Source organism: Cupriavidus sp. FW306-1B-F12B (genome assembly GCF_058781795.1).
This window is the reverse complement of record NZ_JBYSXC010000003.1, coordinates 282,464-337,906: the sequence shown is the minus strand read 5'-3', so window position 1 is coordinate 337,906 and position 55,443 is coordinate 282,464. Positions and strand designations below refer to the sequence as shown.

The window sequence follows — 55,443 nt, the reverse complement described above, 5'->3', positions numbered from 1 at the left end:
CCTGGTGGCAAGGGGCGGCGAGGGGCCGTACACGCTTTACTGGGAGAGCCGCCGATGGAAATCCGTAACCTGTTGCCCGACGACATCGAGGCAGCCAGACAACTACTGATCGCCAACGGCTGGGCCCACCGGGTTGGCGGCCCGGAGAAATTCGCACGGCTGGTGGCCAACTCCCAACGCGTGGTCGTCGCGGTGGAGCACGGCGAGATCGTCGGCTTTGCCCGCGCGCTGTGCGACGACGTCTGCGACGGCTTCCTGTCGATGGTTGCGGTCGCGCCCAGCCACCGCCGGCGCGGCATCGGCCGCGCCCTGGTGCGGCACATCGTGGGCAACGACCCCGACATCACCTGGATGCTGCGCGCGGCGCGTTCCTCCGAAGCCGCATTCTTCGGCCAGCTCGGCTTTACGCCGTCGATGGTGGCAATGGAGCGGCGCAGGCCCTGATCCGCCAGCGCGCCCGGCGCAGCGTCAGCGGGCGCCCATCTTGCGCCGGAACTCCTCGGCCGTACCCACCTGCCGGAACAGCGGCCCGCCCGGAGCGAAGCGATCCGCGCTGGCCAGCGGCCCCACCACCACCGGTTCGAATCCCGCATCGCGCACCAGCTGCGCGGCCACATCGAGCGCGGCCTTGTCGTCGCCGGCGATGGGCACCGCCACCAGGCCGCCCGCCCGGTGGTGCTCGCTGGCAAACTGTGCCGCCCCCATGAAGTTAAAGGCCCGCACCACGCGCGCGCCCCGCAGGTAGCGCGCGGTGGTGATGCCGATGCCGTCACGCCTGACCTCTTCGGTGATCGGGCCATCGCGGTGCTCATAGGCGTTGGTGGCATCGAGCACGATCTTGCCGCGCCAGGCATCGGCATGGTCGCGGCTGAGCTGCGGCAACGCGCCGTAGGGCGTGGCCAGGAACAGTACGTCAGAGAACGCAATGGCCTCGGCCACGGTGCCGGCGCGCGCCAGCGTACCCAATTCTTCGACCAGCGGCTTGAGTGCCTCCGGGTGCCGCGACGAGAACAGGACCGGGTGTCCGGCCTTGACCCACAGCCCGCCCACGGTGCCGCCGATGCGGCCCGAGCCGATCACGCCGATACGCTGCGCGGCGGCCTCGCGGCTGGCCGCCGGGCCAGGCTGGGCGCGCGCGGCGCGCGGCAGGGGCACGGCCAGCACCAGGGCCGCGGCGCCGGCGCCAAGCCAGCGGCGGCGGGCAGGATCGAAGCGGGATGCCTTGGCGTTCATCGCAAATCCTCCGCAGTGGACACGACCATCCGTCCCGTACGTCATACGGGCCGCTGGGATGACTCTAGGCGAAAAGCGATGGCCGTGCGTGGACGGCTAGCGGTCGTTGCGGATCGGACCGAATTCGGCCGGCACCCATGCATACCCGGCCGCATCGCGGCGCACATGGCCAAGGCCCGGGAAGGGCATATGCGCGCCCCCCACCCACAGCCGGCCCTTGGCGGCATCGGCCAGGATGCGCTGGCGCGTGATCACGGCCTGTTTGCTGTCCACGTCAAACTCGATCGCCACTTGCGGGCGGCGGAACTGCACCGCATGGCTGTGCACGATGTCGCCCCACAGCAGCAGGCTGTCCTTGCCCGAGGTGAACAGGTAGCCACTGTGGCCCGGAGTATGGCCATTGGCCGGCACCGCGCGCACACCGGGAACGGGCTCGACACCGGCGCCGCCGTTGAAGGGCCGGAAGCGCTGCGCCGCCTGATACGGCGCGACCGCGGCGCGCGCCATGGCGAACAGGCCCTGCGCCTCCTTCGGCGCGGCGGCGGCATTGGCTTCGCTGAGCCAGTAGTCGGCATCGGCCTTGTCGACATAGACGGTTGCGTTCGGGAACGCCGCCTTGCCGTTGGCGGCCAGGCCGCAGGCGTGGTCGCCGTGCAGGTGGGTCAGCAGCACGGTGTCGATCTGTTCCGGCGCGTAGCCCGCCGCGCGCAGGTTTTCGCCGATGCGCCCGAGCGTGGGCCCGAAGCAGGCAGCCGCGCCCGTATCGACCAGCACCAGGTGGCTGCCGGTATGGATCAGGTAGGCGTTGACCGCGGTCTGCATGCCCGGCGTCGATTCGACGAACATCCGCGCCAGCAGGCTCTGCACCTCGCGCGCGCTGGTGTACTTGAGGATCTTCGGGTCCAGGTCGATGTAGCCGTCATAGAGCGCCGTGACCTCGAGCTGGCCGACCATCATGCGGTAGTAGCCCGGCACCTGGGTCTTCTGCTGCGCCGGCGGCGTGGCGGTCTGCGCAGTGGCGATGGCGGGAAGCACGGTGGCCCCCATGGTGACGGCGATGGCGGCACGCAATACGGCCTGGCGCAGCCCCGGGCGACGGCCCGGCTGTAAGGTTGCATGGCACACCACGGACTGCTGCTTCATATCCTGTTCCTGTTCTGGTTGGTATTGTCGAGGAGTAGGCCGGAGCGGCAAGGCCGCGCGGCCAGGCATATCTTAGCCGGCCCTTGCCCATCAAGGCCGCAAGCACCAAAGCGTACCTACTTCTGCGTAAAAAACGGGGCCGTTTGGCCCCGTCTTCCATGCATGGGAGCTTGCGCTGCCCTGCGTTCACTCCGGCTGGATATTCGCCGCCTTGATGATGCGCCCCCACTTGCCGGACTCTTGCAACTGGAACTTCGCCAGCTCCGCGGGCGTGCTGGTGAACACCTCGGTGCCGGTCGACTTGTAGAAGCCGGCCGCGGTATCGCCGCGCGCGGCCTTGACCATCATCGCATTGAGCTTCGCCACCACCGGCTGCGGCGTGCCGGCGGGCGCATAGGCCGCGAACCAGTAGCTCATCTCGTAGCCCTTGACGCCGGCCTCGTCGATGGTGGGCACGTCCGGCGCCAGCGGCGAGCGCGCCTTGCCCGACACCCCCAGCGCGCGCAGCTTGCCGCTCTTGACCTGCGGCAGGCCGGTGGCCGTGTCCGTGATCATCATCTGGATCTGGTTGCCGAGCAGGTCGGTGATGGCCAGCGGGTTGCTCTTGTACGGCACGTGCAGCAACTCCACATGCGCCATCTGCTGGAAGAGCTCGCCGGCAATGCGCGACGACGAGCTGCCGCTGCCGAAGCTGAGCTTGCCCGGCTGCTGTTTTGCCAGCGCGATGAACTCGCCCACGGTCTTGGCCGGCACCTGCGGGTTGACCACCATGATCTGGCCGCCGCGGCCCAGCGCGGTGATCGGCGCGTAGTCCTTGACCGGGTCGTAGGGCAGCTTCTTGAACAGGTGCTCGTTGGCCGCATGCGTGGTGTTGGTGCTGATCAGCACGGTGTAGCCGTCCGGCGCGGCCTTGGCCACGTCCGACGCGGCGATGAAGCCATTGGCGCCCGGCTTGTTGTCGACCACCACGGTGACCTTGCTGTCCACGGTAATGGCCTGGCCGATGGCACGCGCCAGCTGGTCGGTGGCGCTGCCGGCGGCGAACGGCACCACGAAGCGGATCGGCTTGTCCGGGAACTCGGCCCAGGCCTGCCCCGCGGGCAGGACCAGCGCAACCGCGGCAACGGCCAGTGGCTTGAGAAATGGGTACATCATGGTCTCCTGGTGAAATCGTTGTTGGTGTGAAGCGATGGATCAGTGGCTATCCGCGGTGCCGGACGCGAGCCGAGGCGGCACCGGGATCTCAAGCTGCAGCAGGCGGAACGACAGCGCCTTGCCGTGCGTGTCGAGGTTGAGCGCGTCGTTGACGCCGCCATCGAGCACGCCGTCGAGGACGAAGTTCATCGCCTGCAGCGACGGCACCAGGTAGCGCGTGACAGCCGTGGGCCGGCGCTCGCGGAACAGCGCGCGCACGGCGTCCTCGGTCACGTGCTCGACCAGGTGGTCGTAGTCGCGCGCGTCGTAGGCGATCACGCTGATGTTGGAACGGTTGCCCTTGTCGCCGGTGCGGCCGTGGGCGAACTGGTAGAGCGCGGCAGTGTCAGTCATGGTCGGACCTCTTCAGGCAATGAAGGAATGCGTGGCCGTCACGGCCTCGCGCGGCACCAGGCACGACACCGCATTCAGGCGCGCGCGCTGCGCGGTGCGCACGCCGCCGCCGCCGGCCGGGCCGCAGGTATAGAGCGCATTGACCTCGCGCTGCAGGGCCTGCGCCACCGCCAGGTCGTGATGCGCCAACGCGGCGCGCAGGCGCACGTCCTGCGCCGCTTGCTCATGCGGCTGGCGCTGGGCGAACATGGCGCCGCCATCGTCGGCCAGCACGCTGAGCACGCCGATCAGGTCGAAGCGGATGGGTGCCTCATGGCCCAGCAACTGCATGCGCCGGCGCAGGATGTCGGCGGCCAGCCGCGCGCGGGCGGCGGCATTGGGGCCGGCGTACGAGATCTCGCCCTCGGCCAGCCAGCCGCCGTGGCTGAACACATTGGCCTTGAGCTGCGCCGGGCGGGGATGGCCGCGCACATTGCGCACCGCCACGCGGTCGGGGGCCAGTTGCGTGACCGTGACCGTACCAATATCTGCGACCACGTCGGGCGTCAGGTAAGCGGCCGGATCGTGGACCTCGTACAGCAGCTGCTCCTTGACCGTGCGCAGGTCGACGCAGCCGCCGGTGCCGGCGGCCTTGAAGATCTCGATGCCGCCGTCCTCGGCCAGCTGCGCGATCGGGAAGCCCACCGCATGCACATCGGGTACGTCCTTCATGCCGGGATCGGCAAAGTAGCCGCCGCAGACCTGCGCCCCGCATTCGAGCAGGTGGCCGGCCATGGTCGCGGCGGCCAGCCGGTCCCAGTCGTCCCACGACCAGCCAAAGTGCGCCATCGCCGGCCCCACTGCCAGCGCCGGATCGGCCACGCGTCCGCACACCACCACCTGGGCGCCGGCAGTGATCGCCTCGGCGATGCCCTGTGCTCCGATATAGGCGTTGGCGCAGACGAAGCGATCGGCGTCAAATGCATCGCCAAGAATGCCCTGCAAGCGCGCGCGCCCCGTATCGTCGGACAAGTCATCGCCCTCCACGACTGCAACGCGCGGCGCGGGCAGGCCCAGTTCCTGCGCCAGCTGCAGCACGCGCCGCGCCGCGGCGCGCGGATTGGCGGCGCCGAAATTGCCGACGATGGGAATGCGGTGTTGCAGGCACAGGCCCAGCACCGGCTCCAGCAGCGCATCGAGCAGCGGCTCGTAGCCCTGTGCGGGATCGTTGCGCCGCGCCAGCTGCGCCAGCGCCAGCGTGCGCTCGGCCAGGGTCTCGAAGATCAGCGCGGCCGGCTGGCCGGAGGCAATCAGCGTGCGCACCACCGGCAGCGCGGCATCGGTGCGGTCGCCGGAGAAGCCGGCGCCGGAGCCGATCAGCAAGGGAGCAGTCATGGTCGGGGGCAGGTTGTTGGTGGGGTCGCCCCCATTCTAGGGCGGGTACGTTCAGCCAAAAAACGGATTATTTGGATTAATCTATCGATTTAGTGGATAAATCCGCCCGGCCCATGAACCTCTCGGTCAAGCACCTGCGCGCCTTCGTGGCGCTGGCCACCTACCGCAACTTCACGCGCGCGGCGCGCGCCTGCCACCTGTCGCAATCGGCCTTCAGCGCGCTGGTGCAGACGCTGGAGGAACAGGCCGGCAGCCGGCTGTTCGAACGCACCACGCGGCATGTGGAGCTGAGCAGCGACGGCGTGCGCTTCGAGCAGACCGCGCGCCGGCTGCTGGCTGATTTCGAAACCGCGTTCGAGGACCTGCGCGCGCACGCCGAGCGGCGCAAGGGGCGGGTGTCGATCGCGGCGCTGCCGTCGCTGGCCGGCGGCGACTTGCCGCCGCTGCTGGCGCAGTTCCGCGCGCTTTATCCGGGCATCGCGCTGGAGCTGTTCGACCAGCTCGCCGACGGCTGCATCGAACTGGTCCGCCAGGGCCGCGCCGACTTTGCACTGGCCCCGGCACCGGCCGAGGACGAAGACCTGCGCGTGGAGCCGCTGGTGCGCGACACCTTCCACCTGGTGTGCCCGGCGGACCATGCGCTGGCGCGCAAGCGCCGCATCACGCCGCAGATGCTGGCGGGCCTGCCGTTTATCCAGCTGTCGCGCACGACCAGCGTGCGCCAGCACCTGGACGCCGCGCTGCATCCGTTGCGCCTGACCAGCGTGATGGAGGTGGAGCACCTGGCAACGGTGGCGGCGCTGGTGCAGGCGGGGCTGGGCGTGAGCGCGGTGCCGTCGCTGGCGCTGTTTCAGTTCCGGCGCGAGGGGCTGGCGATCCGGCCGCTGCAGCTGCCGTCGCTGGTGCGCGATATCTGCCTGGTGCGGCTCAAGGACCGCGGCGACTCGGCCGCGGCAGCCGCGATGATCGACTGCCTGCAGGCGTTCTACCGCGGCGGCAAGCCGCCCGCGCGGCGCTGAAAACCCGGCAGGAGCGGCACGCAGAATTGGGTACGCTTTGCTGCCGATGGCGCCTCAGAAGTGCCCGAGATAGCCGCCGTCCACGGCCAGCACCTGCCCGGTGACATAGGATGCGGCCGGCGACGCCAGGAACACCACCGCCCCCGCCACTTCCTCCGGCTGGCCCCAGCGGCCCAGCGAGGTGCGCTGGCGCAGCCACTCGGCCACGCTCTCGTCCTCGACCATGGGCTGGTTGGGCTCGGTAGCGAAGTAGCCCGGGGCGATCGCATTGACGGTGACGCCGTGCCGCCCCAGGTCGGCCGCCATGGCGCGCGTGAGCGCATCCAGGCCGCCCTTGGTGGCGGGGTAGAGCACGTCGCCGGCACGCGCGACCTGGCCCGCGATCGAGCTCACATTGACGATGCGCCCGTAATCGCCGCCGCGCATGCGCTGCGCGGCGAGCCGGCACAGCGCGTAGGGCGCCACCAGGTTGGTCTCGAGCATGGCGCGCAGGTCGCCGGCATCGAGCTGCGCCATGGTGCTGCGGTTGCGCGCGCCGGCGTTGTTGACGAGGATGTCGAGCCGGCCATGGGCGGCGTCGATGCGGTCGAACGCGGCCGCCACGGCGGCTTCATCGGTGATATCGAGCACCAGCGCCTCGGCGCTGCCGCCGCGCGCGGCCAGCGCGGCGACGGCCGCTTGCACGCGCTGCGCATTGCGCGCCACCACCAGCACATGGGCGCCGGCGTCGGCCAGCCCGGCGGCAATCGCCAGGCCCAGGCCCTGCGCGCCGCCGGTCACCAGCGCCACGCGGCCGTGCAGCGAGAACGGGGTACGGGAATCGGGGGAGGGGGTAGGAGTAGCCATGCGGGGGACTATACCGCAGCCCCCCTGCCCGCGGCTTTCAGCGGATCAGCTTGCCGGTGGACGAGACGATCGACATTTCCACGAACGACGAGCCGGTATGGCGCTCGGCGCTGTAGCTGATCAGGATGCCGCCAAGGTCGTAGTCGCGCATGCCTTCCAGCGCCGTGACCAGGCGCTCGCGCGTCAGGTCGGGGCCGGCGCGGCGCAGCCCTTCGACCAGCACCTTGGCCGACATGAAGCCCTCCATGCCGGCGTTGGACGGCTCCACACCCTGCTGCTTGGCCAGGCTGCGGTATTCGCTGGCCAGCGTCATCTGGCTGGAGTTGGTGCCCGGCACCACCTGCGTGATGATCAGCCCGCGCGCATCGTCGCCCAGTTCACGGATAAAGGAATCGGCCGCGTTGTTGGACAGCGTGACGAACTGTGCCTCGCTGCCCGCGCGGCGCAGTTCGCGGATGATGCGCGCCGCCTCGGAGCCCGAGCCGATCACCAGTACCGCCTGAGGGTTGGCCTTGTTCATGGCGGCCACGCTCTGGGTGATATCGCCCATGGGCCGTGCGAAGCTCGCCGTCGCCGCCGGCTGCACCCCACGCGCCTGCAGCGCGGCGCTGTAGCCTTCGAGCACGTCCCGGCCAAAGCCGTCGTTGGCGTAGAAGATGCCGATGCGGCTCATGCCCGAGGTGGCCAGGTGGTTGATCGCGCGCGCCACCTCGTCCTGGTACTTGGCGCGCACGTTGAACACGTAGCGGTTGACCGGCCGGTGCAGCGTGATGGCGCCTGTCAGCGGCGCCACCAGCGGCACCTTCTGCGCGGCGATGATGGGCAGGATGCTTTCGTTCTGCGGCGTGCCGCGCACCATGAAGAGCGCGAACACCTTGTCCTCGTCGATCAGCTTGCGCACATTGTCGGGGGTGCGCTTGGCATCGAAGCCGTCATCGTGGGTCACCAGCTCGATGCGCCGCCCGGCCACGCCGCCGCTGGCGTTGATGGTGCGCAGGTACACCTGCGCGCCGGCGATCTGCTCCTTGACCGAACCGGCCACCGGACCGGTGACGCCGGCCGACTGGCCGATGCGGATGGTGTTGCGGGTCACGCCCGGTTCCGCCAGGGCCGTCTGCGCGGCCCATCCCAGCGTGGCGGCCAGCATGCCGCACGCGATCCATTTCGCTTTCATTGTCTCGACCCCTTGCGCCTGTCCGGCTGGCTTCATCGTTTTATTGCGGCACGGCATGGACGGCCGTGCGCCGTCACGCAAGTTACCGCATGCGTCTCATGGGGGCAAACCGGGAAAGTTCGGGGTGTTGCAGCAGCCTCACACCGGAACCGCGCAGGCAGTTCCGGTGCGAGCCGGGGCGCGCCAAAGGATGCGCGTCAAGGCGCGCCGCAAGGGCGCGCGCAAAGAGATGCGACAGCGCTGGACGACAACCAGCGGCGATAAGCCGGTGGCTTAGGGGAAAGCCGGTACAGCCGGGTCCAACCCCGCAAAGCTGGCTTCCGGATGCGCGTTCGCGAGCAGGGTTTCGATTTCCTCGACACGGCCGCGCGGCACGTCGACCATCAGCAGGATCTTGCCGGCCTCGATGTCCTTTTCGAACGCACGCAGCCGGCTGTTGGGTGCCGAGCTGCCGATCATGCTCGAAGCCCACGCGCCAAACACCGCGCCCAGCACCGCCAGCACGCCGACGAGGCCCCACTGCGGGGTGTCGCTGACGATCGGGAACATCGCCACCACCACGCCGGCCACCACGCCCACGCCGCCGCCGACCATCAAGCCCATCTCGGCGGCATGCACGATGTCGGAGGTCTGGAACAGGTTGGCTTCATGCAGGCCGGTCATGTCGGAGCCGTCGCGCGCCACGAAGTGGATGTGGCGGTTCTCGAGCCGGGCAAGCAGCAGGTCGTCCATGGTGCGACGGGCACTCGCCAGGTCGGGCAACAACCAGAAGATGCGTTTGCGCATGTCTCTCTCCTTTTTCAGGCCGCACCGCCGGTGAGTTTGAACCTGGTCAGAAAGTACCGCTGGCGGCGCGGGGTTATTTCTTTGTACGCCGTTCAAGGGGCCAGCGCAAGGCGCGTTTCCGTGCCTGCGCACCCTCGCCGCGGATGTGATGCGCACGTGCCCCCGCACATGCGGGGCACGCGTCACGTCAGGCGGAAATGCGCAGAAAAGCGCGTCAGAAAGTGATCGGCAGGCGCAGGTTCACCTGCAGGTCGGGGGTGTCGCGCGTCAGCCCCGCACCCACTGAAAGGTTCACCGTGTAGCGGTTGTTGAAGCGGTACGAATAGCCCACCAGCAAGGTGCCCTGGGTCACGCGCACCGAGCCCGGAACGGTCTGGCCGTTTTGCTTGGTCGGCCAGATGATGGCCTGGTCATAGCCGATGCTGAACGACGCCTTCTCATTGAGCGACAGGCCCATGCCGAAGCTGAACTCGAAGATGTCGCCCGGGGCGATCTTGCCGAGATTCTCCTTCTCGCCGTTCAGCACGGTACGGCTCACATTGTCGCGCGCAAAGTTGTGCAGGTAGCTGAAGGTGCCGAAGAACACCGCCGGGTCGGTCGGCAGCAGCCAGGTGATGCCGGGCTGGAGCGCCTGGAAGCCGGTGCCGGTGGGCAGCCCGAGCGGCAGGCCGGTGCCGGTGGCATTGCCCACGCAGCGCGTCACGCAATCGGTCACGACTTCGAACGGGTCCTTGCCGGTATTGGACTTGTAGCGCAGCCAGCCGACGAAGTACGGAATCTTCTCGTTGCCGTAGTTGAGCTGGTAGCGCACCGTCGCCTCGACGTCGCCGATGCCGCTGCCGCTCGCATTGAACACGCGGTCGACGGCCGTGCCGGTGAAGACCTCGCGGCTGACGGTCTGGCCCGATGAGTGCACGTAAGGCACCTTGGCTTCGATTTCCAGCCGCTTGGTCAGGCCGTAGCGAAACGCGACCGACGGAATGTAGGTCGAGGTCTTGACCTCGCGCACATCGACCAGGCCGATCAGGATGGCCGGGATGACCGTGTAGCCGACCAGCGCGACGCGGTTATTGGACGAATAGCCGTACTGGAAGCCGGGCTCGATCACCAGCTTGCCCTGGGCGGTCAGCACACCGGGCTGGTCGATGATCGGCGCGATCTCGGGCGGACGGCGGTCTTCCTCCGGCGGGCGGCCCACGGGTTCTTCCAGGGCCACGGTCTGCCGGTCGGCGGACTCGCCCGCCTGCGGACCCTGGGCCATGTCCTGCGGTGGCTGGAGAATGATCTGCTGCGGGTTGTTGACCGCGTTGGGCGCTGGCTGGGTGGCGCTGGCAGCGGCCGCCGCGGTGGCGGCGTTGGTGGCGTTGTCGGACGGCGACACGCCGGGCCCCGCGCGCTGGCCGCCGCGCTTGTTGGCCAGCACCTCGGTGCCGATCACGTTGCGCAGTTCGCGGATCACCGCCTCCTGTTCGGCCAGAGCCCGCTTCATGGCGTCGAGCTGGCTGGCCTGTTCGGCAAGCTCCTTCTGCAGTGCTTCCAGTCCGGCTGCGGGTGGTCCCGCATCCGGCGGCGTCTGGGCCTGCGCCAGGCCGCCGAGCAACAGTAACGTCGAGCATCCCGCATTGCGAATGCCCTGCATCGACCGCTTCTTCATGACGTCTTCCTCCCCCGGGACGGCAGACTGTTCTTGCAGGAGCCTGCGACCTGTACTGCCCGATGCCTCGCTACGACTACCTCATGCTTGCGGCCCGCATCAGCGCGTTGTTCAGCGTGGTGTTGGCCAACTGCGACCGGAATGCCTGCAGCGTATTTACGCTTGCGTCGATTGTCATCAGGCTCCGGATGCTCTGGTTGTTCAAGGTGTTCTGGATCACGGTCGTTGGCGTCCCCGCCAGCGATCCCACCGATGCCGCATTGCCCGGGCCGTTCTGGATCACGTTCAGCAGCCCATTGCTCACGACCTGACCGGTGGCCGTATTCACCACCGCCGCCGGCAAGCCGGCCGCACCGCTGGCGCCCGAACCGGCCCCGGGCGTGCCGGTGCTGCTGGCCGAGGCGCCATTGGCCGCCGAGGTGGCGCTCCCATCCGAACCGGCCGCGCCCGCCGCCGCCAGCGCGTTGGCGACCGCCGTATTGGTGCTGGCAACGATGGCCGGGCCCAGCGTCGAGGCAAGCCGCGCGGCCTGGTCGGCAGTGATGCGGCTGACATCGGGGATGTTAATGCTGGTGGCAACCACCAGGGCGCCGTTGATGTACACCGCGCGTTCGATACCGAACGAAACCTGCAGGCCCGGCATCTCGAAGCCGCCCCGCATGTCGTCGAGCTTTTCGTGTGCAACCGGTTTCCAGCCGGCCATGCTGCCGCGTGCGGCAGCCAGAGGGTTTTGGTCCTGCCCGTCGCTCGAGGGCATGGCCCCCTGCGATGGAAGCGCCGACGCGTCGACCGCGTCGGGCTGTGGCAGCATGGTGGCCTGTGCCGTGCCGGCACAGGCCAAACCGGCGCCGAGCAGCATCGCCGCGGCCGCATGACCGGCGCTGCGAGGGGCTGCTGGGGTCGGGAAGGAAGTCTGCAACATGATGCGTTCCTCAAAAATCGCCCGCGCCATGCTTGGGCATGACGGTGAAGAACAGGCTATCCCGGTTGACTCCCATCCAGTAAGGACCGCTCGGCGCAACGCGCCAGTCGGCTGCAAGGTTGAACCGCGCCCGTTCGGTGCGGTTATGGATCACGAACAGCAGCTGGCTGTCCCAGATCTGCTCGAAATGCTCGCGTGACATCGCGCGCGTGCCGCGTGCGGGATCGCCGATCAGCACGCGGTCGCCCTTCACGCCCTTGACCACCACGAAATGGTGGTAGCCGTTCTCCACAATCAGCACGATGGCCGGCACCTGCGTCTCTTCCAGCTTGGACAGTGGCAGCTCGTAGCCGTCGGCCTCATAGCCGAGCGCGGCCAGGAAGCGCTTCATGTCGAGCAGCGAGAACCCCTCGGCGCGGATCTTCTGCTGGTCGCCGTTGAGGTACATGTTCTGGAAGACCGTGGCCTCGTTCATCGGATGGCCGTACTGGTAGCTCAGCAGCGTGGCCACCGCGGCCGAGCCGCAGCTGAAGTCGAACTGCTGCCGGATCGTGGACTTGAAGCGCGCCTCGCGCACGCTCGTGACCCGGACGCTGTAGGGCTCGCCGACCGGCCCGTATATCAGGGTGTCGGCAGCCTGGGCACATGGAACGCCCCCCGCGGCCAGCAAGAACGGTACAGACGCCAACAGGTTTCGCAGCGGCTTCATTGCTTGAACTGGACGTTGACGATAGTGGCGTTCTGGATCAGTACGTTGGAGCCCGAGTTCTGGATCGCGGTGGGAATCCCTGCCGCATTCGAGAAGGCCCCGTCCGCGATGTTGTTGGTGCCGGACAGAATATTGACCGCGGCGTTGTCGGCCACGGTACCGTGCAGGCGCATATCGTTGACCGTGACTTCGGCGCCGCCACGAATGTCATCCAGTTTAGACACGGGTACGGCTTTCGCCACCCCTCCGAACAAGGAAGTTGCGGCCGCCGGCTGCGCGGTGGTTGCAGCCGTGTCCGGGGCTGTGCCAGAGGCAGCGCGCGCCGCTGCCATGGCGGCGTCCAGCCCTGGCGGCTCAGCGTGCGCCTGCAGCACTGGCCAGGCGAGTAAGACCGTCGCGAATGCGCCGACGGCGAAGCGGACCGATTGCATGATGTCGTCTCCCCTTGCCTGCCGGCCGCCCCCATCCGGGCGGCTGCAAGGCAATCAGGCTTGCTTGGGGCATGACAGGGCCCGCGCGCCCGCACACAGGATGCGGGCGCCGGTCCTGCCGGCATGAGTGCGAGCTGCCGGTCTGGCCCGGGCACAAGTCCCGGGCCGGACCGTGGCTGCACGCCTTACCGGTTGCCGCCGACCTGCAGGTTGGCCTGAACGTTCACGCTTTGCTGCACGAGCGAGGCAGCGCCGCTGTTCTGGTTGGCCATCATGATGCCCGCCGCCGTCTGACCAACGCTGGTCATGGTGTTGGACATATTGAAGGTGCCCGCGTCAACAATGTTGTAGCCGCCATTACCGCCAGCGCCGCCGACTGCGCCGTTGCCGGTGCCGCCAGTGCCGCCATTGCCAGTGCCGCCCGCGCCGCCGGCGCCGCCGGTAGCACCCACCGCACCGTTGCCAGCCGTGGAGCTGCCATTGGAGGCCGAGCTCGTTGCGCTGCCGTTCGTAGCCGAACCGCCAGCACCGCCCGCGCCGCCAACGCTGGCTTGCGTGCCGCCCGCGCCGCCGGTGCCGCTTGCCGCGCCCGCCGTTGCCGTCGAGGTCGCCGCGCCGCCGGCGCCACCGGCACCGCCGGTGCCGCTGCCGGCACCGCCGTTCGCGCCTGCAGCTGCCGTTCCGGCACCGCCCGCACCGCCACTCGCGGTACCTGCGCCGCCCGAACCGGTGCCTGCGCCAGCCGTGTTGGTACCGGCCGCTGCGCCGCCTGCGCCGCCCGCGCCGCCAGTGGTAGTGTCGCCACCCGCACCATTGGCATTGCCGCTGCTGCCACCCGAGCCGCCGGCCGAACCTGCCAAGCCGCCCAGGGCGCCGCTGGCACCCAGGCCACCACCGCCGATCGCGCCGGCACTGCCGCCGCGGCCGCCGGCGCCGAGCGATGCGCTCAGAGCGCCGCCGCCCTTGCCATAAGCATCGCCGCCGCTGCCGCCCTTGCTGCCCGCTGCGGAGAGCGCGCTGCCGCCATATGCCTTGCCGTCACCGCCACTGCCGGCCCAGCCAATCGCCTTGCCGCCGGCACCGCCATTACCAGCCGTGGCGCTGCCGTTGGTGGCGTCGCCATTGGTGGCGCTACCGTTGGTAGCGCTGCCACCGGAGCCGCCGCTGCCGCCGTTACCGCCGTTGCCGCCATTGCCGCCGCGCCCGCCTTCGCCGGTACCGCCAAAGCCATTGCCGCCCCGGCCACCGGCTGCACCATTCGCGTTACCCCAGTTGGTGGCGTAATTGCCGATCGGGCCAATGCTGTTGTTGGAAACCGTCCCATTCAGCTTGCTGATCGCCAGTGCCTTGCTGGTGTTGAAGGCGTTGCTGACGCTGGAGGTTGCGCTGCCACCGTTGGAGCCCGCGTTGCCTACGCCATGGTCAAAGTCGATCCTGCTCCTGTTGTTCGAGTTGGTCGTGGTCTTGGTCTTGTTGACGCCAACCGTGGTGGTCCTGGTGTTGGTGCTGCTGTCATTGGCCTGGACTGCGGTCGAATATTCGTTTGCCGCCGCGCCGCTGCCACCCTGCGTCGAGGTCGCTGTGGCGGTTTGCGTGTTGTCGCCGCCACCTCTTACCACGTCGTTGTTATTGGTCGGATTTGCCCAGGCCTGTCCCGCAAATGCCATGGCGATAGCCGACGCCAGTAAGGTCTTTTTCATACGAAGCTCCCAGGAGAATTGCACAGTGTCACAGCGGCTCAGCCTCCGGCCGGCGCTCTTGCGAGGAACGACGGCTGGAGGTTCAGGTCCGGCACCCAGCCAAACCAGACTCCCCCTGCGCATAATCGGTGCCAGCTGCGCCACCTGCGGTGCCAACTCCTTGTATTACAAGGCCTGCCCGGCACTCTGGCGGGAACTTTCCGCGGCTTTGCGCGACGCCTGCCGGCCTCGCCCCTGTGCACGGCAGACGACATGTCACACCGCTGTGACACGGCCACTCCCGGCCTACCTGAGGGGGCTCCGGGGTGGTCGGAAAACGCTTTACTTTTCAGGGTCTTATGCAGGCAGCCAGGATTTGCCCGAGGCGCGGCCTTACGTATCGGGACTGAAACACGGCATCGAGGGTGCCGTCGTCGCCGCCCGTGTGAGGTATCTCCCCATTGCCGCGGCGGCGCCCCGATGTCCTGTTCTCGCCGCACGGCACAACCCGCTCCACCGCACCGGCGTTGTCCTTCCCGGCAAGGCATGCAGCGGCGCCGGACCGACTTCACCCGTGCTGGCGCAACCCGCCAAGGGGTCTCGGCGCAGACGAGATGCATCGCTGCAACACTGCGCCGGCGCAGTTGTCCCGCAAGCGCCACTGCGGCTATCCATGCTAGGCTCTATGTCTGATTTAAAGTACATTAGAGGCATTACAGACTTGTCATCTCTCCGCAAGGGAAACCATGAGTGAAGCCGTCGTTCCCCTGTATCACCAGATTTACGTGGTATTGCGCCAGCAGATCGTGGAAGGCCGCTTCGGCCAGGGCCCTTTGCCGGGCGAGATCGACCTGGCCAAGCAGTTCCATGCCTCGCGCGTGACCATGCGGCGCGTATTCGACCGCCTGGTGCAAGAAGGCCTGGTGCGCCGCCACCGCGGGCTTGGCACCTTCGTCAATCCGCATCCGGTGCGCCCGGCGACGGCGGCCGGCGAGGAACGCGGCACCAGCCTGCTCGACAACATCATCGACATGGGCCAGAAGACGTCGGTGAAGGTGATCTCGATCGACGAAGTCCATGCCACGCCCGATGTGGCCGAATCGCTGCAGATCGAGCCGGGCGATCCGGTGGTGAAGATCGTGCGCGTGCGCCACTACCGCAACCGCCCGCTGTCGCATATCACGGTCTACCTGCCCGCCGACCTGGGCCGGCCGATCACGCGCCAGTCCCTGGAAGAGCAGCCGGTGCTGCGGCTGCTGGAGGCCGGCGGCGTGAAGCTGGGCCGTGCCAGCCAGGTGCTGTCCGCGCGCCTGGCCGACGTGGTGGTGGCGCCGCTGCTGGACGTGCCGGTAGGCGGCGCGCTGCTGGCGGTGCGCCGCGTGGTCAAGGACGCGGCCGGGCGCCCGGTCCAGTTGCTGCTCGGCCAGTACCGACCGGACCGCTATGAGTACCGCATGGAGTTGTCGCCGGCCGGCGTCGACAGCGCCAACGTCTGGGTGGAAAGCGAAACCCGCCCGGGCCTGCGCGACTGACCCCGCGGACCGCCGCCGACTTCCCGCAGGCGGCGCTACAAGGGATGCGCCAGGTAACGTTCCGAGCGATACTGCGCATCTCTGATCACATCAAGCGAGGAGCCGTCGCCATGCCAGTGTTCCGCCTGGTCCCGTCCAGCCCGACCCGTCTGCCTTCGATCCCCCGCCGCGCCGCGGTGCAGCGCCTGGCCATGGCCAGCCTGGCCGCGTGCGCGCTGGCCCTGCCGCTGTCCGCCGCGGCCCAGGGGCAACCCCAGGTGGCCGGCGGCAAGCCGATCCGGATCCTGGTGGGCGCGCCCGCCGGCGGCACCACCGACACGCTGGCGCGCACCATCGCCCAGGAAATGTCCCAGGAGCTCGGCCAGCCGGTGGTGGTCGAGAACCGCCCTGGCGCCGGCGGCAATATCGCCGCCGACCTGGTCGCCAAGAGTTCGCCGGACGGCAGCACGCTGCTGATGAGCTTCACCAGCCACACCATCAACGCCACCCTGTACAAGAAGCTGCCGTTCGACCCGGTGCAGGACTTCACCCCGATCACGCTGGTGGCCACCGTGCCGAGCGTGCTGGTGGCCACGCCAAAGCTGTCGGCCAGCAATGTGCCCGAGCTGATCCGCCTGGCGCGTTCCGAACCGGGCAAGCTGAACTTTGCCATCGGCTCGGTGGGCTCGTCGCTGCACATGGCCGGCGACATGTTCAAGATGATGACCGGCACCTACATCGTCAACATTCCGTACAAGGGCACCTCGCCCGCGCTCACCGACGTGCTGGCGGGCCAGTGCGACCTGATGTTCGCCAGCACCATCAACGTGCTGCCGCATGTGCGCGCGGGCAAGCTCAAGGTGCTGGGCGTGACCAGCCCCGCGCCGCTGCCGCAGTTCCCGGGCGCGGCGCCGATCGGCGCCACCGTGAAGGGCTTCGAGTCGAGCGCATGGTTCGGCCTGTTCGGTCCGGCCGGCATGCCGCACGAAGTCACGCAGGCGCTGTATCACGCCGCGCGCAAGGGGCTGGAAACGCCCGCGGTGCGCAAGCGCCTGGAGAACGACGGCGCGCAGCCGATGGGCACGCCGCCCGACGCCTTCGCCGCGTTCGTGAAGCAGGACGTCAGGCGCTGGGCCGCCGTGGTCAAGTATTCGGGAGCCTCGCCGGAATGAGCCACACCCCCGCCACGCTGGCGCAGAAGCTGGTGGCGCGCGCCGCCGGGCTGGCGCATGCGGAGATCGGCACGATCGTGATCTGCCGGGTCGACCTGGCGATGTCGCACGACTCCAGCGGCCCGCGCCGCGTGGCCCCGCTATTGGAAGAGCTTGGCACCGGGGTCTGGGACCCGTCGCGCTACGTGGTGGTGACCGACCATTTCGTGCCGGGCGGCGATGCCCAGGCCGAGTCGATCCTGCGCTTCACGCGCGACTGGACGCGCCAGTCCGGCGCCCATTTCATCGACGCCGAAGGCATCTGCCATGTGGTGCTGCCGGAGCGCGGCCATGTGCTGCCGGGCCGCCTGATTGTCGGCGGCGACAGCCACAGCCCCACCGGCGGCGCCTTCGGCGCCTATATGTTCGGCGTGGGCGCGACCGAGATGGCCGGCGTGCTGGCCACCGGCGAGATCTGGCTGCGCGTGCCCCATACCATCCGGCTGCAATGGGACGGCCAGCTTGCAGCGGGCGTCTGCGCCAAGGACATGATGCTGTTCCTGTGCGCCACGCTCGGCATGGGCGGCGGCCGCTATGAGGCGCTGGAGTACACCGGCAGCGCCGTCGCCGCGCTGCCGATGCAGGAGCGCATGACGCTGGCCAACATGAGCGCCGAGCTGGGCGCGCAGACCGGCCTGGTGGCGCCCGACGCGGTCACGCTCGGCTGGCTGGCCGAGGCCGGCGTGCCGGCGCAGACGCTGGCCGCGATCGACCTGGCCCACTGGCGCACGGACCCCGATGCGCCGGTGCTGGCCACCCACCGCTTCGACGCCGCGGCACTGGTGCCGCAGGTGGCGGCGCCGCACTCTCCGGCCAACAGCGCGCCGGTAGACCAGGCCGCCGGCGAGCCCGTGCAGATCGCCTACCTGGGTGCCTGCACCGGCGCCAAGCTGGAAGACCTGCGCATGGCCGCGCGCGTGCTGCGCGGGCGCCGCGTGGCGGCGGGCGTGACACTGCAGGTGGCGCCGGCCTCGCGCCGCGACCAGCTGCTGGCCGAGCAGGAGGGCACGCTTGGCATCCTGACCGACGCCGGCGCCACGCTGCTGCCCAACGCCTGCGGCGCCTGCGCCGGCTATGGCGCGGCGCGCTTCCCGGACGGCAGCCGCGCGATTGCGTCGACGGCGCGCAACTTCTCCGGGCGCATGGGCGACGCCGGCAGCGCGGTGTGGCTGGGCTCGCCGATGACCGTGGCCGCCAGCGCCGTCACCGGCCGCATTACCGATCCGCGCACCCTGCTGGAGTAACGCTGCGGGCCTGACTTCGTACCCGCCTGGCGGGACAGACTTCTTGCATGACCTCTGCTATCGCCCCCGATCCCACTGGCCGCCTCTGGCGCTTCGGCGACAACATCGACACCGATGCCATGGCCCCCGCCGTGCTGATGAAATCGCCGCTGCCCGTGCTGGCCCGGCATTGCCTGGCCTCGCTGCGCCCGGAGTTCCCCGGCAGCGTGCAAGCCGGCGACGTGCTGGTGGCGGGTGCCAACTTCGGCATCGGCTCCTCGCGCGAGCAGGCGCCGCAGGCGCTGCGCGCGCTGGGCGTGGGCGCCGTGGTGGCGCAGTCCTTCGGCGGGCTGTTCTATCGCAATGCCATCAACCTGGGCCTGCCGGTGCTGGTCTGCGCCGACACCAGCCGCCTGGCCGACGGCGCGCACGCGGTGCTGGACCTGGCGACGGCACAGCTGCGCCTGGACGACGGCAGCCTGGTCGCGTGCGAGCCCATCCCCGACTTCCTGCGGGCGATCCTGGCCGCCGGCGGGCTGGTGCCGCACCTGAAGGCGCGCCTGGGCAAGGGCTGAGCGAACCTCAGCGCGCAGGCGGCGGCGCCGCCGCGCGCAGCAGGGCCAGCGCCTCTTCATCGCTGGTCTGGGAGAAATCCAGGTAGAAGGCGCCAACCGCGCCGAAGCTGGGGGGCGTGTTCAGGCAGATCACCTCGTCGGCCGCGGCCGACAGGCTGGCCAGCCCCTGCTCCGACCCCACCGGCGTGGCCGCCACCACCCGCGCCGCCCCGGCCATGCGCACGCCTTCAAGCGCGGCGCGCATGGTGGCGCCGGTGGCCACGCCGTCATCGACCACGATCACCGTGCGCCCGGCGCGCTCCGGCACCGGCGCACCGCCGCGATAGCGCCGCTGGCGCCGCGCGATCTCGTCGAGCTGGCGGCCGCGCTCGGCATCGAAGCTGCCGCTTTCCACGGCGCGGCGCGCCCAGGGATCGTCATTGACCACGGTGTGCGGGCCGCCGCCGCCGGCATCGCCCTCCACCACCGCGCCCAGCGCCAGCTCGGGATAGCCGGCAGCGCCGATCTTGCGCACCAGCAGCACGTCCAGCTGCGCGTCGAGCGCGCGCGCCACCTCGAACGCCACCGGCACCCCGCCGCGCGGCAGCGCCAGCACCAGCGCGGGCTGGCCCAGTTGTGCGGCGCCAAAACCCAGTTCGGCCAGGCGGCGGCCCAGGTACTGGCCAGCCTCGCGGCGATCGGTAAAGCATGGAGGCAACGACATGGCACGCTCCGGAAGGTCAGCGGCACTCAGGCCCGCACTGCCCGCAAAGCAAGCGGCGCAGGCAACCCTCAGCCAATATAGACCCTGCCGCGGACGGCGTTGGCGCAAGTCGCCGGCGGCAGCCGGGCGCGCGCAACGCCGGGCAAGTCGCCCCGATTGGGCGCGATTGCGCAACAGTGTGTTCAGGCTGGGGCGGCTGACTGCGCCGCGCTGCAGCATTAGGATGGCTGCACGCGTTGACAACGCCGATCCGCAGTTGCCGGGTGCAGTGCCCGGCCCTTGAGAATGAGCCTGACATGACTTCGCCATCCAACACCCGCGCCGAGCTTGCGCGCTCCGACCACCAGTCCGCCCCCGAAGCCGGCCCCCTGGCCGCGCCCGACATCCCGTTCGGCTCACTGGAAGCCGCGGCGATGGCCGAGCTGCCCTACACCTTCCGCCCGGCCGGCACCTGCACCCGCTACTACAACGAGTTCTTCGGCTGATCCGCGGGCGGCGCGCCCGACCCCATCACGGTCTCGCATAGCGCGGCCAGCCGCGCGGCCATGTCGCGCGCCGCGGCCGGCAGGTCCGGCTGCGCGTGCAGGCTGAGCTCGACGTCGGGCACCGCGGCGGGCCAGCCGCCGTCCTCCAGCACCTGGTGCTGAGCCGTGGCCAGGCGCCGCGGCAGCAGGGTAACGCCCAGGCCGTCGGCCACCGCGGCCAGGATGCTGGCCAGGCTGGCACTGACAAAGGCCACACGCCAGCGCCGTCCGCCGGCGTCGAGCGCGTGCGTCATCTCGCCGCGGTACAGCCCGCCCACCGGAAACGCCACCAGCGGCACCGGGTCGCGCGCCACCGCCGGACGGCTGCGGCTGTCGATCCAGCACAGCGGCTCGGGCCAGCTGGCCAGCCCCGGCGCCTGCCCGACCCGCTGCTTGACCAGCACCAGGTCCAGTTCCCGGTCCTGGAAGCGCTGCCACAGCTCATGGCTCATGCCACTGGTCACCTCCAGCCGCATGCCAGGCCAGTCATCGGCAAACCCGGCCAGCACCGGCGTCAGCGGCCGCGCGGCAAAGTCCTCGGGCACGCCGATGCGGATCTCGCCCTGGCCGGCGCTCTGGCGCAGCTGCCCCACCGCCTCGGCCATCAGCTGCTGCAGGCGGCGCGCGTAGCCCAGCAGGCGCTCGCCCTCGGGCGTGGTGGTGACGTAGCGGCCGCCGCGGTCCAGCAGCACGCAGCCGAGCTGGTCTTCCAGCCGGCGCACCTGCTGGCTGACCGTTGACTGGGTCAGGTGCACGCGCTGCGCGGCGCGGGTAAAGCTGCCGCTTTCCGCCACGGCGACAAAGCTCTGCAGCAGCACGGGATCGAGGCGAGGGTCCTGCATGGCCGGTTATCCATTGGTTTTTCCACTGCCGGCGATTTCATCATTTAATTTCCCAATTACCAAGCCCCGGCGTACAGTTGGCACGCTGCCCCGGCCCGCGCCCTGCGGCCACCGGGAACGCCCCTCAAAAGACCCATGCCGCCCTGCTCGCGAGCATGCACTCACTTTTTTGCCAACCATGACCACTCACCAGGAATTCATGCGCGAGGCGGTTCGCCTTGCCGCGGCCAACCGTGACCGTGGCGCGCGCCCCTTCGGCGCCGTGCTGGTGCTCGACGGCGAGGCCGTCGCCACCGGCGTCAACGACATCGTCCACAGCCACGACCCCACCACCCATGCCGAGATGGAGGCGGTGCGCGCCGCCGCGCGCAAGCTGGGCCGCCCCGATCTGCGCGGCAGCGTGGTCTACGCCAGCGGCCACCCCTGCCCGATGTGCCTGGCGGCGATGACCATGGCCGGCGTGCAGGCGGTCTACTACGCCTTCGACAACCACGATGCCGCGCCCTACGGCATGTCGAGCGAGGCCGCCTACCAGGCGCTGCGCCTGTCGCTGAACCCGCCGCCGCTGCCGCTCACGCGGGTGGCGGTCGATCTCTCTGCGGCGCAGCTCTACGGCCCGCGCGCGCCCCGTGGCTGAGGGCGCGCGCGGCGCCACCCCGCGCTGGCTGGTGCTGGCCGCGGTCGCCGGCATCGGCCTGAACCTGCGGCCGTTCCTGACCGCGGTGGGGCCGCTGGCCCCGGCCATCCGCAGCGGCACCGGCCTCAGCTACCAGGGCATGGCCTGGCTGACCTTGCTGCCGATGCTGCTGATGGGCGTGGGCGCGTTCTTCGGGCCGGCCATCCGCGAGCGGCTGGGTGCGCGCACCGCGGTGCTTGGCGCGCTGGCCTTGCTCGGTGCCGGCTGCGCGCTGCGGCTGGGCGTGGCGGACGGCACCTGGCTGATCGCCTCGGCCGCGCTGTGCGGGCTGGGCGTGGCCGTGGTGCAGGCCGCCTGCCCGGGCCTGGTCAAGCAGGAATTCCCGGGGCGCGTGGCGCCGGTGATGGGGCTGTACTCCGCCGCGCTGATGGGCGGCGGCGCGCTCGGCGCGCAGCTGTCGCCCGACGTGACGGCACTGGCCGGCAGCTGGCGCGATGCGCTGGCGCTGTGGGCCGTGCCTGCGCTGGCAGCGTTGGCGCTGGCCTGGGTGGCACTGCCGCGCGCCGCGGCGCGCGGCCCCGGGGTGCCGGCAAGCCGCCCGGCGAGGGCAACGCGCGCGCTGTTGCGGCGTCCGCGCACCTGGCTGCTGATGGCCTGCTTTGGCGTGATGAACGGCGGCTATGCGTCGCTGGTGGCGTGGCTCGCGCCGTTCTACCAGGACCACGGCTGGAGCGCTTCGGCGAGCGGGTCGCTGGTGGCGCTGATGGCGGTGGCGCAGGCCGCCGCGGCGCTGCTGCTGCCGCTGCTGGCCGCGCGCAGCCTGGACCGCCGCGCCTGGATGGCGCTGGCGCTGGCCATGCAGGTGGCGGGCTTCGGCGGACTGGCGCTGTGGCCCGATGCCGCGCCGCACGCGTGGGCCGTGATCGGCGGCGCCGGCCTCGGTGGCTGCTTTGCCTTGTACCTGGTGGTGGCACTGGACCACCTGCCGGACCCCGACAGCGCCGGCGCGCTGAGCGCCCTGATGCAAGGCGGCGGCTTCCTGCTGGCGTCGCTGGCGCCCTGGATCACCGCCATACTGCACGAACGCACCGGCGGCTTCGCCGCGGGCTGGTGGTACCACCTGGCCTGCGCCGCGCTGGTGGGCGTGCTGACCATGCGCCTGGACCCGACGCGCTATGGCGTGTCGCTTGCGCTGCCGCCGATGCGCGCAGTCGCTGCTCAGTAGGTCTTGTAGGGCAGGAACTTGCCCGACATCTCGATGCGCACCCGGTCCCCGTTGGGATCGGGCTCGCGCTGCAGGTCCATGCGGAAGTCGATCGCGCTCATGATGCCGTCGCCAAACTCTTCATGGATCAGCGCCTTGAACGTGGTGCCGTACACGCTGATGAGTTCGTAGAAGCGGTAGATCAGCGGATCGGCCGGCACCTGCGTCGGCAGCGAGCCCTTGTACGGCACCTCGCGCAGCCAGGGTTCGGCCTCGGGCGGCAGCCCGAACAGCTCCATCACCGCGCGCGCGCCGGCGGCGTCGAATGCCATCTGGCCCAGGCACGCCGCGGTTGTCCATTCCTTGCTGCGGCCGACGCGTTCGGCCACCTGCGCCCAGGCAATGCCGCGGGTGACCTTGGCTTCGATGATGAGGTCGGTGACGTCGCTGCGGTTCATGCTGACTCCATGACAGTGGTAGGTTGGATGGAACCACTCGGACTGCCGCGGCGGCAGGGTAGTCATACCACCCCGGCGTCAGCCCATGTCAGCGTGTCAGCGCGGGTTCGACGATGGCCGCGGCATCCGCAGGCGCCATCTCCTGCGGCAGCGCGAACAACGCCGCGGCGGGCGGCGACAGCCCCTGCAGCCATTGCAGGGCAAGCACGATGAGCATGACCGGCATGACGCCTCCTTCAAGCACACGAGGCCACTTCCGACTGGTATAGCCCATGGCGCAAGCTTCATGCCATTTCCGCCCCACCGATTTGCGCGACTGAACGCACCGTGATGGCGCCGTGACGCTGCCAGTGCCCCCCTGCCGGGCCATGCCGAGGCATCGCGCACCATCGCGGCGTACCCGTTTCTGCGTGCCCGGCCAGGCCGCCCACAAAGGGTGCGGCGCCCGCTCCGGGGCCCGTTGCGTTGCGAGAATTATTTCCCGTGTAACGTCACATTACCTCCGCCCCGGCACGCGCAGGCCACGCCATGGGCCTGCCGCCATGCGCGCAACGCCTTGATACGCAAGGGCTTCCGGGATGCCGCGCGCCCGGGGCGGGCCTGCGCCAGCAGCACAAGCCCTTGTGAGACAGCCTTACAAGTGCAAGCACGCGCTGCGGGGTCGGCTCGCTACATTGAAGCCATGTCCAACGCGAACCCGCCAGGAGCCCATATGAAACGCGCCCTCTCGCTGCTGGTGCTGCTGTCCACCACGGCCGCACTGCTGTCCGCCTGCATCGTAGTGCCACCGCGCGGCGGCCCGCCGCCGCGCCACCACCACTACGACCGCTATTGACCGATCCAGCCGCTTCCAACCGCTTCCAACCGCTTCCAACCGCCCCAAGGAGAATCCACATGAAACGCCAGCTCCTGCTTGCCGCAGCCGTCCTCGCCACGGGCGGCGCCTTCGGACTGACCGCCCCCGCCGAGGCCCATGCGGTGGCGATCGCCCACGGCTATGGCCATCCGCCCCCGCCGCCGCGCTATGAACCGCACCCCGCCGCGCGCCGCGGCCAGGTCTGGGTGCCGGGCCACTGGACCGCCAGCGGCGGGCGCTACGACTGGCGCGCCGGCTACTGGAAGGCGCAGCGTCCAGGCTACCGTTATGTGCCCGAGCGCTGGGTGCGCGGCCCGCACGGCTGGGTCATGCGCCCCGGCCACTGGGCCCGCTGACGCCGCCGCGGGCGGACCTGCCGGCCGGCCCCGGGCCCGCCACGCTGTCCTCCCGGCAGGCGGTGGCAAGTCCGGTGCAGGCCGGCGCAGCCGGCGCCGCAGCGCTCATCCCGAGGTGGGAGACGTCTCTCATCCAGAAGCACTAGGCCATGCGCCCGACCTGCCTGAAAATCAGGCAGGCCTATTTCGAAAACACATATGAAAGCGGCGTTTCATGATTGGAGCAATCCGCCGCAGATATATTACCGATACCCCACCATGGGGTTAAGAACACTACTTACAGGGGGTGTAGATAATGCTATCTGTTTCAATGCTGCAACCAAATTAAATCCGGATGTCACATCCGTGAAACCTCCTGGACCCCGCGTCAGCGCGGCGTTTGCGGAACCTGGACCGGTGCGTTCGGATGATTTTTGAAAGGATTATGTATGTCCTTTCATTCCCACCCCCACTCGTCCCAGACCGGCCCGCTTGCATTCCATTCAACCAGCCCATAAGATGAATTTAAGCCGATTTAGGAGCGAGAATCTTTCGGGTTCGGGTTCGGGTCAACCTTCCAGCCACCGACAAGTTCCATCCAGAAGAACGGGACTGCCGGAGCATGGAAGCATGGGGGTCAGACAAGCAGCCAGTCGCCGCAGGTGACTGCTGTCCTGCAATGCCCTCCATACGCAAAGCGCCCCGCATTCCGCCCTCGAGTAACGGGGAGTGAAGTCAATGAACGCGTTGCTGATCGAGGAGCATCCACTGCTCCGGCTCGGGCTGTTGCAGATGCTCGAGAACATCCAGGAGTCTGCCCAGGTTGCCGCCATTGCGCCCGCGGACATCGCCAGGCTGGACACCCGGCACCACAACGCAGACCTGCTGGTATTCGGCATGCCCGCCGATGTGGGGTCTGGCTGGCCGCAGCTCGAACAGGCCCGCGAAGCACTGTCGCCGCAACGCATCCTGATCCTGGCAGACATCTTGCCATTGCATGTGCCCAACGCGGACAGCGCCCGCGGCGTCTGCGGCTGCCTGCCGAAATCCGCTTCGCTGGCGGTGATCGAGGCGGCCATCCGGCTGGCGGTGTCAGGCGTGCAGGGGCTGCTGTTCTCGGCCGAAACCGGCTCGATGCCGTCGGCGTCGCGTTCGGCCATGCCGGCCGTGCAGTCGCTGGCCTCGGCCGCGCCGCTTCCGCTGAACCCTGCGCACGCGCTCACAGGCGAGCAACTGTCGCTGGTGGCATGCGCCGGCACGCCCGGTGCCGCACGCACCACCGTGGCGGTGCGCGACCTCACCGGCCTGCGGCCGGGGCAGCCGCTGTCGGCCCCGGCTGCCACCAATGCAGCGCCGCTGGTCGAGGAAGAGCCCAGCTACGACGAAGCCGAAATGCTGAAGATCACGCCGCGCCAGTACGAGGTGCTGGTGCTGCTGGCACGCGGCTACCCGATCAAGACCGTCAGCCGCATGCTCAATATCTCGGTGGCAACGGTCAAGAGTCACGCCTGCACGCTGTACCAGCGCCTGAAGGTACGCAACAAGGGCGAGGCCGTCTATGCCGCCCTGCAACGTGGCGCGACGCTCGAGTGGGTCAGCGGCGATGAACGCTTCACGCGCGGCAGCACCGCGCGCCCTGTGGTTGCGTCCCGCACCGGCGAAGCCGCGTTCCAGGCCGCCAGCCCGGTGCTGTAGTTCAGGACCTTGCGCCGCGCCCGCACCAGACGGGCCGGCGCAGGTGTCTGCCATCTGCCGAACATTGGAGGGGTCACCATGCCGGCAAGCTCGTTCCTGCCCACCGTTTCGGTGTGCATCTACACGTGCGACCATCCCGAGCAGCTGCGGCACACGCTGCAATCGGTCGCTGATTCCACCATGCCGCCGCACCAGCTCATCGTCACCGACGACAGCAGCGGCTACGACACGCGCGAGATGATGCGCCGGGACTATCCGGACATCACCTACCTGGAAGGCCCGCGCCGTACCCCGGCGGCCAACCGCAACCGCGCTCTGTGCGCGGCCACCGGCTCGCATGTGCTGTTCCTGGATGATCAGACGCTGCTGGGTGCGACCTTTCTGCAGCAGATGGCCGAGTGTATTGCCGACGACCATATCCGCCGGGCCACCGCCGGCTGTGCGACGCCGCTCATCCTGACCGGGGCCGAACTCTGCCAGGGGCAGCGCTGCGATCCACGCAAGCCGGCCTTCCTCGGGTATCCGACGCAGAACTATCGCCATGGCGAGCGGTTGTGCACAGTGCTGCTGCGCAGCGCCGTGTTCCCGCGGGAACTGTTCGCGAGTGTGGTGTTTGACGAGCAATTGGCCGGAGGATATGACGAGCTCGAACTGTCTGGCTGCGCAGTACAGGAACACGGCTACCGCATCGAGATGGTCGCGACTGCTGTCAACCAACGCTTGCCGTCGCTGTCTGGAGGCCGGTCTTGCCCCGCCAGTGAAGCCTCTCGCCTGTTTGTGGCGTGCCGTCGCAATGGCCACGGCAGGCAACGTCCGTCCAAAGCCCTGTTCCTGCTGATGGCGCTTCCTCATGACCTTGGGCGCAATCTGCGCGCAGCAGGTCCGCACGGAATCCGCCTCTTCTACGCTACAGCGAGCCACCTGTGGTGGCTGCTGCGCAACCGTTATGCCGATGAGCGCTTGGGAACTGGGCCCGCTGCTGGCCTGCGCACGCCTGTGCCGCGCGAATAGCGCTATCGCGTACCCGTTTCTGCGAACCGTGGTGAACAACGTATGTCCGCATCATGGTGGCTTTTCACTCCATGCGGCGAAGGCATTGGCAACGCCGAACCGAAGCTGCCCCTAGAGACGAGCCTTCGTGTCAGGCTGGTCAGCAGGCGGGCGGGTGGGCCTCTGCGCATCGCTCCGGTAGGCGGGGAAGAAGCCACTCAGGTCGTCCAGTACCGATGCCGTATTGCCCGCCAGCGCCACATACCGTTGCGGATCGACCACCACCCGTTGGGTGCGAAACACATGGGTATCAGCTGAAAAGCCGGCCTTGAACTCGAACAGCGAATCCTGCTGCGAGCCCAGGCCTCCACCCAAATGAAGGCGCTTGTAACCATTCTGGCGCCCCCATTCTCGGGCCGTGTGGATAATCAGCTTGGCCGGCTGACGGTGGCGGAATTTGTCTTCGGCCGCGGACAGGTGATATTGCATAATGCCGGCCTGTGGTGCCACTGTGAACGTCGCGCCACCGATGATGCGCCCTTCTTCCTCGGCGACGAACAGTAGCAACTCGTCGCCGAGTTGCTCGATCAGGGCCTCATAGTAGGACTGCCCGAAATAGTAGTAACTCGATGCACCAAGCCTGTCCATGGCGCGGTTGTAGACATCGACAAAACACGGAATGCTCTCGAATTTCGTGTCCAGCCGTACGGTGACACCGGCGCGCCGAGCACGGTCGATGCCGCGCCTATGACGAGACTGGGTTTCGCGCCAGTGTTCCTCCGGCGTTTTGCAGAGATCGATCGAAACCGTTGGACCGTGCACTACCACCAGGCCAAGTCTGCTCCGCCAGTCCGCGTTGAGGATCGGATGCAGCCGGATAAACCATGACACGCAGCCTTGCTCGCGCAGGAATGAAACTGCAGCCTGCATGGCCTCGTCGGCAAAGCCATCCCGCGCCGCCCCGGTAACAACAGGGCCGGCATAGCCATAGGGCGACGTTGCATCCCAGATGCCTGCACCGAGCTCACGACGCAAGATCGGCACCAGCAACTCGTGTTTGCCATCACTCACATGCACCGCCAGTGCAATCCCGCCATCAGCATGCTCAGCGGCTCGCAGCCAGCCCGGCTTTTGGTGGCAGTCGTGCCAGCAACGCTTCAGAAGATCGCGCCATTCGGCATCATCCGATCTAAACAGATTGGCATGCACCAGGTCTTCCCAAAGAGTCATTATTTTGGTCGACCGTCACGTCGCATTACCCCCAGCACCGCAAGACGGTCACTACGGTCTTTCCCGTATCAGGGTTCACATGAATGTGCCGCAAGTACTGCAGTGATATGCCCTGCCGCTCCGTACCGAGCAACTGGACAGCGTGCCTGGCTGTCTTGCGCCCGGCCGGAATCGCGGCCGCACAGGCCAAAAATAATAGCAATGCCAACATTATCGGAGTGCACCTGCTTTGCAGGCGCGTCGGCATACCGGCATTGAACGTGCAAATTGCCAGCCCGATGACGGCACCTGTCAGGGTCTCCGCAATGGTATGGTAGTGTCCCGCCACCAGCACGACGCACATCAGGGCCGACATCCCAAGCCCCGCCAACCACCCACAGCGCGCCCCACGTACGCTGATTCGCGCGCCCATCAACATCAGCAATACCGGGTAGGTCGCTGTTGTCAGCATGGCATGGCCGCTGACAACGTACAAGTCAATCGCGGGCCAGGACCAGCCACTGGACGCGAACGCGAGCTTGTCCGCGGCAACCAGGGCCGCCCCCGATCCGAACCAGACCAGCCAACGCAAGGCGTGGCGCCATTGCCCAGCGCCGGTCAGCCATAGCGCAATAGCGGCCGCCAGCGGCAAAACCAACCTGCTGTCCCCAAGCAGGATTAGTGGCATCCAGGGACTCATCGTTGCCCCCGCCGCCGGCCGGCGCGGCTATGACATATCCATCCGATCATGCAACCGCTCGCGTGGCAGACCGCATCACAGCACACGCCATCGCGCCAGTCTTCTCGATCTCGGCCGCGGTCAGGGTCGGGTGCACCAGAAACATCAGGCTGGTCGCACCCAACATGCGCGCCACAGACAGCCGCTCAGCCGGGCGCCAGCCGGTATCCTCGAAGGCCTTCTCCAAGTAGACCTCTGAGCACGTTCCCGCGTAGCAGGGCACGCCGCCGGCGTTGATTTCGGCCATGATGCGGTCGCGGTCCCAGCCAGCGTTCAGCGCATGCGGCCGGACGTAGGCGTAAAGCTTGTACCAGGCGTGCTGGCAGTCGGCAGGTGGCAGCGGCACGTGCAACGCAGGACAGCAAGCGAGCGCCTGGATCAGCGCCATCGCGTTGGCAGTGCGCTGGCGAGTCCAATTCTCCATGCGCCTGAGCTGCAGGCGGCCGATCGTGGCCTGCAGCTCCAGCATGCGCCAGTTGGTGCCGAAAGACTCGTGCAGCCAACGGAATCCAGGCGGATGGGGGCGCTGGTACACGGCCTCCCAGCTCTTTCCGTGATCCTTGTAAGACCACATGCGCGACCAAAGCGCCTCGTCGTTGGTGGTCACCATGCCACCTTCGCCGCCGGTGGTCATGATCTTGTCCTGACAGAAAGACCAGGCACCGACATGTCCGACTGTGCCAACAGCACGCCCGCGATAACGAGCCCCATGCGCCTGCGCACAATCTTCGATGACCTTCAACCCTCTCGATCGCGCCAGTTCCATGATCGGGTCCATGTCGCACGGATAGCCCGCGAGATGCACGCAGATGATCGCACGCGTTCTTGGCGTCAGCACGCGCGCAATGGTATTCGCCGTCAGATTGCCGCTATCGGCATCGACATCGGCAAACACCGGAATCGCACCGGCATTGACCACGCACGAAATACTGGCGATGAATGTCCGCGGCGTGACCACCACCTCATCCCCGGGGCCGACGTCCAGCGCCTTGAGGGCAAGGTCCAGCGCGAGCGTACCGTTTGCCAGCGCGACCGCGTAGGACGAGCCGGTCCACTCGGCAAACTCCTTCTCGAACGCCCTGCATTCGGCGCCGGTCCAATAGTTCACCCGGTTCGAAAGCAGTACCCGCTGCACGGCGGCTGCCTCCTCGGTAGTAAAGCTCGGCCAGGGAGAGAAACCGCTGTCTAACATGGTCATCCACCTCAGCAATCGAAGTCGGCACGGGCGTCGCAGTCTCCATGGCATCCGCCACAAAGCCGAACAAACATATGGGGGACTCGTTGCACGATGCCGCCCGCTTTGCTCATGGAAGCTGCGTTTATCTAATCAGACCTGACCTCGGGCGTGAAGCCGGCCAGATGGACTAGTTCGCACAGTTGAGACTCATGTGCGCTCTCCCGGACTTATGCACTTTCGTACGCGAACGCACCTTGCGACATTACGCGTCGCCGGGCAAAACCCATAATGGCTTCCATCTGCACCAGTGTCGAAGGCATTCCGTCGCCCGGACGGCATTAAAGGCAAGTCGGGCGTCAATGCCGGCAGCAAGATGCCGGTTGCCGCCACAGCCTTTCCCTAAGAAAACTCAAAACAATGGAGAACGCCGCGAAACCGCTGTTGTGTGTCCCGCCATTGGGCGCACCTGGGTCATGGTCTGGTCGCAGCCGGACCTCAGCTGTGATGACGTGAGGCCTTGGCAAATGAAAAATCTCCTGTCGCAGTGGCTTATAGCGCTACCAAGACGCCATAAGGTGGCACTCATGTTGTCGGCGGACCTGCTGGCGTTGCCCCTGTGCTTCGCGCTGGCGTTGTTCCTGCGCGCGGGCAATCCCGAACTGCTGGTGCAGTACGGCATGGCGCCGCCGCTCATCATTGCCGCATGTACGATCCCCGTCTTCTCGCTGAGCGGGCTGTATCGGACTGTGATCAGATATTTTGATCTGAAGGTTCTCTGGACCACCGGCATTAGCCTGGCCTGCCTGGTCGGACTCACCTATGCACTCTCGTTCCTTGTGCATCTCGACCGGCTGCCTCGTAGCGGTCTGCTCATCTACTGGTTCATTGCATTTGCCTATCTTGTGACGTCACGCTTCGTCGCACGCTCGTTGCTGACGTTCTCCCAAGAAAAAAATCGCCAGGCTCAGCGCGATCGCTCGGCGTTGCGTGTTGGCATCTTCGGTGCTGGCGAAGCAGGATTCCAGTTAGCCATTGCCATGCGATCAAGCGTTGGCCACAAGGCGGTATGCTTCTTCGACGACGATATTACGCTCAACCGCAATATCTTCGCCGACCTGCCGGTCTATCACAGCAACCAAATGCGCGAGCAGATTCAGCAGCACGGCATCCATGAGGTCGTACTGGCGGTGCCGTCACTGTCTGTCGAGCGCCGCCGGCAGATTATCGACAGACTGCACCGCTATTCAGTCAGCGTGCGCACGCTGCCCAGCCTGTTGGAACTGGTAGATCGAAAAATCAGCGTGCAGTCCATCCGCGACGTCAGCATCGAGGACCTGCTGGGCCGCGACAGTGTCCGACCTCGCGAAGAACTGTTCGCCAAATGCATCCATCGCAAGACGGTCATGGTCACCGGCGCAGGCGGGTCCATCGGCAAGGAGCTGTGCCGCCAGATCGCGACCCAGGATCCCCAGCGCCTGATCCTGTTCGAACACTCGGAGTACGCGCTCTACGCGATCGAGCAAGAACTCAGGCTGCGTTACCCCGAGTTGGAGATCACCGCACGGATCGGCTCCGTCTGCGATGCCACGGCAGTCTCCGCCGCGCTGCGCGGCCAGCGTGTGGACACGATCTACCACGCCGCGGCCTACAAGCATGTGCCGCTGGTGGAAGCGAACATGCCGGAAGGCATACGCAACAACGTGCTAGGGTCGTGCACAGTCGCCAATCTTTCGGACCATTTCGGCGTGCAAACCTGCGTGCTGGTGTCCACCGACAAGGCTGTACGGCCCACCAACGTGATGGGGGCCAGCAAGCGCATTGCCGAGCTCGTGTTCCAGGCCGCGGCCGCGCGCCCGAGCACGCGCACTACCTTCTCGATGGTTCGCTTCGGCAATGTGCTGGGCTCATCCGGCTCCGTGGTACCGCTGTTCCGCAAGCAGATCCGCGAGGGCGGGCCCATCACGATCACGCATCCGGATGTGATCCGCTTCTTCATGCTGATCCCGGAGGCGGCCCAGCTCGTCATCCAGGCCGGCGCCATCGCCAAGGGCGGTGAGGTTTTCGTGCTGGACATGGGCAAGCCGGTACGCATTGTTGATCTGGCGCGCACGATGATCGAGATGTCCGGGCTGGTCGAGCGTACACGCAAGAATCCAAGTGGCGACATTGAGATCAAGTTCGTCGGGCTGCGACCGGGCGAAAAGCTTTACGAGGAACTGCTGATCGGCGGTGACGTCACGCCCAGTGTGCACGAACGCATCATGTGCTCGCATGAGCCATGCTTGGAAGAGGCCGATCTGCACAGCAGGCTGGACCGGCTATTCGCCGCCTGCGAAATGCGCGACGAAATCGCGATCCAGACGGCGGTGCAGTTGATCGTGCCGGAATACGCTCCCTACAGCTCGCTGGATGCAACCCGCTCTGGCGAACGAAGGCCGAAATCAGCGGAAGAGGCCCGCGAGCCGTTACACGCGACGATCCGGAAAATCACGGCACGTGGCCTGCTTGGCGACAGTCCGGATGAGCTCAAACCGGCAAGTGCCGTGAGTCGTGGCGATGTGCCCTGACCCACGAACCGGCGTTGAAGACGGATAACGCCGGACGCTATATCGAAGCTGTCACCTTCCAATGGATTTACATCCTTCCCGTGGCCCATCTCGTGAACCGGCAGTTCCCTGCCAAGGGGAATCGGCAATGAAAGGACCTCGCATCCTGGTGCTTACAAGGTACGGACGGCTTGGCGCATCGTCTCGTCTGCGCGGCCTGCAATTTCTGCCATGGCTGGAACGCGCCGGCCTGTCGGTGACGGTGCAGCCGCTGCTATCTGATGCGGTTCTCAGACAGCGCTACAGCCGTGCCGGTTACGTCATCACGTCGCTGCTTCAGTCCTATGCGCGACGTTTGCTCGCGCTGGTCAGGCGGCGAGACTTTGACCTCATCTGGATCGAGAAAGAGGCGCTCCCTTGGTTCCCGGTCTGGCTGGAAAGTGGCCTGTTGAAGGGGGTGCCATATATTTTGGACTACGATGACGCGCAGTTCCATGTCTATGATCTCCATCGTTCCGCACTGGTGCGATCCTTGTACGGTCGTCGTTTGGACACCCTGATGTCGGGCGCCCGCCTGGTCATCGCCGGGAACGAGTACCTGGCGGAGCGCGCAAGGCGCGCAGGCGCGAGTTGGGTCGAGATTGTCCCGACAGTCGTCGAACTGGGCCGCTACACCGTCCAGCGTCGACTGAGCGAGAATCCTGCCACGCCTTTGCGTATTGTCTGGATCGGCTCGCCCTCCACTGTCAAGTACCTGGGTGTTCTGAAATCAGCCCTAGCTTCCCTGGCCGACCACCATGAATTCACCCTGCGCGTGATAGGCAGCCAGTTCAGCGCCCCGGGCGTGGACGTGGAATACATCCCCTGGACCGAAGACACGGAGGCTGCCTCCATTGCGGATTGCGACGTCGGTATCATGCCGCTCGTCGATTCTCCATGGGAACGAGGCAAATGCGGGTACAAGCTGATCCAGTACATGGCATGCGGCCTGCCAGTGATCGCCTCGCCAATAGGGGTCAACCAGGAGATTGTGCGGGATACCTTTAATGGCTTTCTGGCGCGGGGCGAGGCGGACTGGATCTCGAGACTGTCGCTATTGCTCACTAGCGCCGAGCTTCGAGACACCATGGGGAGAGCTGGACGCGGGCTCGTCGAAAACCTCTACTGCGTGCAAAAGATAGCCCCGAAAATGGCGACCATGTTCTCGCAGGCCGCAACATCAACACGATGACATCCAAACTCAAACCTGACACTCCGGCCGGATACGAAAGGGAAGACGGCTAGCCCCGCCAGGAAACTGCGCCTCGGTTCGCTCATGGTTAGACGGGCTCCACCCTGTGGGTATCCAGATTTCCGGCAACGACGTCACGGGCAGCGGACCTCATGATCCTCTGCACGTCAGGCCGGACGACTCAAGGCCCAATCCATGGATGTGCGATCCGGGCAAGCGATGCTCCACGCGCCCTGCGTCTGCCGGCGCCTACTCGAACCCCATCTCGCGCAGCATCGCCGCGTTGACCTTGCGCACGTCGTACTTGCTTTCGGCGATCTGGCGCGAGCGCTGGCCCATGTTTACGACCTTTTCCCAGTCCTCTATCAGCTGCATCATGGCCTGCTCCAGCGCGCCGACTGACCTGACCGGCACCAGCAGGCCGTTGTCTCCATCAACCACCGTCTCGCGGCAGCCCGGTGCATCGGTGGTGATGATGGGGCGCCCCATCGCCATGGCTTCGAGCACGGAACGCGGTGTGCCCTCTCCGTAGGAAGGCAGCACGTAGATGTTGCAGCCAGCAATAGCCGGGCGGACGTCGGACAGGCGACCGAGGTAGTCGATGGTTCCATCGGCCACCCATGCGTCAAGTTCCTGCTGCGCGATGGCGTCGGGGCCGTTGTCGATCCAGCCGACCAGGCTGAAGCGCGCTCTGGCGCCCCGCGCCCGGATGCGCCGAGCCGCCTCGGCATACTCGCGCACGCCTTTGTCGCCCAGCAGGCGGGCGATCAGCAGGAAGCGGGGGCTGTCGTCCGGCAAGGGCGCGACTTGGAAGCTGGCGACGTCGACGCCGGAGCCGTTGACGATACACGAACGCCTGTCGGGTGGCAGGATCTCGGACCGGCGGAACAGCGCCTCGTCATCCGGATTCTGGAAAAAGGTGGTATCTGTCCGGCTGAGTGCCAGCGCATACAGCCGCTGCACCACGGCACGCAGGCCGTTCCTGCCCCTGTCCTCGCCAAAGGCGTAGCCCAGCCCCGTGATCAACGCGAAGCGGCGTGGCACACGGGCCAGCCAGGCCGCCAGCATGCCGTAGATGACGGGCTTGATCGTATAGCACATTACGCAGTCAGGCCTGACCCGCCGCATCAGGCGATGCAAAGCGAGCAGCGTGCGCGCGTCGGCCAGCGGGTTCTTGCCGTTACGTTCGAGGGGAACGTGATGCACGACCACGCCGCGCGACTCCAGCGCGGTGCGGATGGAGTGTCCCACCGGCATGTCCGGCGCGGCGACATGCATCTCCAGTCCCTTTTCCTGCAATGCCTCCATGAGCGGGCCGCGAAACGCGATCAGCGACTCGGCAAAGCTCGCGATCATCAGAAAGCGCATGCCGGCCTCCAATTGAATTCAACCCGGCAGGCCTGTTCGGGGGAAGTCTGCTGTGCGGTTTCGTGTGCTAACCAAGCCTGGAACATGAGCACACACCACAGCGGATGCTGCCAATTGCGCTGCCCGGAAAGATGTTCTGCCCACCGCCTGCGAACCGGTTCCGGATTCAGATAGCCCTCGCGTCGCAAGCGCTGCGCGTCAAGAAGATCCTCAGCCCAGTCACGCAGCGGCCCTCGCAACCAGGCGTCGATCGGGACGCCAAAACCCATCTTCGGCCGCTCGATGAGTTCACTGGGCACGTAGCGGTCAAGCACGCGTCTGAGCGCCCACTTGGTGGTGTAGCCGACGCCTTCCCGGCGGATCTTGTAAGCCAGGGGCAGGCGCCAGGCAAACTCGACCACGTGGTGATCGAGGAACGGCACGCGCGTCTCCAGGCTTCGCGCCATAGCCGCGCGGTCGACTTTGGTGAGGATGTCGTCGGGCAGATAGGTCAGCATATCGGACGCCATCATGCGTTCTACGTCGCTCAGCGTCTCGAGCGAACCCATGGCGCTGTCCAGCACAGAGGCCAGCTCCGCCCCACCCACGACGATTGCCTTCGGGAATTGCCACTGGGAAACCATGCCAAGGTAGAGCTCGTTTGCAGAGCGCGCGGCCATGACGCCGGCACCTTTGTGGACCTTTTCGCCCACGTTGGCCCAGCGCGAAGCCATGGGAAGCGATGCTGCGATCTGATTGATCCGGCGCGGAGAGAGGCGGGTCAGCCCCCATGCCGCTGCGGCGCGCACTGGGCGGGGAATGTGAGCAAGTCGATGCCACAGTTCGGCCGTGATCTGGTAGCGGTTATACCCGCCGAACAACTCATCGCCCGCGTCGCCCGAGAGCGACACCTTAACGTGCTGCCTGGCCAGTTCGCTGACAAGCAGCGTCGGGATCTGCGAGGAGTCGGAGAACGGCTCGTCGTAGATTTCGGGCAGCTCCGGGATGACCGCCATCGCATGCTCCGGCGTGACGTACAGCTCGGTATGGCTCGTGCCCAGATGCCGGGCGACGGCCTTCGCGTGCGCGGCTTCGTTGTAGTCCGAGTCATGGAAGCCGATGGAGAATGTGCGGATCGGCTGGGACGACTGGGACTGCATCAGCGCCACTACGGTCGAGGAGTCGACGCCGCCGGAAAGAAAGGCGCCCAGTGGCACGTCCGACATCATCTGGCGGCGCACCGCCTCGCGCAACAGCGCCTCCAGCCTGTCCACCGCTTGTTCGGGGTCACCTGAGAAGGGGTCTTGCTTGCCATTCAGCGCCGCCGCGGCGCCAGACCAGTAGGCGCGCGGCACAGGATCGGGCGCCTGCATGGAGACGGTCAACAGGTGCGCCGGTGGCAGTTTGGCAATGCCGTGGTAGATAGAATGGGCACCGCTCACGTTGTTGTAGCGCATGTACAGGCTCAACGCGTCGCGGTCGATGCGGCCCTCGAATGCCGGATGCGGGCGCAGTGCCTTGAGTTCCGACCCGAAGAGAAAGGTACGGCCTCTGCCTGCCCCTTGCCAGCCGTAGTAGAGCGGCTTTTCTCCGATCCGGTCGCGCGCCAGCGTCAGCGTGCGCGTCTGCCGGTCCCACAATGCAAAGGCGAACATCCCTATGGCGCGCCGGACGGTGGCATCGGCGCCCCAGGCATCGATACTGGCGAGCAGCGTCTCCGTGTCCGAATGCCCTCGCCACTGAGGCGCGGCGCCGACGCCTTCGAGCTCGGCGCGGATTTCGAGATGGTTGTAGATCTCGCCGTTGAACACAATGACGTATCGGCCACTGGCCGCCATCATCGGCTGCTGGCCGGCGGGGGTGAGATCGACAATCGCCAGGCGCCGGTGCGCGAAGCCGAACGGCGCGTGCGGATCGCACCAGAGATCGCCGTGGTCCGGCCCACGGTGGCGGATCCGGCGTGCCATCTCGGACAGCATGGCCGCACGGTCGGGCGGAGCGGCAGGCAAGCCGCCAAGAAATCCTGCGAATCCGCACATCGTTGTCTTCCCCTATCTTCCGGTTACGATCAGACGTCCAGCGCCTGATGCATCTGCACATACCAATGCATCGCCTCGGCCAAGCCGTCGCGAATGCGGTGAGTGGGCCGGTATCCCAGCAGCCGTTTCGCCTTGCCGATGTCCGCCTGGCTGTGGCGCACATCGCCCGCCCGGAAGGCGCGATGGACCGGTTCGGTGTCGGCGGCGATGCCGTAGGGGCCGAGCCCATCGCGAAGAAGCTGGAACAGCGTGCTCAGCGTGGTGCGGTCGCCGACGGCGATGTTGTAGACCTGGCTGTCGCCCTCCTGGCTTTCGCTGGCGGCGGCCAGCAGGTTGGCCTGCACGGCGTTCGCGACGTAGCAGAAGTCGCGGCTCGTTTCCCCGTCGCCATTGATGTAGACAGTTTCACGTCGCAACAGCGCCGCGATCCATCTCGGGATCACGGCCGCATAGGCGCCGTTGGGGTCCTGGCGCGGTCCGAACACATTGAAGTAGCGCAGTCCGACGGCATGCACGCCGTAGCAGCGGGCGAAGACGTCTGCGTACAGCTCGTTCGCGTACTTGGTGACCGCATATGGGCTCAAGGGCTTGCCAATGTTTTCTTCCACCTTCGGCAGGCCCGGGTGGTCGCCGTAGGTGCTGCTGCTTGCCGCATAGACGAAGGTTTTGACCTGGGCGTCGCGGGCGGCGACCAGCATGTTCAGGAAGCCGCTGATGTTGACACTGTGAGTCGAGATGGGGTCTTCCAGGCTGCGGGGCACGGAGCCGAGAGCCGCCTGATGCAGCACGAAATCCACCGGATACACGTCGGCGGCTGCTCCCTTGGCCTGGGGCTCGCGAAATACCATGGCGCTGCGGCAATGCTCGAAGTTGCGGATATCCCCTTCGATGAACTGGAAATTGGCCCACTGCCTGGGCGACACCAGCGCCTCGACCTCGCAGAGATTGCGGCGATGGCCAGTGGAGAAGTTGTCCAGGCCTACAACGCGCTGGTCTAGCCGCAACAATGTTTCCAGCAGATTGCTGCCGATGAATCCGGCGACGCCGGTGACAAGCCACGTGCATGGCGTAGCGGCCAGGCGGACCTTGAGAGGCGCGTAGCTGTTGGCTTCCATGGCTTGCTCTTGTGCCGTGCCGGTTCCGGCTGCTTTCCGGGCATTCCTACAGGCGTGCGTCAACTTCGCTCCTCGGCAAGATTCCTTTCACGTCGAACAGCACCGCATGGGGCTTGCCGAAGGCCTTGATTGCTCTCACGCCCATGGTGACGAACTGGTGATGGGGCACGGCCAGCACGATCGCGTCGTACTGATCGCACCGCGGAGGCTCGCGCAGGCACGCCAGGCCATATTCCTCCTCGGCTTCCTCGACGTTGATCCAGGGGTCATAGACGTCGATCTCGGCGTTGTAGCCCCGCAGCGTCGTCACGATGTCCACGGCCTTGGTATTGCGCACGTCCGGACAGTTCTCCTTGAAGGTCAGGCCAAGCACGAGGATGCGGCTGCCGAGCACGGGAATACCCCGACGCAACATGAGCTTCACCACCTCGTCGGCAACGTGGAAGGCCATCTTGTCGTTGATGCGCCTTCCGGCCAGGATCACCTGCGGGTGATAGCCGACCTCCTGCGCCTTATGCGTGAGATAGTAGGGATCGACGCCGATGCAGTGCCCGCCAACCAGGCCCGGGCGGAATGGCAGGAAGTTCCACTTCGTGCCGGCAGCCCTCAGCACTTCGAGCGTGTCGATTCCCAATTTATGGAAGAGCAGGCTGAGTTCGTTCATCAGCGCAATGTTCACGTCCCGCTGGGTGTTCTCGATGACCTTCGCGGCCTCGGCCACACGAATGCTGCTCGCGCGGTGCGTGCCGGCCACAATGATCTTCCGGTAGAGCTCGTCGATGGCCTCGCTGACCTCGGACGTACTGCCGCTGGTAACCTTACGGATATCCGGCAGCCGGTGCTCCCTGTCGCCCGGGTTGATGCGTTCCGGGCTGTATCCGCAGAAGAAGTCCGCGTTGAATTTCAGGCCGCTATGCCGTTCCAGCACCGGCACGCAGATCTCCTCGGTGGCGCCTGGGTAGACGGTCGATTCGTAGATCACTACGGCGCCTGGCGCCATTGCGCGGCCCACTGTCTCGCTCGCCAGGATCAGCGGTGTCAGGTCCGGACGCTTGGCCTTGTCCACCGGCGTGGGTACGGTAACGACAAAGACCTTGCAGTCCCTCAGGGCCGCGGGGTCGCTGCTGTAACTCAGGTGGCGTGCGCTGCGCAGGTCATCCGGGCTGACCTCCAGCGTGGCATCCCGGCCGCTGCGCAGCTCATCGATGCGCGCGGCATTGATGTCGAAGCCCACGACGGGCCGCTGCTTGCCGAACTCCACCGCGAGCGGCAGGCCGACGTAACCCAGGCCTATGATGGCGATTTGTGCATTACTGAGGTCCATGGCCGTGATCTCCTGGGTGAGTGAGCCTGACGGGGCCGGCATGGAAGAGCGGACTTTTGAAGGATTATCCGGGGCGGGCAGCGCTCTGTGCGCGGGGCTTCGTGCCTTGGCGTACAGAAGACCGGATGGATAGCGGGCGCGCCGCGCCTTCAATCGGACCGGGCGAATCGGAAATCTGTGGATACATTGCGCAGCTCGGGCTGTTTCAGTGGATTGGGGAAATACTGGCCCAGGGTTCTTCTTCAGCACCGTTGCCGCCCGCACATTCCCGGGCCGGGCAGCAAGGACAATTGGCTGGCAGCACAACTTGAGACGAAGCTGCCAAACTCGGCCGCAGCCGACCGCTGGGGTCTGGCAACGACGCCGCGCTATGGCTGTCGTTCTAAAGGCTGAATGCGATGCTGCGCGCCCGAGGAAAAGCGCATGGACGGTGCCTCGCCCACTGCGCTCTCATCCTCAGGGATGAGTCCTCCGATCAGACGCCCAAATGCAGCCTGCCCGCTTTCCACCCATGGCGGCGAACCCGACCAGTGTGCGAGAGCGCACCGAGTAATTGCTTGTGCCTCCCTACGATGCAATAGCTGAGACATGCATGGGGCACCATGTCCGCTCGTATCCATAAAGGAGACTGCTATGAGACCGATCCCGGCCGGGAAGGACTCAGGTGGGGTGGGACTAGGATGGCTCTGCCATGCCATCACATCATGCTTCGTCTTGCTTGGCTCTGTATTGGTGCTGGCCGCACGCGCCGCGTCGCCAGGCACGTATTCCGGGTTGAAGACAAAAGTTGCGGCAATCGGACCCGACGCTGTGCCAGACGTGACTGACATGGTACGGTGGGGCCACATGATCAACCTGCCGCTCCCCGTCACCCAGCCCATGTTCAGTACCATCAGTGTTGTCTGACAGGCGCGACAGCATGATCAGGTCCATCCTTGTCATCTGCGTCGGCAACGTTTGCCGCAGCCCGATGGCAGCGTGCCTGCTCCGGCGCGCCTTGCCGGGCTGCGAGATCGCCTCGGCAGGACTCGCGCCTCCGATTGGCGCGAATGCCGATCCGCGTGCGATCAGGCTGCTGGCAGATGAGGGCTGTGATCTCGCCAGCCATCGCGCGCGCGCCGTCGACGCGATCATGGTGGCAGCTGCCGAGCTGGTCCTGGTGATGGACAACGAACAGCGCACGGAACTGGAGTTGCTCTTTCCGCAAGCCCGGGGAAAGACATACCGCCTTTGCGAATTTGTGCCTGCGGATGTGCCGGATCCGTACGGCGGCTCCCTCAGTATGTTCAACATCGTACTGGGGCTGATCAAGCAAGGCATCGAGACGTGGTCGGCACAGATTGAGGCTGCAACATCCGCACACACCGATGGAGACGCATCATGAAGACAGTCGGTACACGCGAAGCCGTGTCCAACGGTCAGGGTGCCTATGCCAAGCCGATTGGCCTGACCGCCTATCTTGATGCTGCGGCAGCTTTGCATCCCCCGTGCCCCGGCATCTGGAAGGTCACCGGAGACTTCGGCCTGCGTAATAGCCAAAAAAGCCGCAGCGCGCGCAGGCATGATGTGCTTGCGACCATCTAGCAGCGGGCTTCGCAGACGTCGCATTCAGTGTGCGACAACGCACCGAATCGGGGAGCAGCCCCTCCTACGATGCAATCGTCGGGGGGCATGGCATATACGGTGCGATGTCCACTGCTATCAGCAAGGAGATCGCCGTGAGACCAGTCAATTGGCGCATTCATTCCCGGACCTTCGCTACCGATCGCCATAATGTCCTTTCCAGTCTGGCGATAGTTATTGCTACAGGTCTGCTCGCGGCTTGCGCCGCGTCGCCGGGCATGTACTTCGACAACAAGGCGGTAGTGAGTGCAATCGGGCCCGATGTCGTACCCAAGGTGACACCGATCACCCTCGATCTGGTGAAAGCTCAACGCAGTAAGGCTCGTACGGACAACGAGCGGGTCGAGGAACTGTTCGCGACTCCGCAGCCTTATCGGATCGGCCCTGGCGACATCATCTCGGTCGTGGTGTGGGACCATCCGGAACTGGTCTTTCCCACCCAGACCTACAGCATCGGAGCCGCCTTTGAGCCCCCCACGTCGACCGGTGGCTCCAACGTGCCTGGCTATGTGGTCAGCGCGCAGGGCGATATTCAGTTCCCCTACGCCGGCGTCATGAAGGTGGCCGGCAGAACGGCAAACGATGTTCGCAACCAGATGGCGCGCGTGCTGTCGCGAGTGGTCAGGGATCCGCAGATGACGGTTCGCGTGCTCGGCTTCCGCAGCCAGCGCGTCTATGTCGACGGCGAGGTCAAGACGCCTGGCATGCAGGCCATCGACGATGCGCCGATGACGCTGGTGGAAGCGCTCAACCGCGCCGGCGGTGTGCTGAACCTGACCGGTGACAACAGCCGCATTCGTGTTACCCGCGGCGAGCGCAGTTGGTATGTCAACATCCCCGCGCTGTTGGCCAAGGGTGTCGATCCGGCCCGCATCATGCTGCGCTCCGGCGATATTGTCCGCGTGGAACAGCGCGAGGACAACAAGATCTTCGTCACCGGCGAAGTGGTGCGCCCGGCCTCCCTGCTGATGCGCAATGGGCGGATGACACTGAACGAGGCGCTTGGCGATGCCGGTGGGGTCAATCCGAGTTCGGCCAATGCGGAGCAGATCTACGTGATCCGCAAGGCGGCCGATGGCGAACCCAATATATTCCACCTGGACGGCAATTCGCCAGCAGCGCTGGCCATCGCCGAGGGTTTCGAGTTGGAACCGAAGGACGTGGTGTATGTGGACGCACGCCAGGTCGTCCGCTGGAGTCGCGTGATCAACCAGCTGATACCGAGTACGCAGCCGGTGTTCAGTGCCACAAGCGCACTGCGATAGCGGGACGCGAGAGATGGTTCGCTCAATCCTGGTCATTTGCGTCGGCAACGTCTGCCGCAGCCCGATGGCGGCTTGCCTGCTGAGCCGTGTCCTGCCCGCATGCGATGTGGTTTCTGCCGGGCTCGCCCCGCCAGTTGGTGCACCCGCCGACCCGAGCGCTGTCAGGTTGCGTGCGAGCGAGGGATACGATCTCGCCGGTCATCGCGCCTGCGCTGCCGATGAAGCGCTCGTGGCGGTGGCAGGCCATATCCATACGGATGTTCGCCGGGCATGTTCGTTATCGTGCTGGAACTGATCAAGCAGGGCATCGCATCATGGTCTATGCGGCTGGAGGAAGTCGTACCGGCCGATGGTCAAGGAGAGGCATCATGAAAACGGTCAGTACGCGGGACAATGTCCCCGCTGGTGCGGACGATTGCGGCACAGCAGTGGATCTGACCGCCTATCTCGATTTGCTGGTTCGCTATCGCCGGACCTTCCTGTCCGTAGCCGGGCTGGTCATCGGCGTAGGCCTTGTCTATGCCCTTGTTGCCAAGCCGATCTACCGCGCCGACATGACGGTGCAGGTGGAGGAATTGAGCGGCAATGCCTCCAACAGGCTCGCGGCCGGCGTCTCGCCGGTGTTTGACGTCAAGCCCGCCGCTTCTGCCGAGATCGAACTCCTGCGTTCACGAATGGTGGTCGGCAAGGCGGTCGACAACCTGCGCCTGTATATCGAGGCCGCGCCGCGCTATTTCCCCCTGATTGGTCCGGCCATCTCCAATTTCAACCCGGAGCTGTCGCGCCCGGGGCTGTTTGGATGGGGCGGCTTTGCCTGGGGACATGAGTCGATCACCGTGCCCCAGCTCGACGTGCCTGCGCCGATGGAGGAGCGCAAGATCATGCTGACAGCGCTGGGTGACAACCAGTATCGGGTGCGGTTCGCCAGCGACAATGCCGAGGCTACGGGCACAGTTGGAACGCCGTTGGCAATCACCACCGCCACCGGCACGGTCACCATGCTGGTCAGCCAGCTCGATGGGCGCCCCGGCAGCCAGTTCGTGCTCCGTCGACTGCCTCGCAGCGCGGCCATCACGCGGCTGCAGGAGCGGCTGATGATCGGCGAGCGTGGCAAGCAAAGCGGCGTGCTTGGCGTGTCGCTGGAAGGCATCTCGGCGAGCATGACGGCAGCGGTCCTCAACGAGATCGGCAACGCCTATGTCGACCAGAACATCCGCCGCAAAGCTGCGGAAGCGGAAAAGTCGCTGGCCTTTCTCGAGCAACAGCTACCGGTGCTCAGGCAGCAGGTCGACGCGGCCGAGACCCGTTACAACGCGATGCGCAATCAGCGCGGCACGATCGATCTCAGCGAAGAGTCCAAGCTGATCCTGGGACAATCGGTGCAAATCCAGACCAGGCTGCAGGAATTGCAGCAGAGGCGGCAGGAACTGGCTGCGCGCTTTACTGCAAACCACCCGGCCATTGCACTGATCGATAATCAGATTGCCGGCCTGAACGCTCAGTTGAATGGCGTATCCGGGCGCATCCAGAAGCTGCCGGATGTAGAGCAGAACGTGCTGCGCCTGATGCGCGACGTCAAGGTCAGCACCGAGTCGCTCCAGTCGCTGCTAAACGATGCCCAACAGCTCAGGCTAATCAAGGCGAGCAAGGTGGGCACCGCGCGGATGGTCGACCCGGCAGATGTACCGCTCAAGCCAGTGCGCCCTAACCGGGTGATGATTGCCGGAATGTCATTGGCCATGGGCTTGTTTGCCGGCCTTCTGGTGATCTTTGTGCGCCACGCTCTCGATGGCGGCATCGCCGATGCGGATGAAATCGAGCGGCAGACAGGCATGACCGTCTACTCGACCATCCCCTTCAGCAGGCAGCAGTCGCTGCTACCATCCGGAGGCGGGCTACTGGCGCTCCAAAAGCCGGACGACCCCGCCATGGAGAGTCTGCGCAGCTTCCGCACCGCGTTGCGGTTCGCCCTTGCAGGCAACAACAGCCGGACGGTGGTGATCAGCGGCCCCGCGCCAGGCGTCGGCAAGTCCTTCATCTGCGCCAACTTCGCCGCGATTGCCGCAGCCGGGCACCGTGTGGTGCTCATCGATGCCGACCTGCGCCGCGGCGGCTTGCATGGCCTCTTCGAGGCCAAGCGGGGTCCCGGCCTGACTGAGCTGCTGATGGGTGCGCCGCTGGAGCACGTCATACAGCGGCAGGTGGCGCCCGGCCTGGATTTCATCTCGACCGGCACCAAGCCTCCGCACACGGCGGATCTGCTGCTGAGCCCGGGCATGGATTCTCTGCTGGCGCAACTCAAATCGCGCTATGACCTCGTGCTGATCGATACGCCGCCAGTGCTCGCGGCCGCTGACGCCGGCATCCTGGCCGGCAAGGCAGGCGCCGTATTCCTCGTGGCGCGCGCCGAGAAGACCACCGCCGGCGAGCTGGTCGCGGCGCAGCGAACCATCCGCCAGGCTGGCGCAGAGGTCAAGGGCGTGCTGTTCAACGGGCTCGTGATCGAGGGACGCTGGTATCGGGCCCACAATTACTTCGGCAAGTATCGCTATCTCGCCGAGTACGGCAATGCACCGACCAAGCAGGCTTAGATAAACGGTGGCGGCCGGTACGGGCGCCACCGTTGCCTTTCAGCCACCGTCGGCCTCAGTTTCGTTTCTTCGGCGTTCAACCAGCCATGCCACTTCTTAATGCGCCTGCCGTCTCTTCCGTAGTGATCGCCGGCGCCGGCGGCCTTGGGATAGAGCTCTACGATTATCTGTACGAAGAGGCATTGCGCGGCGGGCCAACCGTGGCTGGCTTCCTTGACGACACGCCAGGCAAGGTTCCCGATGGGGTCGATGCGCCCAATCTGGGGTCAGTTCGCCAGTTCCGCCCCGCACCGGGACAGGCAGTGCTGGTCGCGATCGGCTCCCCGCAAGCGCGTCAGGAGGTACTGTCGTGGCTCTTGCAGAACGGGATCACGGTCCCGCTGTACGTGCATGACAAAGCCCTGATCTCGCCTTCCTCCCGTTTGGGCATCGGGGCCCTGATCTTTCCTTTCACCGTCGTCAGCCGGGGCGCGGTGGTGGAAGACGGCGTGGTTGCCAATGTCTTCTCGGGGATTGGCCACGGTGCTTGCGTGGGCGCGTGCTCGGTGCTTTCGCCGCACGCCGTGCTCAATGGCAACACCGCGGTCGGACCGGGGTGCTTCCTCGGCACACGTGCGACGCTCTACCCCGGCATAAGAATCGGTGCGGAATGCGTGGTGGACTCACACACCGGCGTTTCGGCCAACGCCAAAGACCGGCAGTTCATCACTACCGGGACTCACCAGATTACCTCACGCCGCATTCGCGACCAGTGATATAAGATTACCGGGACTTGACGCAGGGACGCTCGGAAGAGTCCCGGTAAGCTCCGGTAAGCTGCGGTAGGCCAGCAGGCAAGCAGCATTTGCACCAGGGCTTATGCACCGTCGGCCCTGCTCATGGAATCGCCGATCTCTCTTGCGCCTCCAGGCATGTCGCCCCCGTTACCGCGATGTCAGGCGACATCGACATCCGGCATGCTGCGCTTGCTGCCCCGGAACCGGGGGGCGGAGAATTCTCCCGCGGCGCTGATACCGTCGCGTGCCAGCACTTTGATGACCGTCTTCCACAGGATCACCACGTCCAGCCACACCGATACGTGGTCGACGTACCATACGTCCAGCCTGAATTTCTCCTCCCAGCTGATGGCGTTGCGTCCGCTGATCTGCGCCAGCCCCGTGATGCCAGGACGAACGTCATGCCGGCGCGCCTGCTCGGCCGAGTAGAGCGGCAGGTATTCCACCAACAGCGGACGCGGGCCCACCAGGCTCATGTCGCCCTTGAGGACGTTCCAGAGCTCCGGCAGCTCGTCAAGGCTCGTGGCGCGCAGGAATGCGCCGAATTTCGTCAGCCGTTCGGGATCAGACAGCAGCTCGCCATCCTCGCCGCGGGCGTCAGTCATGGTGCGGAACTTGAGGAGCTCGAATGGCTCGCCGTGAAGCCCTGGCCGCACTTGCCGGAAGAAGACCGGCTTGCCCAGCTTCAGCCGGATCGCGCAAGCCAGGAGCAGCAGCGGAACGGCAAGCACCAGGAGACCCAGCGAGGCCAGGCAGACGTCAAAGATGCGCTTCATGATGGTTCATCCTGCCGTTGAAATCCGGCCTCAGGCGATGGAGGTGGGCACCGCGTCGCCGCATGGAGGAATGCCCGGGGAAGGTGTGAACATTGCAGGCAGAGGCCGCATCCCGCGCCTGCGCCTGCGCCTGCGCCTTGGCCTGGTTTTCGGCCACGCACGCGAGCGCTGACTGCACGCCTCCACTGGCTCAATATAGTCAAGGTGACAAGCATGCGTTGCGCGGCTATGTGATGGCGGGCACGGAACGCAAATTGCCGGTGCAAGTGGCCTGTGCTACAGGCCCCGGTCACGTTGCACTGGCGCCTCGCCACCATACACTGGCGTACGGGGCAAGCCTCCGATTCTGTTGGAGAGCGCACCGAGAGATGGGAGCCCTCCCGCTAGAGTGAACGTCGACGCGCAGGCAAGCAGGCAATGCCTTGGGGCGAGACAAGTCCGGAGAACCGAAATGAAAGCAACCACAGCATGCGGCGAGGGTGGCGGCGGAGTCGACGCTAGCCCCGCGGCGATCGCGCATCGCCACCTGCTGCATGGCGCCGATGCCATCTGGCAGGAAACCAATTGCTATATCGACCTCTGGGTGGAACTGCTGCATGGCTGGGGGCTCGATCCGCGCGCGGGACTTCCGTTCACGGTTGCCCAGGACTTTGAAGGGGATCACTTCACCTTCTTCAAGTACCCGCAGATGGATCTGGAGACGCTGTACGGAACCGTCGTGCAGGAAATGGCGGTCTACGACACGCTCCAGGCGCACGTCCTGGCCCAGGTCGAACGCGGTCACACCGTACTGCTTGAGGTCGACAGCTATTACCTGCCCGACACGCACGCCACCGCGTACCGGCGCGAGCACGTCAAGACCACCGTGGCCATCGACCGTATCGACAGCCAGGCCCAGCGCCTCTGGTACTACCACAGTCTCGGCTATCACAGCGCGCAGGATGAAGACTATCGCGGCCTGCTGCGGCTTTTGCCTGAACTCAGCGGCAATGGCAATATCCTGTTCCCTTATGCCGAATGCGCGAAGCGCGTGCGGCCATCGCTCGAGTCGTCCGCGCTGGTCGACGCCTCGGTCGCGTTGATGGACTACCACCTGGCCCGGCGCCCTGCGGCCAACCCGGTGGGACGCTGGCGACAAGTTTTCGGCAAGCATATGGACGCGCTGCTGGCACGTGATGAGGCTTACTTCCACTTGTACACCTTCAATTTCCCGCGTCAGCTCGGCGCCAATTTCGAGATGCTGCACCACTGGCTGTGCTGGCTGCGCGAGCAGGGACGCGAGGTGCCAATGGCCGCTATCAACGCCGCACGGACCATCGCGACAGAAAGCAAGGTATTGCAGTTCCGCCTGGCGCGTGCGGTGGCACGCCGCCGCGCCGATCCCTGCACGGACTGCCTCGACACACTGGAAACCTGCCATGACAGGACCATGGAAGGACTGATCGCTGCCTTCGGTGGCGTCGACAATGATCCGATCGGCCAAAGTCAACCATCATAGCCAAGCGAATGTTCCACGTTGACAGCGTAAATCTCGCCGGAAGGCGGCGGAACAGCATGCGCCCCCACCTTGCCCTCATGCACGAGGCGGACACGCCGGCTGCTGCCCGGCGCAAGGTGGAACCAGTTCTCGGCGGCATGGTAGGCATGATCCTCGATGTGCACCCAGCGAGCGAAGCGCTGGGTTGACACGGTCAGCCACCACTCACCTGCCGCTTGCTCAAGCTGTGCCCGCAAGCCTGGCGCCTTGAGCGCCGCGGCACGGCGGTCGGGCAAATAGACGGCCTGACTCAGTGGCTCGCCACTGTCGGCAGCAAGCAATGTCGCCACCACGACATCATGCGTCAGCGGGCCGAAGCGGTAGGCATAAGTCAGGTCGACGAAGCGGTCAAGCAACGCAGCAGCCTCCACGCGCTGCGCACTGCGGGCCGGCAGGCACAGGCTGTGCCGAGCCTGCGCCACGACCGCCTCGCCATCGCGCAGGCAATCCAGCTCCAGCCGCAATGCACGTGGCTGCGGCGTTTCGTTGAGCACGTGCAAGTGCAGTCCGTTGAGGCCTTCATCGGTAATCAGTACCTGCAGCGGCTGCCAGACTTGCCTCAAGGCATGCCAGGCCGATTTGGGACGGCCACACGCGTCGACGATACCCCAGCCGGCGCCAGGCATCAGATCCTGCAATTGCCAGACCAGACCACCCGCGCAACTCGACCCGACACGCCGCCATTCGCTGAAGACTTCGGTCATGACGTCCGCGACCACGGCGCGCGACAGCATCAGGTAGCGCCGGGGCTGTTCGTACCGCAGGCGCGGCGGATCCACGTCATACAGCACGCGCAAGTAGTGCTCGCGCACATCCTCGAAGTCCCACGGAGCGCCGGCATCGCGCGGCACCGTGGCCTTCCAGCGCGGCGCGTGCAGCGGCGCAGACAAGCCGTGCTCCGTCAACGTGCGGTCACCGGGAACATTGGCAAAAGCCAGGCATTCGGAAGCGAAGCGCACTTGCGCCAGGCGTGCGTCGGCCAACGGTCGCTGGTAGGCCCCGACGCCGTAGTAGTGGCTGATGCCCGTGTCAGGCTGGAACGGCCAGCTGCCGCCGGTCGGCGAATTGCTGACATACACCACGTCCGGCCGATGGGCGGCAACCAGGCCCGGAATCAGTTCATCGAACAGCGGTTGCTTCCAGTTGCTGCGCGACGCGCCCAGCATCGCGGCCTGCTGCTCTGCCTCGCTACCGCCACACAGCACCGCGAGACTCGGATGCGCCCGGGTTGATGTCAGCCACTCGCTGACTTCGCGCGTGATGTCATCGGTAAGGCCAATGCCAGGCCCGATGCCGCCATAGTCAAAATTGGCGAACATGAAATCGTGCCAGACCAGCAAGCCAAGTTCGTCACAGATCCGGTAAAACGCTTCGCCCGGATAGCAGGTGACGCCGCTGATTCGCACCATGTTCATGCCGCCCTGGCGCGCCAGCGTCAACCAACGCCTGGATGCTTCATCGGTGTCTGCCAGGCCGGGCAGGTCATGGCTTGAGATGCAGGCCCCGCGGCAAAACACCCGCTCGCCGTTGATGCACAGTGCGAAGTGCCCGGACTCGCCAGCACGATCCGACGATACCGTGCGAAAGCCCACCCGGCCGCAGTCGATGGCGCGCCCCTCGATGTTCGCATCGACGCCGTAGAGGCAAGGTTCGCCATGCGTATGCGGCCACCACAGCCTGGGGCGTTCCACGCGCACCGTGCCCACCAGGGTGTGATCGTCAACGCGCGACAGCGAGCCGGGATAGCCGCAACCCTCCGCGTCCCTGGCTTCGATCGATCCCGAAGCCGGCGCGGAGGCCGGAAAATGCAGGCGCAGCGTGATGACACCGAGATCGCCCTGCACCTGTCCCCACAGGTCAGAGCGCACCCCATGCAGGATGTCGTCGCTGGCCGGGTCGAGCAATTCCACCGAGCGCCAGGGACCCACCGCATGCACCGGCGGGCACCACCCCGGCATGTGGCCAAGCAGCGTCGTGCGGACGGTGCGCAGCGTCGGCGGCACGATCATTCGCGGCTTCCAGCGCACGGGGCCGCGCTGCTTGCGCAACCATGGATAGAGCGCGCGAAAGCAAAGGTACAGCAGGTTGTCGCCATCCAGGTCGGCCTCGACCTCATGCGCGACGAACATATGCTGCGCGCTCAGCACGAGCTTTCCGTTAAGCCAGGCTTCGGCCACCGTGGCGAGCCCGTTAAAGCGCAGCACGCGGCGGCCACGGCCGGCAAAGCTGACGCGATACCAATAATCATGCAGGTGCAGTGGCGGTGGCGCCGAGTCGTCCCAGCGCCCGGCAGCGCGCAGGGCGCTGGCCACCGTGCCGGGCACGGGTGCTGGCAACCAGGCTGCGGCGGGATCCAGTGCGGCGGGGCTATCGGCGGCGCCGGCGGGCGTTTGCACCCAGGCCCACTCGCCGCCGAACGCGGCACTGCCGATGGCGACGCCGGGACGGCTGCCGGGCGATGCCTGCCGAGCGGACGCCGAAGTGCCCGTGTCCGCGTTAGTTTGCGCCTTCATGGACTGCCTTCCCTGAGAAAACCTGACAGGACCGGAACGCCAGCATGGCGGAGCACGCGTGACAGCACGGGACGGCCGCGCCGGGCGAGGCCCCGGCCGCATCCGCCGTCACGGCACCTCATTGGCCGAACGGATGCGGCACGTAAAGTCGTCCAGTCGCGCCGTGCTGGCACGTACTAGATGCCTCCGAGCACATCACGCACCCGCTGGGGCCAGTTCGCCAGCTTGAAGCCGTGATGACGCAGCAGTGCCAGCGTCAGGCGCTCGATGCCAAAGCCCACGCAGCCGGTGTGCGCCGGCGCGCCGTCCGCGGTACGCAACGGCCACGCGTGCGCGAAATGGTCCATGTGGTAGTTGAAACTCATGCAAGCCGTGGGTGGCGCGCCATCATTGATCGGCACCAGCAACTCGAACTTCAGCTTGAGCTCGCGCTGGCTGTCGGCCACGATCTTGCCGCCACGGCCAAAGAACGGATCGTTCGCCACGTCAACCTCGTGCGGCAAGCCAAGCAGGCTGGCCAGTTGCGTACCACGTTCCATCCATCGTTGACGGAATTCCACGATCTGCCCGGCCGTGCCGAGCCGGACATATTCGCGCTGGCGGAACATCTGCATGCGTGCAGGGTCGATCGAAGGCTCATGGCGGAAGCAATACGTCAACACGTCAACCACCAGCCCCTCCCGAGGCATCAGACCGCGGCTGGCCAGCACCGGGTAGACGGGATAGCACGCCGCAGGGGCCAGCACCACATCGGTGGGCTGCTGCTGATCGGCCCATTCCTCACCGTGCTCCAGGCGCGCCAGCAGACGGTGATGCTCGCGATCGCCACCACAGAAGCAATGCACCGTCCCAGCCAGCTGGGGAAAGCTCTTGAGATATTCACTCGCTTCAAAGTCCTTGCGCGGCATGGCAGGAGGAAATCGCATCACCTCCGCGTCCTGGTCGGCGCCCAGTTTGCTGATCGCGTAGTTCAAGCCGTCGGCAATACTCTCGAACAGTCCGCTACGACCATAAATGCCGTCGACCGTGGTGGGGAAGAGCACCCGGGCGTCAATCAGCGCCTGCCGGTAAGCCCGGCGGCCCGTGTCAGGATCCTGCGCCGGCGTGGCCACGGCATGATGGTCACCCGGGGCAACGGATGAGTCGTCGCTTGGCACGTAAGCGTTGCTGGTATCGTCCATGGACGGCTCCTCAGGCAGACCGGTCCGCCAGTAGCAGATTGGCGGTATTGGTCAGAATGCGATCGTTGTTGATCATCAAGGGGGCGGACCACAGATCCCGCAGGTGGCGTCCCAGGCTGAACGGCGTGCCATGCTTGTAGCCCGCCATGCCGCAGACCAGCATCGCGATTTGCACCGCTTCGAGCGCCAGCGACGACACGCTGGTCTTGAGCCCGTTCATTTCCGCCGCCAGGTTGAAAATTGCCGACACACTCTGGCTTGCATGACGCTGGCGTTGGTGAGCCAACGCCAGTTCCAGCCTCCCCTCCAGCATCTGGATAATGGCAACCGCTTCGGCCACGCGCGTAGCCGAGGGCGGAAGCGTGCCAGGCCGGGCGCGCGCCTGGCCCTGGAACAGCACCTTGGCGCGCTGAACCGCATCCGCGGCGATGCCGGTCCACAGGGCAGACCACAAGATGTGCGACACGGGGGTCATGGTGACGTCGGCAATCTCGCCGAACGACACGGGCAGGATCTGATCGGTATGCCCGCGGGCTTCCAGCCGGAATCCATTGCTGCAGGTGCCGCGCATGCCCAGGGTATCCCAGGTGGAGAGACTTTCCAGTACGTAGTCTGGCTTGAGCACGCTTACCATGACCTGGTCCGATGGCGAGGCATCGGGATGGCGGCGTGCCGTGACGAGGATCCCGTCGGCGTGGGCGCCATAGGAAATGGTCGGAGCCATCTTGAGCAAGTGCAGGTTGCCGCCATCGGCGTTAACCGCGCAGCCGCTGCTGCGCAGGGCACCGCCAATCGCCTCTTCGGACGTGGCCGAAGCCAGCAGCAATTGGTCGCTGGCCAGGCGCTGCAATAGCTGTGCGTGCCACGAGCTGGTGCTCACATGATTGACCAGGCATGCCACCTGTATCTGGTGCATGGCGTAGATCATTCCCGTCGAGGCACAGGCACCGCCCAGCACGCGGCAGACCGCTGCGATCGTTTCCAGCGACGCGCCATCACCGCCACAGGCTGGCGGCACCATGGCGCCCAGCAACCGCTGCTCACGCAAGACTGCAAACGCCTGGTGCGGAAAACACGCATCGGCGTCGACCTGGTCTGCATGCCTGGCTGCTTCTGCCGCAGCCAGGCGCGCTCCGGCCAGCAAGTGTGCGGCGTCAGCAGTCTCTGCGCGCGGAAAGGCCTGCTCGACGCTGGCGAGGACCGGGCTCATGCCGCCTCCTGCTCTTGTTTGATCTGCTCGGTCGCCGCAGCCAGTGTGCTGATGCTGCGGAACAGCTGGCGGGTCAGCATGCGGTCAGGTATCTCGATGCCGAAGGTATTCTCGATCGCGAGCATGACTTGCACCGTTGCCAGTGATGACAGTCCCGCTTCGTATAGATCGGCCTGGTCGTCCAGCGATTCAACTGGTACGTCAAGTCGGGCCACTTCTAAAAGTATGGTGCGTATCGCTGCTCGCATGCCGGGCTCCAGGTTGAGGTACAACGCCTTGGTGACCTATTGGGCCTGAACGTCGCACGCGCATCAGTGCGTTTTCACACCAATGCGCGTGCTCAGAACGTCCGCCAAACGCTCGCAGAAACGGGTACGCCCACACAAATGGCGGTGCGGTTTCTGGCGTGCTTTGGCGTGCGTCAGTCTTTCCCTACCCGATCGGCTTGACCGGCCAATGCGGGAGGCTTCGCTACCGCTCGGGGCAACGGCATCCCCAGATAAGGATTGATGGTATTGAAGTCCGCCCGGTTGCTGCGCCGGGGCATGACACCGTTGAGGATGCCACCGGCCAGCCTGGCATTGGCGTGCGCCAGGCGCTTGAGGGCTTCATCAACCTGCGCCGTCGCCGTGACATCGGCGCGCACCACCACCAGCGTGGAACCGGCCAGGTTGGCCACCAGCGTGGCATCGGCCACCGCCAGCACTGGCGGCGTGTCCACCAGCACCAGGTCGAAGCGGCCCGCGCACAGCCGCAGGGATTCCGCCAGCGCGGGCAGCATCAGCAGCTCGGACGGATTGGCCGGCACCGCGCCGCGACTAAGCAGGAACAGGCCGTTGACCACGCTCGGCTTGACCGCGTCTGCGATTGCGCTGCGGCCAGCAAGCACTTCTGCCAGCCCGGGCTCGGCAGGCAGGTCGAACCAGTCCGCCACGCGGCCGCGGCGCAGGTCTGCGTCGACAAGCAGCACGCGCTGGCCGGCTTCGGCGAACAGCACCGCCAGGTTGACCGCGGCGAAGGTCTTGCCGGCGGCGGCGGCGGGGCTGGTCACCGCGACCACGCAGTTGGGCGCATCGCGCAACGCGAAATGCAGCGCCGCCCGCAGCGTGCGCAGGCCTTCCACGGCGAGCGAATGCGGGGCGCGCCGCGCCAGCAGGAACTGGTCGTGCAGGCCCTGGCGCATCAGCCGTTCGGCGCGCGCGCGCTCGTCCTCCGGGGCGGCGGCCGTGGCGGCGTCGATCACGCTGGTGACAGACTCGGGCCAGCCCAGGCGCACATTGGGCGGCAGCACAAAGCCAGAGGCGATGCCCAGGCGGCGCTTGGCATCGACCAGTCGTTCCAGCGCGGTCTGCTCGTTGCTGAAGGCGATATCGCCCAGCATGGCCATGCCCAGGCGCTGTTCCGCATCGGCGGCGCTGGCTACCGACGGGCGCATGCGCTGGCGCAGGTTGACCGCGGCCACGCCCAGGCACAGGCCGAGCAAGGCGCCGGCGGAGGCGAACGGCCACGTGCCGAGACCGACCGGTGTGACCGGCGCGATCGCGGCATCGACCACGCGCATCTGGGTAGAGCTGTCGGACAGCATCAGCGACAGCTGCTCGACCTTGCTGCGCAAGGACATGTACATGTCCTCGGCCACCTTGACGTCACGCGTGAGCGCCACCGATTCGCGCTCGGAGGCCGACAGGGTCTGCATGCGCGCGTCGATCTCCGCGCGCTCGCGAGTCATCTGCTGGATCTGGCTGTCGACGGTGCGGACCTCGTTGGCCTCGGGCGTGAAGCGCTGGAGCAGCCGCGTGCGCTCAAGCCTGAGCGCTGCGATCTGGCGTTGGTACTCCATGCTGTTGCTCAGGAACGACTGCGCGTCGCGGCTGGGCTGCAGCGAACCCGTGCGCGCACGGTAGCGCGTGAGCGCCTCTTCGGCGCGCGTGAGTTCGCTCTGCACGCGCGGCAGCTCGCCTG

At 66.5% G+C, this 55,443-nt stretch carries 53 protein-coding genes (1 of these 53 running past the window's edge); 23 read left to right on the top strand and 30 right to left on the bottom strand.

Features of this window, described 5'->3' with window-relative positions; all coding sequences use genetic code 11:
• Positions 1–54 precede the first annotated feature (54 nt).
• Entirely contained in the window at positions 55–444 is a 390-nt protein-coding gene (locus AC3WLE_RS07845) for a GNAT family N-acetyltransferase (protein ID WP_010814084.1), read from the top strand.
• A 24-nt stretch (positions 445–468) separates the two neighbouring features.
• On the opposite strand, the gene AC3WLE_RS07840 is transcribed toward AC3WLE_RS07845, so the two are convergent.
• From AC3WLE_RS07840 to AC3WLE_RS07820, 5 genes are all read right to left on the bottom strand, one after another.
• Entirely contained in the window at positions 469–1,233 is a 765-nt protein-coding gene (locus AC3WLE_RS07840) for an NADPH-dependent F420 reductase (RefSeq protein WP_492352399.1), read from the bottom strand.
• A gap of 96 nt (positions 1,234–1,329) precedes the next feature.
• Entirely contained in the window at positions 1,330–2,376 is a 1,047-nt protein-coding gene (locus AC3WLE_RS07835; protein ID WP_492356800.1) for an MBL fold metallo-hydrolase, read from the bottom strand.
• 186 nt (positions 2,377–2,562) lie between these two features.
• A complete protein-coding gene (locus tag AC3WLE_RS07830) occupies positions 2,563–3,528 on the bottom strand; it encodes a Bug family tripartite tricarboxylate transporter substrate binding protein (RefSeq protein ID WP_492319447.1) in 966 nt (321 codons plus the stop codon).
• 42 nt (positions 3,529–3,570) lie between these two features.
• Positions 3,571–3,924: an AtuA-related protein gene (locus AC3WLE_RS07825; protein WP_492319336.1), complete on the bottom strand. Its 354-nt coding sequence runs from the start codon at positions 3,922–3,924 to the stop codon at positions 3,571–3,573.
• Between the two features lie 12 nt (positions 3,925–3,936).
• Complete coding sequence (locus AC3WLE_RS07820) at positions 3,937–5,298, bottom strand: acyclic terpene utilization AtuA family protein (RefSeq protein WP_492319337.1); 1,362 nt, start codon at positions 5,296–5,298, stop codon at positions 3,937–3,939.
• 113 nt (positions 5,299–5,411) lie between these two features.
• Here AC3WLE_RS07820 and AC3WLE_RS07815 point away from each other — a divergent pair, with 113 nt between their 5' ends.
• Positions 5,412–6,317, top strand: a complete 906-nt coding sequence (locus AC3WLE_RS07815; protein WP_492319338.1) for a LysR family transcriptional regulator — start codon at positions 5,412–5,414, stop codon at positions 6,315–6,317.
• A gap of 54 nt (positions 6,318–6,371) precedes the next feature.
• Here the strand turns inward: AC3WLE_RS07815 and AC3WLE_RS07810 are convergent, their stop codons facing one another.
• The 8 genes from AC3WLE_RS07810 to AC3WLE_RS07775 form a co-directional block, all read right to left on the bottom strand.
• Positions 6,372–7,163 (bottom strand): SDR family oxidoreductase, encoded by a 792-nt coding sequence (locus AC3WLE_RS07810; protein WP_492319339.1) that lies wholly within the window; start codon positions 7,161–7,163, stop codon positions 6,372–6,374.
• Positions 7,164–7,200: 37 nt separating this feature from the next.
• Entirely contained in the window at positions 7,201–8,337 is a 1,137-nt protein-coding gene (locus tag AC3WLE_RS07805) for an ABC transporter substrate-binding protein (protein ID WP_010810450.1), read from the bottom strand.
• Positions 8,338–8,610: 273 nt separating this feature from the next.
• The gene (locus AC3WLE_RS07800) at positions 8,611–9,123 is read right to left on the bottom strand and encodes a hypothetical protein (RefSeq protein ID WP_018309709.1); all 513 of its coding nucleotides are present in this window, start codon (positions 9,121–9,123) and stop codon (positions 8,611–8,613) included.
• Positions 9,124–9,337: 214 nt separating this feature from the next.
• The gene (locus AC3WLE_RS07795; protein ID WP_492319341.1) at positions 9,338–10,777 is read right to left on the bottom strand and encodes an acetate kinase; all 1,440 of its coding nucleotides are present in this window, start codon (positions 10,775–10,777) and stop codon (positions 9,338–9,340) included.
• Positions 10,778–10,853: 76 nt separating this feature from the next.
• Positions 10,854–11,699, bottom strand: a complete 846-nt coding sequence (locus AC3WLE_RS07790; protein ID WP_492356801.1) for a flagellin — start codon at positions 11,697–11,699, stop codon at positions 10,854–10,856.
• Positions 11,700–11,709: 10 nt separating this feature from the next.
• Complete coding sequence (locus tag AC3WLE_RS07785) at positions 11,710–12,408, bottom strand: C39 family peptidase (protein WP_492319343.1); 699 nt, start codon at positions 12,406–12,408, stop codon at positions 11,710–11,712.
• Positions 12,405–12,839: a hypothetical protein gene (locus tag AC3WLE_RS07780; protein WP_492319344.1), complete on the bottom strand. Its 435-nt coding sequence runs from the start codon at positions 12,837–12,839 to the stop codon at positions 12,405–12,407. The genes AC3WLE_RS07785 and AC3WLE_RS07780 overlap by 4 nt, the downstream gene beginning before the upstream one ends.
• 185 nt (positions 12,840–13,024) lie before the next feature.
• The gene (locus AC3WLE_RS07775) at positions 13,025–14,539 is read right to left on the bottom strand and encodes a hypothetical protein (RefSeq protein WP_492319448.1); all 1,515 of its coding nucleotides are present in this window, start codon (positions 14,537–14,539) and stop codon (positions 13,025–13,027) included.
• A 725-nt stretch (positions 14,540–15,264) separates the two neighbouring features.
• Here AC3WLE_RS07775 and AC3WLE_RS07770 point away from each other — a divergent pair.
• The 4 genes from AC3WLE_RS07770 to AC3WLE_RS07755 all read left to right on the top strand — a co-directional run bounded on the left by AC3WLE_RS07770 (position 15,265) and on the right by AC3WLE_RS07755 (position 19,038).
• Complete coding sequence (locus AC3WLE_RS07770) at positions 15,265–16,050, top strand: GntR family transcriptional regulator (protein ID WP_492319345.1); 786 nt, start codon at positions 15,265–15,267, stop codon at positions 16,048–16,050.
• Positions 16,051–16,160: 110 nt separating this feature from the next.
• Positions 16,161–17,201, top strand: a complete 1,041-nt coding sequence (locus AC3WLE_RS07765; RefSeq protein ID WP_492352404.1) for a tripartite tricarboxylate transporter substrate binding protein — start codon at positions 16,161–16,163, stop codon at positions 17,199–17,201.
• Positions 17,198–18,484, top strand: coding sequence for a 3-isopropylmalate dehydratase large subunit (locus AC3WLE_RS07760; RefSeq protein ID WP_492319347.1), 1,287 nt, complete (start codon positions 17,198–17,200; stop codon positions 18,482–18,484). Before AC3WLE_RS07765 ends, AC3WLE_RS07760 begins: the two co-directional genes overlap by 4 nt.
• Before the next feature lie 47 nt (positions 18,485–18,531).
• On the top strand, positions 18,532–19,038 hold the full coding sequence (locus tag AC3WLE_RS07755) for a LeuD/DmdB family oxidoreductase small subunit (RefSeq protein ID WP_492319348.1): 507 nt from the start codon (positions 18,532–18,534) through the stop codon (positions 19,036–19,038).
• A 7-nt stretch (positions 19,039–19,045) separates the two neighbouring features.
• Here the strand turns inward: AC3WLE_RS07755 and AC3WLE_RS07750 are convergent, their stop codons facing one another.
• Positions 19,046–19,741, bottom strand: coding sequence for a phosphoribosyltransferase (locus AC3WLE_RS07750; RefSeq protein WP_011616326.1), 696 nt, complete (start codon positions 19,739–19,741; stop codon positions 19,046–19,048).
• 296 nt (positions 19,742–20,037) lie between these two features.
• On the opposite strand from AC3WLE_RS07750, the gene AC3WLE_RS07745 reads away from it, so the two are divergent.
• Complete coding sequence (locus AC3WLE_RS07745) at positions 20,038–20,226, top strand: hypothetical protein (RefSeq protein WP_492319349.1); 189 nt, start codon at positions 20,038–20,040, stop codon at positions 20,224–20,226.
• Here AC3WLE_RS07745 and AC3WLE_RS07740 read toward each other — a convergent pair.
• Entirely contained in the window at positions 20,205–21,107 is a 903-nt protein-coding gene (locus tag AC3WLE_RS07740; protein ID WP_010811101.1) for a LysR family transcriptional regulator, read from the bottom strand. The genes AC3WLE_RS07745 and AC3WLE_RS07740 overlap by 22 nt on opposite strands.
• A gap of 178 nt (positions 21,108–21,285) precedes the next feature.
• Between AC3WLE_RS07740 and AC3WLE_RS07735 the strand changes: the two genes are divergently transcribed.
• Entirely contained in the window at positions 21,286–21,744 is a 459-nt protein-coding gene (locus AC3WLE_RS07735; RefSeq protein ID WP_081225744.1) for a nucleoside deaminase, read from the top strand.
• Positions 21,737–22,969, top strand: a complete 1,233-nt coding sequence (locus tag AC3WLE_RS07730) for a cyanate transporter (RefSeq protein WP_492319350.1) — start codon at positions 21,737–21,739, stop codon at positions 22,967–22,969. Before AC3WLE_RS07735 ends, AC3WLE_RS07730 begins: the two co-directional genes overlap by 8 nt.
• Here the strand turns inward: AC3WLE_RS07730 and cynS are convergent.
• Positions 22,963–23,406 carry a cyanase gene (gene cynS / locus AC3WLE_RS07725; RefSeq protein ID WP_010811104.1) on the bottom strand — a complete coding sequence of 148 codons (444 nt, stop codon included), beginning with the start codon at positions 23,404–23,406 and terminating at the stop codon, positions 22,963–22,965. The genes AC3WLE_RS07730 and cynS overlap by 7 nt on opposite strands.
• Before the next feature lie 88 nt (positions 23,407–23,494).
• Positions 23,495–23,632: a hypothetical protein gene (locus AC3WLE_RS07720; RefSeq protein WP_010811105.1), complete on the bottom strand. Its 138-nt coding sequence runs from the start codon at positions 23,630–23,632 to the stop codon at positions 23,495–23,497.
• Positions 23,633–24,118: 486 nt separating this feature from the next.
• Here AC3WLE_RS07720 and AC3WLE_RS07715 point away from each other — a divergent pair, with 486 nt between their 5' ends.
• The 4 genes from AC3WLE_RS07715 to AC3WLE_RS07700 all read left to right on the top strand — a co-directional run bounded on the left by AC3WLE_RS07715 (position 24,119) and on the right by AC3WLE_RS07700 (position 27,303).
• Positions 24,119–24,241, top strand: coding sequence for a hypothetical protein (locus AC3WLE_RS07715; protein WP_010811106.1), 123 nt, complete (start codon positions 24,119–24,121; stop codon positions 24,239–24,241).
• Positions 24,242–24,300: 59 nt separating this feature from the next.
• Positions 24,301–24,618, top strand: a complete 318-nt coding sequence (locus tag AC3WLE_RS07710) for a hypothetical protein (protein ID WP_492356802.1) — start codon at positions 24,301–24,303, stop codon at positions 24,616–24,618.
• A 717-nt stretch (positions 24,619–25,335) separates the two neighbouring features.
• Positions 25,336–26,292 carry a response regulator transcription factor gene (locus tag AC3WLE_RS07705; RefSeq protein WP_492319352.1) on the top strand — a complete coding sequence of 319 codons (957 nt, stop codon included), beginning with the start codon at positions 25,336–25,338 and terminating at the stop codon, positions 26,290–26,292.
• A gap of 78 nt (positions 26,293–26,370) precedes the next feature.
• Positions 26,371–27,303, top strand: a complete 933-nt coding sequence (locus AC3WLE_RS07700; protein WP_492356803.1) for a glycosyltransferase family 2 protein — start codon at positions 26,371–26,373, stop codon at positions 27,301–27,303.
• 111 nt (positions 27,304–27,414) lie between these two features.
• Here the strand turns inward: AC3WLE_RS07700 and AC3WLE_RS07695 are convergent, their stop codons facing one another.
• The 3 genes from AC3WLE_RS07695 to AC3WLE_RS07685 are packed head-to-tail and all read right to left on the bottom strand — an operon-like array spanning position 27,415 to position 30,422.
• A complete protein-coding gene (locus tag AC3WLE_RS07695; protein ID WP_492344825.1) occupies positions 27,415–28,491 on the bottom strand; it encodes a lipid II:glycine glycyltransferase FemX in 1,077 nt (358 codons plus the stop codon).
• A 46-nt stretch (positions 28,492–28,537) separates the two neighbouring features.
• Positions 28,538–29,179: a hypothetical protein gene (locus AC3WLE_RS07690; protein ID WP_492319355.1), complete on the bottom strand. Its 642-nt coding sequence runs from the start codon at positions 29,177–29,179 to the stop codon at positions 28,538–28,540.
• Positions 29,180–29,237: 58 nt separating this feature from the next.
• Entirely contained in the window at positions 29,238–30,422 is a 1,185-nt protein-coding gene (locus AC3WLE_RS07685) for a DegT/DnrJ/EryC1/StrS family aminotransferase (protein WP_492356809.1), read from the bottom strand.
• Positions 30,423–30,931: 509 nt separating this feature from the next.
• Between AC3WLE_RS07685 and AC3WLE_RS07680 the strand changes: the two genes are divergently transcribed.
• Positions 30,932–32,974, top strand: coding sequence for a polysaccharide biosynthesis protein (locus AC3WLE_RS07680; protein ID WP_492319356.1), 2,043 nt, complete (start codon positions 30,932–30,934; stop codon positions 32,972–32,974).
• A gap of 127 nt (positions 32,975–33,101) precedes the next feature.
• Positions 33,102–34,184 carry a glycosyltransferase family 4 protein gene (locus tag AC3WLE_RS07675; protein WP_492356804.1) on the top strand — a complete coding sequence of 361 codons (1,083 nt, stop codon included), beginning with the start codon at positions 33,102–33,104 and terminating at the stop codon, positions 34,182–34,184.
• Between the two features lie 249 nt (positions 34,185–34,433).
• Here AC3WLE_RS07675 and AC3WLE_RS07670 read toward each other — a convergent pair whose 3' ends face one another.
• Genes AC3WLE_RS07670 through tviB form a run of 4 tightly spaced genes read right to left on the bottom strand, consistent with a single transcriptional unit; the run spans position 34,434 to position 40,009 of the window.
• A complete protein-coding gene (locus AC3WLE_RS07670) occupies positions 34,434–35,552 on the bottom strand; it encodes a glycosyltransferase family 4 protein (RefSeq protein WP_492319358.1) in 1,119 nt (372 codons plus the stop codon).
• Positions 35,540–37,570: an asparagine synthase (glutamine-hydrolyzing) gene (gene asnB, locus AC3WLE_RS07665; RefSeq protein WP_492319359.1), complete on the bottom strand. Its 2,031-nt coding sequence runs from the start codon at positions 37,568–37,570 to the stop codon at positions 35,540–35,542. The genes AC3WLE_RS07670 and asnB overlap by 13 nt, the downstream gene beginning before the upstream one ends.
• A 29-nt stretch (positions 37,571–37,599) precedes the next feature.
• Entirely contained in the window at positions 37,600–38,685 is a 1,086-nt protein-coding gene (locus AC3WLE_RS07660) for an NAD-dependent epimerase/dehydratase family protein (protein WP_492352407.1), read from the bottom strand.
• Between the two features lie 46 nt (positions 38,686–38,731).
• Positions 38,732–40,009, bottom strand: coding sequence for a Vi polysaccharide biosynthesis UDP-N-acetylglucosamine C-6 dehydrogenase TviB (gene tviB / locus AC3WLE_RS07655; protein ID WP_492319361.1), 1,278 nt, complete (start codon positions 40,007–40,009; stop codon positions 38,732–38,734).
• Between the two features lie 919 nt (positions 40,010–40,928).
• Here tviB and AC3WLE_RS07650 point away from each other — a divergent pair.
• From AC3WLE_RS07650 to AC3WLE_RS07625, 6 genes are all read left to right on the top strand, one after another.
• Positions 40,929–41,393 carry a low molecular weight protein-tyrosine-phosphatase gene (locus AC3WLE_RS07650; RefSeq protein WP_492319362.1) on the top strand — a complete coding sequence of 155 codons (465 nt, stop codon included), beginning with the start codon at positions 40,929–40,931 and terminating at the stop codon, positions 41,391–41,393.
• Positions 41,390–41,593, top strand: a complete 204-nt coding sequence (locus AC3WLE_RS07645; RefSeq protein WP_492319363.1) for a hypothetical protein — start codon at positions 41,390–41,392, stop codon at positions 41,591–41,593. The genes AC3WLE_RS07650 and AC3WLE_RS07645 overlap by 4 nt, the downstream gene beginning before the upstream one ends.
• Positions 41,594–41,685: 92 nt before the next feature.
• Positions 41,686–42,897: a polysaccharide biosynthesis/export family protein gene (locus AC3WLE_RS07640; RefSeq protein WP_492319450.1), complete on the top strand. Its 1,212-nt coding sequence runs from the start codon at positions 41,686–41,688 to the stop codon at positions 42,895–42,897.
• A 13-nt stretch (positions 42,898–42,910) separates the two neighbouring features.
• Positions 42,911–43,192: an arsenate reductase/protein-tyrosine-phosphatase family protein gene (locus AC3WLE_RS07635; RefSeq protein ID WP_492344824.1), complete on the top strand. Its 282-nt coding sequence runs from the start codon at positions 42,911–42,913 to the stop codon at positions 43,190–43,192.
• Between the two features lie 73 nt (positions 43,193–43,265).
• Positions 43,266–45,488, top strand: coding sequence for a polysaccharide biosynthesis tyrosine autokinase (locus tag AC3WLE_RS07630; protein ID WP_492319364.1), 2,223 nt, complete (start codon positions 43,266–43,268; stop codon positions 45,486–45,488).
• Positions 45,489–45,574: 86 nt separating this feature from the next.
• On the top strand, positions 45,575–46,243 hold the full coding sequence (locus tag AC3WLE_RS07625; RefSeq protein WP_492319365.1) for an acetyltransferase: 669 nt from the start codon (positions 45,575–45,577) through the stop codon (positions 46,241–46,243).
• Between the two features lie 179 nt (positions 46,244–46,422).
• Here AC3WLE_RS07625 and AC3WLE_RS07620 read toward each other — a convergent pair whose 3' ends face one another.
• Complete coding sequence (locus tag AC3WLE_RS07620; protein ID WP_492319366.1) at positions 46,423–47,040, bottom strand: sugar transferase; 618 nt, start codon at positions 47,038–47,040, stop codon at positions 46,423–46,425.
• Between AC3WLE_RS07620 and AC3WLE_RS07615 the strand changes: the two genes are divergently transcribed.
• On the top strand, positions 47,030–47,212 hold the full coding sequence (locus AC3WLE_RS07615; protein ID WP_492356805.1) for a hypothetical protein: 183 nt from the start codon (positions 47,030–47,032) through the stop codon (positions 47,210–47,212). The two genes, AC3WLE_RS07620 and AC3WLE_RS07615, sit on opposite strands and share 11 nt — an antisense overlap.
• A 279-nt stretch (positions 47,213–47,491) precedes the next feature.
• Entirely contained in the window at positions 47,492–48,538 is a 1,047-nt protein-coding gene (locus AC3WLE_RS07610; RefSeq protein ID WP_492319367.1) for a DUF1839 family protein, read from the top strand.
• On the opposite strand, the gene AC3WLE_RS07605 is transcribed toward AC3WLE_RS07610, so the two are convergent.
• The 5 genes from AC3WLE_RS07605 to AC3WLE_RS07585 all read right to left on the bottom strand — a co-directional run.
• Positions 48,526–51,090, bottom strand: coding sequence for a beta-mannosidase (locus AC3WLE_RS07605; protein WP_492319368.1), 2,565 nt, complete (start codon positions 51,088–51,090; stop codon positions 48,526–48,528). The genes AC3WLE_RS07610 and AC3WLE_RS07605 overlap by 13 nt on opposite strands.
• 176 nt (positions 51,091–51,266) lie before the next feature.
• On the bottom strand, positions 51,267–52,271 hold the full coding sequence (locus AC3WLE_RS07600) for an amino acid--[acyl-carrier-protein] ligase (protein WP_492319369.1): 1,005 nt from the start codon (positions 52,269–52,271) through the stop codon (positions 51,267–51,269).
• 10 nt (positions 52,272–52,281) lie between these two features.
• Positions 52,282–53,481 (bottom strand): acyl-CoA dehydrogenase family protein, encoded by a 1,200-nt coding sequence (locus AC3WLE_RS07595; RefSeq protein ID WP_492356806.1) that lies wholly within the window; start codon positions 53,479–53,481, stop codon positions 52,282–52,284.
• Positions 53,478–53,729 (bottom strand): acyl carrier protein, encoded by a 252-nt coding sequence (locus AC3WLE_RS07590; protein WP_010811137.1) that lies wholly within the window; start codon positions 53,727–53,729, stop codon positions 53,478–53,480. The genes AC3WLE_RS07595 and AC3WLE_RS07590 overlap by 4 nt, the downstream gene beginning before the upstream one ends.
• 173 nt (positions 53,730–53,902) lie before the next feature.
• Positions 53,903–55,443 carry the 3' portion of a polysaccharide biosynthesis tyrosine autokinase gene (locus tag AC3WLE_RS07585; protein WP_492356807.1) on the bottom strand. Its footprint extends 898 nt past the window's final position, so 1,541 of the gene's 2,439 nt are visible here — the last part of the coding sequence; its start codon lies beyond the right edge, outside the window; it ends in the stop codon at positions 53,903–53,905.

Bases quoted from the DNA above. Each gene is read 5' to 3' on its own strand.
- AC3WLE_RS07845 (WP_010814084.1), top strand. From the start codon at position 55: ATGGAAATCCGTAACCTGTTGCCCGACGACATCGAGGCAGCCAGACAA.
- AC3WLE_RS07840 (WP_492352399.1), bottom strand. From the start codon at position 1,233: ATGAACGCCAAGGCATCCCGCTTCGATCCTGCCCGCCGCCGCTGGCTT.
- AC3WLE_RS07835 (WP_492356800.1), bottom strand. From the start codon at position 2,376: ATGAAGCAGCAGTCCGTGGTGTGCCATGCAACCTTACAGCCGGGCCGT.
- AC3WLE_RS07830 (WP_492319447.1), bottom strand. From the start codon at position 3,528: ATGTACCCATTTCTCAAGCCACTGGCCGTTGCCGCGGTTGCGCTGGTC.
- AC3WLE_RS07825 (WP_492319336.1), bottom strand. From the start codon at position 3,924: ATGACTGACACTGCCGCGCTCTACCAGTTCGCCCACGGCCGCACCGGC.
- AC3WLE_RS07820 (WP_492319337.1), bottom strand. From the start codon at position 5,298: ATGACTGCTCCCTTGCTGATCGGCTCCGGCGCCGGCTTCTCCGGCGAC.
- AC3WLE_RS07815 (WP_492319338.1), top strand. From the start codon at position 5,412: ATGAACCTCTCGGTCAAGCACCTGCGCGCCTTCGTGGCGCTGGCCACC.
- AC3WLE_RS07810 (WP_492319339.1), bottom strand. From the start codon at position 7,163: ATGGCTACTCCTACCCCCTCCCCCGATTCCCGTACCCCGTTCTCGCTG.
- AC3WLE_RS07805 (WP_010810450.1), bottom strand. From the start codon at position 8,337: ATGAAAGCGAAATGGATCGCGTGCGGCATGCTGGCCGCCACGCTGGGA.
- AC3WLE_RS07800 (WP_018309709.1), bottom strand. From the start codon at position 9,123: ATGCGCAAACGCATCTTCTGGTTGTTGCCCGACCTGGCGAGTGCCCGT.
- AC3WLE_RS07795 (WP_492319341.1), bottom strand. From the start codon at position 10,777: ATGAAGAAGCGGTCGATGCAGGGCATTCGCAATGCGGGATGCTCGACG.
- AC3WLE_RS07790 (WP_492356801.1), bottom strand. From the start codon at position 11,699: ATGTTGCAGACTTCCTTCCCGACCCCAGCAGCCCCTCGCAGCGCCGGT.
- AC3WLE_RS07785 (WP_492319343.1), bottom strand. From the start codon at position 12,408: ATGAAGCCGCTGCGAAACCTGTTGGCGTCTGTACCGTTCTTGCTGGCC.
- AC3WLE_RS07780 (WP_492319344.1), bottom strand. From the start codon at position 12,839: ATGCAATCGGTCCGCTTCGCCGTCGGCGCATTCGCGACGGTCTTACTC.
- AC3WLE_RS07775 (WP_492319448.1), bottom strand. From the start codon at position 14,539: ATGAAAAAGACCTTACTGGCGTCGGCTATCGCCATGGCATTTGCGGGA.
- AC3WLE_RS07770 (WP_492319345.1), top strand. From the start codon at position 15,265: ATGAGTGAAGCCGTCGTTCCCCTGTATCACCAGATTTACGTGGTATTG.
- AC3WLE_RS07765 (WP_492352404.1), top strand. From the start codon at position 16,161: ATGCCAGTGTTCCGCCTGGTCCCGTCCAGCCCGACCCGTCTGCCTTCG.
- AC3WLE_RS07760 (WP_492319347.1), top strand. From the start codon at position 17,198: ATGAGCCACACCCCCGCCACGCTGGCGCAGAAGCTGGTGGCGCGCGCC.
- AC3WLE_RS07755 (WP_492319348.1), top strand. From the start codon at position 18,532: ATGACCTCTGCTATCGCCCCCGATCCCACTGGCCGCCTCTGGCGCTTC.
- AC3WLE_RS07750 (WP_011616326.1), bottom strand. From the start codon at position 19,741: ATGTCGTTGCCTCCATGCTTTACCGATCGCCGCGAGGCTGGCCAGTAC.
- AC3WLE_RS07745 (WP_492319349.1), top strand. From the start codon at position 20,038: ATGACTTCGCCATCCAACACCCGCGCCGAGCTTGCGCGCTCCGACCAC.
- AC3WLE_RS07740 (WP_010811101.1), bottom strand. From the start codon at position 21,107: ATGCAGGACCCTCGCCTCGATCCCGTGCTGCTGCAGAGCTTTGTCGCC.
- AC3WLE_RS07735 (WP_081225744.1), top strand. From the start codon at position 21,286: ATGACCACTCACCAGGAATTCATGCGCGAGGCGGTTCGCCTTGCCGCG.
- cynS (WP_010811104.1), bottom strand. From the start codon at position 23,406: ATGAACCGCAGCGACGTCACCGACCTCATCATCGAAGCCAAGGTCACC.
- AC3WLE_RS07720 (WP_010811105.1), bottom strand. From the start codon at position 23,632: ATGCCGGTCATGCTCATCGTGCTTGCCCTGCAATGGCTGCAGGGGCTG.
- AC3WLE_RS07715 (WP_010811106.1), top strand. From the start codon at position 24,119: ATGAAACGCGCCCTCTCGCTGCTGGTGCTGCTGTCCACCACGGCCGCA.
- AC3WLE_RS07710 (WP_492356802.1), top strand. From the start codon at position 24,301: ATGAAACGCCAGCTCCTGCTTGCCGCAGCCGTCCTCGCCACGGGCGGC.
- AC3WLE_RS07705 (WP_492319352.1), top strand. From the start codon at position 25,336: ATGAACGCGTTGCTGATCGAGGAGCATCCACTGCTCCGGCTCGGGCTG.
- AC3WLE_RS07700 (WP_492356803.1), top strand. From the start codon at position 26,371: ATGCCGGCAAGCTCGTTCCTGCCCACCGTTTCGGTGTGCATCTACACG.
- AC3WLE_RS07690 (WP_492319355.1), bottom strand. From the start codon at position 29,179: ATGCCACTAATCCTGCTTGGGGACAGCAGGTTGGTTTTGCCGCTGGCG.
- AC3WLE_RS07685 (WP_492356809.1), bottom strand. From the start codon at position 30,422: ATGTTAGACAGCGGTTTCTCTCCCTGGCCGAGCTTTACTACCGAGGAG.
- AC3WLE_RS07680 (WP_492319356.1), top strand. From the start codon at position 30,932: ATGAAAAATCTCCTGTCGCAGTGGCTTATAGCGCTACCAAGACGCCAT.
- AC3WLE_RS07675 (WP_492356804.1), top strand. From the start codon at position 33,102: ATGAAAGGACCTCGCATCCTGGTGCTTACAAGGTACGGACGGCTTGGC.
- AC3WLE_RS07670 (WP_492319358.1), bottom strand. From the start codon at position 35,552: ATGCGCTTTCTGATGATCGCGAGCTTTGCCGAGTCGCTGATCGCGTTT.
- asnB (WP_492319359.1), bottom strand. From the start codon at position 37,570: ATGTGCGGATTCGCAGGATTTCTTGGCGGCTTGCCTGCCGCTCCGCCC.
- AC3WLE_RS07660 (WP_492352407.1), bottom strand. From the start codon at position 38,685: ATGGAAGCCAACAGCTACGCGCCTCTCAAGGTCCGCCTGGCCGCTACG.
- tviB (WP_492319361.1), bottom strand. From the start codon at position 40,009: ATGGACCTCAGTAATGCACAAATCGCCATCATAGGCCTGGGTTACGTC.
- AC3WLE_RS07650 (WP_492319362.1), top strand. From the start codon at position 40,929: ATGATCAGGTCCATCCTTGTCATCTGCGTCGGCAACGTTTGCCGCAGC.
- AC3WLE_RS07645 (WP_492319363.1), top strand. From the start codon at position 41,390: ATGAAGACAGTCGGTACACGCGAAGCCGTGTCCAACGGTCAGGGTGCC.
- AC3WLE_RS07635 (WP_492344824.1), top strand. From the start codon at position 42,911: ATGGTTCGCTCAATCCTGGTCATTTGCGTCGGCAACGTCTGCCGCAGC.
- AC3WLE_RS07630 (WP_492319364.1), top strand. From the start codon at position 43,266: ATGAAAACGGTCAGTACGCGGGACAATGTCCCCGCTGGTGCGGACGAT.
- AC3WLE_RS07625 (WP_492319365.1), top strand. From the start codon at position 45,575: ATGCCACTTCTTAATGCGCCTGCCGTCTCTTCCGTAGTGATCGCCGGC.
- AC3WLE_RS07615 (WP_492356805.1), top strand. From the start codon at position 47,030: ATGCGCTTCATGATGGTTCATCCTGCCGTTGAAATCCGGCCTCAGGCG.
- AC3WLE_RS07620 (WP_492319366.1), bottom strand. From the start codon at position 47,040: ATGAAGCGCATCTTTGACGTCTGCCTGGCCTCGCTGGGTCTCCTGGTG.
- AC3WLE_RS07610 (WP_492319367.1), top strand. From the start codon at position 47,492: ATGAAAGCAACCACAGCATGCGGCGAGGGTGGCGGCGGAGTCGACGCT.
- AC3WLE_RS07605 (WP_492319368.1), bottom strand. From the start codon at position 51,090: ATGAAGGCGCAAACTAACGCGGACACGGGCACTTCGGCGTCCGCTCGG.
- AC3WLE_RS07600 (WP_492319369.1), bottom strand. From the start codon at position 52,271: ATGGACGATACCAGCAACGCTTACGTGCCAAGCGACGACTCATCCGTT.
- AC3WLE_RS07595 (WP_492356806.1), bottom strand. From the start codon at position 53,481: ATGAGCCCGGTCCTCGCCAGCGTCGAGCAGGCCTTTCCGCGCGCAGAG.
- AC3WLE_RS07590 (WP_010811137.1), bottom strand. From the start codon at position 53,729: ATGCGAGCAGCGATACGCACCATACTTTTAGAAGTGGCCCGACTTGAC.